The sequence below is a fragment of the Psychrobacter sp. Ps2 genome, assembly GCF_022129405.1.
In the GTDB taxonomy this organism is placed as follows: Bacteria; Pseudomonadota; Gammaproteobacteria; order Pseudomonadales; family Moraxellaceae; genus Psychrobacter.
On the sequence record NZ_JADQAM010000060.1, the window covers coordinates 57,672 to 115,342 of the forward strand.

Sequence of the window (57,671 nt, forward strand, 5' to 3'; positions counted from 1 at the left end):
AGTAGTATTCCTTTTTGCCATTTGGATAAATACGAAGACTTAAGCCCGCCACACCTGAGACACTGACAAAATAATCTGTGTCTCGGCATTCGAGCTTATTGATATCGTTTGCAGTGTCGATAGCCATAATGTATATCCGTCATATGATAATTAAGGTTAATGATAGGTTTATGATTAATGACTTATAAAAAGTCTCTTCTGTAAAAAATATAGAAGTATTGGACACTGTCATGGACACTGATATTCGCTAGTATTTTTAGTAAAACCTTATAGAGTAATGGTTTTAACACTTAATTATCCCCAAGTGAACCTTGGGGATAATTATAGCATAGTGACCAAATATTGAGTAGGTTATGCGCTGAAAGGGTTACACGGCATTTTTACTAGTTATTTCGATACATAATTAAATGCAATTATGGTGTTCATGATTGATTTGGTAAGGAGTTGAACATATTTTCCACAAAACACGTGCTCCTGTACTCGCACAGAATATAAAAATCAGGGTCATAGTACTGCTCTATGCAAATTTGGAATGCATCAACTTTAAGGGATTTATAGAAAATATATAACGAAATGCTAAATATATTAAAAAATATTAATAGATAGCTCATTTCTCTTAAAAATGGCTTGGTAACAACAAATAGAGGGCTACTGTTTGTGGGTAGATAAGATTTATCGCTACGCAAAAGAAAATAGAGTCAGTTCTAATGATTTAACAGTCTGTCTATGATTTAAATTTGAAAGGTTATACGTGATGACTTAGGCATAGCGTTTAAAGACTAGATAAGATTAGAAATATTCGAAGGAGTTACAACGTCTGGCTGATTTTTTGCAATTAGATATAGGTTGGTGATATTGAGCGATGTCTAGCCACACAAATGATGGTTATCAGAAATAGGCGATTAGCATATCTATATTAAGGATTTAACCAGCGGGCATAGATAATAGATAAGCTATCGCAGACGAATAGCTATTATCATATCGCATAAGAAGCTAACGATGCGTTTGGATGTAGCCATTAGTATTATCGCAAATCATAAAATATTAATAACCAGTTATAGAGTGAGTTCAAGTTCTACCATTTAGTAAAAGTTAAAATTGACTGATGAAATGCGCATCCATGAAAATTATGAAGAATCAATTTTAGCAGGTATGAACTATGATCCGAAAGATTCCGTTGAATTAGACAGGACAGAGTTAGTCGGTGATAGCTAAACAGTTTGGTAGGATGTTTATATCCAGTAGCATCAGAAATACATGATTGTCATGTTTCTATAGTTAGTAAGGCTTAAACCTACGATCTAATAGACTTCATTTAACATAATATACATTATGCGAAAACAAACTAGCGGTTTTAGTAGCTAAGCGTAAAACCATTTATACCATGTCATCCTGATACCTTAACTCGGATTTGATATTAGTTATAGACTTTTACTAACGACAATTTTCAAGTAAATGCTGACGTAACGTTTTGTCATCCTGAGCTAAAACCACATCTGCAACTTGGCAATTTTTATCATTATCGTCACATGACAGCTCATAATAAATATCGCTACCTTGTGCCAAGCTAACCTGAACCAATCCTTGATCAGTTATTGAAAAATTTTTGTCTTGCATATAGTCAGGATCTTGCGAGTTCCAAAGTACATCGTAATCTATATTGCAGGACGTCTGAGTTTTCTCAAAATATTCTTGCTCAAGTTGCATGGCTGCTTGCAAGTCAGCATCAGCGTATTGCTGCAGCACTACAGGATTACTCATACCTTGATCATCAATATCTTGTTGGTACATTTTCGTGATGGTCGCAATCTTCATATTAGCCATGGCATTTTGTTTCTGATCTACTTTTGATACATCCGCTATAGCGTGACCGACAGGCATCAGTCCTATGGTCAATAGTAATGTCAGCGATTTATATGTTGGCATTTTATTCTCTGCGAGCTTTTGTCCTATAAGTGTTACCAACTATTACATCATACCTATATTCGGACTCTGCTGTATTATCGTATCATTCAGGTTTACTTACTAAAATATCGATTACATAGCGCTTTTATGGTATTTTTTACCAGTTCCCATGACAATTTATAGTGATGTTTCTTTCGCTAATAACTGTGCTAAGGATGATTTTATGATGACATTACCTGCTTTTTTTAAGGAAAAATCTGCGACATTAGCCTCTAGCAGCCTTCTGCTATTCACGCTAGCTGCGACGGGTTGTCAGTCTGCTTCTGAGTCCAGTGAAGCCATTGTATCTCAGCCAACCAGTAGCTCATCAACACCTAGTAATGCTGATATCAGCCAGCAAACCCTTAGACAGCAAGCGTTACGTATACAGCGCGCACTGGCAAATAAGGACTTTTCTCGAATCACTAATGATATCCATCCAACACGTGGCGTTCGTTTTTCGATGTACGCTTATGTACGGCCTGAGTCAGATAAAGTCTTTAGCCGCGGGCAATTTGCACAGTATTTACAGCAGTCCAACATTCAGTTTACTTGGGGCGAAAAAGACGGTACTGGCGATCTGTTGGTCACACCGTTGCCTACTTATTTGGATACTTGGGTGGATGGCAAAAAGTTCAATAATGCTAGCATCAATGTTAATGAATTCAAAAATAATGGCAATTCTATCAATAACTCAAAAGAAATATACCAAGCGTCAGACGTTGTAGAGTTCTATTATAAAGGCACAGATGAGTATGATGGTATGGACTGGCGGGTACTGCGCTTGGTATTTGATGAGTATCAAGGCAAGCGTTACCTGGTGGCCATTATTAATGATCAATGGACGGTTTAAGGCGTAGAAAAACGATTGCCCGACAACTTTTATAAGACTTGTTTAAATTGGCAACCTGCTCTATCTGGTTATAAATGCTATATATATTCAAATAAATATATATAGTATCTTGTGCTACATGGTTTTTGATATAGTTTTTAATGACAAGCTTGTTTATTGCCCTTCTAATGACAACATATTCATAATCAATTTGATCAAATTCTTTTTGATTGGGGACAGACTCAGCGACCAATAAGGTCAATGCCGCAAGCCCGGTATTATTGATGACCATGTAGCCTTTATCATTCAGCAGTCGATGATTACAGTGTAAAAAATCCACGAACAAAAAAGCGCCGCTGCGTTGCCCAACGCCTAAATTGCACACCTTAAGGAGATTTGATGCGATAACTGACTGATATAACCGCGTCTAAGTAATAAAAAGTCACCGGACGGTCTGAATTTGCAATATGCTTATGCTGTCTTAAATACAGCTTACTGTCACAATCCCTATAAATATCACTTATAACGGCGTCTGACGAAAGAATTTCACCATAATCTCATAAATATCCGGATAAGCATCAACTAGCTTTTGCGGTGTTTCAAAAAACACTTCACTGAGAACGGCAAAAAACTCCGCAGGATTGGTCGCTCCATACCGATCAAGCCCTGATTTGCGATGTGTTTGAAAATCTTCAAAATCGCGGCTCATAATCTGTGTCCAGTTTGCAGGATCCATATTAGGTTGCATGGGCGGAAAGCCATTGGCACGGCCATTCATCATATCGATCTTATGAACAAACTCATGAATGACAACGTTATGCCCGTCACGTTCGCCTGAGTGCTTGGCATCGTTCCATGAAAGAATAACAGGCCCTCGCAGCCATGCTTCTCCGCTACGGTGTTGACTGCCTTCGTGGACGATACCAAACTCATCTACCGTGGTACTGTTGCTTTTGTACGAGCCAGGATAAATGATGATGGATGACCAACCAGCATACCAATCGAGACTTAGGTTTAATATTGGTAGGCACGCTTGCAGTGCAATAGACTGCCTGACAGCATTGGTAATCTCAAAACCTTGTGCGCCTGTGATGGACTTATCAGCCAAAAATAACGTTGCTAGCTCAAATAAATGTGTCATCTCGTCAACACTTAATCTATCGAGTATCACAATACGCTCAGCCGCCTGCATCCAATCGGCATGGGTAAACTCGCTATTATCTAGTATGCGCTGTTCGCGCCAGTCTTTTATGATGCCAAACATAATTTGCTATCCTTAAACCTTAAGATATTGAAATAACTCAGCCTAGCATGCACTCACTTGCCACAAATATACCAATATCGTTATTAAGAAGACTTTATGGCATCCAACTGTACTTCAACCACACGAAGTGCCATCGTCTTCCAATCTAGCTCCAGTTCATCGGCGAACACCACATGGTGACTAATACTGACGTACCCATGCACGATTGCCCAAATATCCAACGCTATTTGCCGACGTTCCGTCATGCTAGCATCTTCTGATAAATAAGAACCTGCCACCCGAACCAACTTCGAAAACGCACTATCTCTTGCTGCAATGGCCTCGATTGAGGGCTGATATCCTGCATCAGATTCCCCAAAAATCAGCCGATAGTGCGCCTCATATTTCTCGCCTACATTGAGATACCCTAGGCACGCCTCTAGCACTTGCTCTTTGTTTGCCTTACCTTCTGGAATGACATCCATGGCTTCACGGACGAGATTAAATCCTTCTATGTACAGCGCATCTAGTATGCCTTGCTTACCTTGGAAGTGACTGTATATACCGATGGTGGACAGTCCTGCCCGCTTGGATATAGCGCGTACACTTAAGGCATCTCCGCCCCCTTCTAAGAAAAGCTCAGATGCGGCGTTTAGTATTTTGGTTCTAGCATCCATTAGATTCTCACTATATCTTGACAATTATAACAGTGTTATTCTAGTATATAACACTGTTATGCACAAACGATTATGAATTGATTGTGTTGATAGAAACTCAACTTAAGAGTAAGGACGCTATGAGTATTCAACAGCTAGAAACGGATTATCTAATCATTGGTAGTGGCGCGGTGGGCATGGCTTTTGCCGATGTACTGCTTACAGAGACCGATGCTAATATTATTATCGTCGATAAACATCATAAGCCAGGCGGTCATTGGAACGATGCCTATTCGTTTGTCACCTTACATCAGCCGTCGTCTTTTTATGGCGTTAGCTCACGTGAGCTTTGCGGCGGTATGATTGATAAAATTGGTTTAAATAAAGGCTTATCTGAGCTGGCGTCAGGCGCAGAAATCATGGCGTACTTTGATAAAGTCATGAAGCACACGTTTTTACCAAGTGGCCGCGTGAAATACTTCCCGATGTGTGAGTACAAAGGCGACGGCAAGTTTTCATCGTTGCTGTCTGATACTAGCTATGAGGTTAAGGTCAATAAGAAAATCATTGACGGTACTTACTTCAACACCTCAGTACCAGCGACCCATACCCCAAACTTTGAGATTGCTGATGGTGTTAAGTTTGGCCCATTAAATGATTTGCCGAGTCTAACCAAACCTCGTGATGGTTACGTGATTATCGGCGGCGGAAAAACAGGTATTGATGCGGTTTTATGGCTACTAGAGAATCAAATTGACCCAGACAATATCACGTGGATTATGCCAAGAGATGCTTGGCTGATCGATCGTAAAAATACCCAACCCTCTCGTGATTTTTTCACCCATACTATTGGAGCACAGGCTACTCAGGCAGAAGCGATTGCTGAGGCAGAAAACATCGAAGACCTGTTTGATCGTTTAGAAAAAGGCGGCGTATTAATGCGTATTGATCCAAATGTACGCCCGAAAATGTTCCATGGCGCTACCATTAGCAGTGAAGAGCTCAAGCAGTTACGCCGTGTTAAAAACATTGTACGTAAAGGTCGCGTGACCCGCTTAGATACTGACAAGATTTATTTTGGTGAGGACAGCATTTCTACCACCCCCAACACCATGCATATCGACTGCTCTGCACGGGCAGTACCAGTGACAAAGACGTACGATGTATTCAAAGGTGATACCGTGGTGGTGCAAACCGTACGTACCTATCAACCTGTATTTAGTGCCGCATTTATCGCCCACATCGAGGCCAATTACGATGATGAAACCGTCAAAAATGGGTTGTGCCAAGTGGTACCAATCCCAAATCACGATACAGACTTTTTGGTTGGGCTTGTTAAACAAATGCAGAATCAGATGCGTTGGTCAAAAGAGCCTGCGCTACGTGAGTGGATGATCAACAATCGCTTAGATGGATTCACCAAATTGGTACGAGCCAGCGAAGACACGCCACCTGAAGAGCTTGCTATTCTTAAGCGTCTAAAAGAAGCAGGACCAAAAGCCGCTGCAAACATGCCCAAACTCATGGGTGAAATCATGCAGATTACGGCAGGGCGTCAAGCCAAAACTGCTAATGCTTAATTCGATAACTATAAAATAAAAAAGGAAATAACCATGCAAGAATTTCAGACCAATAAAGCAAACCTAACTCAAGCTCGTCTGCAAGAGACGCCTGTACATACCCTAGGTGATGGCGAAGTACGTGTCAAAGTTGATCGCTTTGCTTTTACTGCCAATAATATTACTTATGCAGTCATGGGTGACCAATTACGCTATTGGCAGTTTTTTCCGCCAAATGGTGATGAGCCTGAAAAATGGGGCATTATTCCAGTCTGGGGCTTTGGCGATGTCATCGAATCAAATAGCGACGCACTACCTGTTGGTGAGCGCTTATTCGGTTACTTCCCGCCCGCCAATGAATTAATCATAACACCCAAGCGAGTCACGCAGAGCAGCCTGCTAGATGGTAGTGCCCATCGTGCTGAGCTACCACCCGGTTATAACCTATACCAGCGTGTTAATCATGAACGAGGCTATGATCGCGCCAATGACGATCAGCGCATGCTGTTGTTCGTATTGCATTTGACCTCATTTTGCTTACATGATCTATTGAAGAGTAATGACTGGTTTGGTGCAGAGCAAGTAGTGATTATCAGTGCATCGAGTAAGACCAGTACTGGCTTAGCATATGGCCTAGCTGATGATAGAGACGCACCGCACGTTATCGGCCTCACATCAAACCGTCATATAGATTTTGTTAAGTCAATTGACGCTTATGACAGTGTGCTTAGCTATGACACACTTGAACAGATTGATGCAACTAAGCCGACGGTTATTGTCGATATGTCGGCCAATACTGACGTGCTCAGCCGTCTACACAGACACTTAGGCGACAACATGCGCTATACCAGCAATGTCGGTCTTACGCATTGGGACGAGCCACGTCATGCCGAAGGTATCATTCAAGCACGTAGCCAGCAGTTTTTTGCACCCAGTCATGTACAGCAACGTATGAAAGAATGGGGCCCTGAAGAATTTAATAAACGCTCTATGCGCTACGTCATGAACAGTACAGCAAAAGCCAATGCATGGCTAAAAATTAAAGAGCTTGACGGGGTTAATGGCTTACTAGAGGCTTATAAAGATATCTGCGAAGGTAAGATAGCCGCTGATGAAGGTTTGGTAGTCGTCATGGGTGATAATGAAAAAGACTAGGCTATAAAACTGGCTATAAAATTTATCGACTATTTGTCATTAGCAAAATGAAAATTAAAAAGCAGAGAGCCTAATTAACAAGCTCTCTGCTTTTTTTTGTGCGTTATCTACTGACTACAGACATGCGCCCTACTCACAGTTTTTAAGTTTAAAAGTTTTTAAGCTTAAAAACTGTGGTTTACATAGCCCGCAGCATTGGCATGAATTTTATCAGACTTTAAAGCCTCATCTGACAGTACAGTTGACCAGCCATCAGAATACAGAGGTATGCCTTCAGCTTCCGCAATATCTTCATACAGTGGATTATCACTTGCCTTGCCAAACAAAGCACTGGTACTGAGATACGGCTCAGCGATTAGGACAACGTCAATATTGTTGGATTGTAAGGTATCTATAGTCGCGACGATATTAGCCCGCGTGGTATCAGGTGCAATGCGCTGCAATACATCATTACCACCCACACCCAGTAAAACCAAATCAGGGTTTTGCTCAGTGATCTCATTCACTCGAGTAAGCACATCTGCAGAAGTGTCACCATTTACGCCTGCATTAACGACGTTCCATTTGCTTAGCTCTGCTAGCACCGTAGGATACGCTGTTTTAGGATTTGCGCCGTAACCATAGGTTAATGAGTCGCCAAGTGCGACCACTGTGCTACCAGCGGGCAAGATATCTTGTTGTGGTTCGCTACCACAGCCAGTCACACTGATAGCCACTGACAACCCTATACCTGCCAGCATTAAAAACCTACCACGTAGCTTCATGTCTTCTCTTCTCCTGTTTCTATTGAGTTAAACTTATTAGAATTAGGTTCAAGTTTTTAAAAATCTATTATTTAACTCTTGTTGTATATTGCTCATTAACCGTTGTATAGTCCATACAGGAGATAGACTACCTGTTGGGCGCAGTACAAGTGCTACTCTACTTAGCATAGACAGTGTATTCATCATAAAGTATAACTTTACCAAGGATACGTGAGGTATTTATGAATAAAACAGCATCTCAAAGTCAGTCTAAGCATGGAAACCCAGACAAAGAAAAATCTGCAAATCAGAATCAGAATCAGAGTCAGTCCATTAAAGCAACCAGTACTGATACCACAAGTCCTCATTCAACGACAGCCAAAGATACCTTAACAAAAGACACTTCAGAAAAACCTGAGCAAAAACCACAAAGTTTCGATGAATTGCAGATAAGCAAGGGTAAGTATCGCCCAGTGGCACAAGCTGTTGGCCATTGGCTTGATAATATCAACATGGATGCCCTCAATTATTTAAACGAACAAGCAGAAAATATTTTTTACCGTAAAGGGGTCACCTTTACCGTCTATAGCGATGCCAAAAACATCGAGCGTATGATTCCGTTTGATATCATTCCACGCATTATTGCCGCGAGCGAGTGGAAACAAATAGAAGCAGGCTGTAAACAGCGTATCACCGCTCTCAATGCATTCTTACATGATATCTACCATGACCAAGCCATCATGAAAGCGGATATTGTCCCTGCCAGCTACGTCTATGCCAGTGGCTGCTATGAGCCATGGATGATGGGCATTGAGCTCGACAAACCTATCTATTCGCACATCAGCGGTATTGATTTGATTCGAGACGAGACAGGTAGATTTTGTGTATTAGAGGATAACCTGCGTACCCCATCAGGTGTCTCATATATGCTTGAGAGTCGCAATATATCAGAGACGCTCTTAGCTGATATATTTACTGAAACGCCTATTATGGGCATCAGTGATTATCCCAACCGTCTCAAAGCCTGTCTTGCTAGCTCAACATCCAAATATGATCCACAAGTCGTCATTTTAACGCCAGGTCGCTTTAACAGTGCCTATTATGAGCATGCCTTCTTAGCGCATGAGATGAATGTGCCACTCGTCCATGGTTATGATTTGGTCGTTGAGGACAGCAAAGTCTATATGCAAGGCATTCGCGGCAAGGTACAAGTCGATGTGATCTACCGCCGCATTGATGATCCCTATATTGATCCGTTAGCCTTCAAATCTGACTCCATATTGGGTGTATCAGGGCTAATGAGTGCTTATCGTGCTGGTAACGTGGTGATTGTTAACGCCCCAGGTACGGGCGTGGCCGATGATAAGAGTCTCTATCCTTTTGTACCAGATATGATCAAATTCTACTTAAATGAAGAGCCTATCCTACCTAATATCGAGACATACCAGTGCCGTAAGCCTGACGATCTCAAATATGTACTCGACAATCTAGACAAGCTGGTAGTAAAAGAAACGCAAGGCTCAGGCGGCTACGGGATGCTTATTGGTCCAACGTCGACCAAAAAAGAAGTCGAAGAATATCGTGTACGTCTGCTTGAAAACCCAGCTGGTTTCATTGCTCAACCGACTATCTCACTATCTACCAATCCTACTGCCGTAAGCGACGGTATCGCACCGCGTCATATTGACTTGCGCCCCTTTATCCTCAGTCATGGTGATGGCACAGTAGATATTGTACCCGGTGGTCTGACACGAGTGGCCATGGTTGAGGGCTCTTTGGTCGTCAATTCATCACAAGGCGGCGGTATCAAAGACACTTGGATTATTGATGACAGTGATTTAGACAGCCAGCAAACCGACAAATGCTCGCCTTTATCATCAGTAGGGGTCAATGCTTCAGGGCATGCGAACTACTATGATCGAGTCCAGCCCTTAGAAACGGGTTACGAGAGTTTAGATGACGCTCCCATGATACTGCTACTCTCTACCGCCAGTCACTTAATATGGCTAGGCCGATATAGTGAGCGTCTGTATTACTACGACGATGTTATGAAACAACTCATCAAAGGCGATCTCAAAAAATCACAGATCAGACATTTAATTAGTCACTTAGGGTTTGCCGTTAATGGTGAAGTGTCACTGACCACCATGAAGGCACAAATGATGGCCGATTTGGAACAAAACATCATACCCAATATCGTGCAATCGATTGAGGACAATGTCCAAGAGGCCAAAGGTGTCATTGGTAAAGATACCGCTGAGTTATATAACTTGATCAAGCGTTTATCGAGTGCTGGCACGTATCGAGCAGCGACCTTGCAGCTACACGCGTGTAACGCTGCGATGAAACAAGAAAATCCGACAGTGACTTGCTTCTGGCAATTAGGGCGTCACTTTGAGCAGCTTGAGCGTGCCGTCTTGTTGGGAGAGGATTCAACAGAGATCAGTTTTGAATTCAGACACTGGATTAATGAGTTGCCGGAGAATACGCGATGGCGTGAGCTTATCCGCTTGACCAACCAGATGATCAGGTCAAAGAAATTTAGTGATTTTGCGCTGATTAGCAAGGAGTTCAATCTCATACTGCGTCAAGGTGTATAGAAGGTGTCTAGCCAAAAACCAATAACAACGGCTTATGAGACATATGGAATAAACAGAAAATAGAAAGATGCTATAAGGAAAATGCCATGAAACTTCAAATCAGTCACCAAACCAACTACTATTACGATGAGCTGGCGCAGCGCAGTGTACAGTATATACGCATGACCCCTATGCAAATGCCACACCAAACCATTCATAAATGGGATGTGATGCTCCCTAAAGTGGCGACCAACCAAAAGGACGGCTTTGGTAATGCATGGCTCACGCTCAGTCGTAACGAGGCACATAACAATTTACAAATGCAGGCGTCGGGTATCGTTGAGATCAACACCGAAACCGAACGTTTAGAGGATATGGATCGTGTTCCCTACTTGCTATTTACCGTACAAACCCCGTTGACCAAATGCTCACAAGAGATGCGAGAATTTGCAGCACCATACCTAAAAACCCCTACTCATGACAGCTTAAAGGCAATGGCAAATGCCCTTATTATGAAAATGCCTTTTGTTAAAGACGTCACGCATGTGGGTACGACCGCTGCTGAAGCGTTTGCGACAAGTGCCGGTGTGTGCCAAGACCATACGCATGTATTTTTAGGTATCTTGCGCGATCAACAGATTCCAGCGCGTTATGTGTCCGGTTATCTGTATGACGATACCGAAAACCACATGGCCAGTCACGCATGGGCTGAGGTTTGGCTGGATGGTTACTGGTATACTTTTGATATCTCAAATCAAGCATTTACCCCAAACTCACATGTGTATGTGGCTATTGGGCGAGATTATCTAGATACCGCGCCTGTTCGCGGCGTGCGTATGGGCGGCGGTTACGAAAATCTTTACAGTTTGGTATTAGTCAAAAAGCTATCATAGCGTTTGCTATTTTTTATTACGTTTATTCATCAAGGGTATTTTATGACTTATTGTGCTGCCATTCGTCTAAAAGACGGTATGGTCTTTGCCAGTGACACGCGCACGAATGCTGGTGTTGATCACATATCGACATTCAGAAAGTTGTATCAATACGGCGTTGAAGGCGAGCGCTTTATGGTGCTACAGACAGCTGGTAGCTTAGCGACATCGCAGGCAGTGTTCAATAAACTACAAAGCGACATTGACCAGCGTGCTGAGAGTAACCTTAATACAGTAGCGACGTTGTTTGATGCCGCGCAAATGGTTGGTGAATGTATGCGTGATGTTATGAACCATGCAAAAGCAGTCGCTAACTCTACTCGCGATGGTGCATTTACCAGCTCGTTTATGCTTGGCGGTCAAATCAAAGGACAGCTACCTGAGCTATACCTGATTTATCCTGAAGGCAATTGCATCAAAGCCACTGAAGATACACCGTTTTTTCAGTTGGGCGAAAGCAAATATGGCAAACCTATTTTGGATCGTTCTGTCAGCTATAACACGGATGTAAGACACGCGGCACGTGCGCTGATGCTGTCATTTGATTCCACGATTCACTCAAATCTATCAGTCGGTATGCCGATAGATTTTGTACTTTATGACAATGACAGCCTAGCTCTGCCCAACGGCCGACGTATTGATGAGCGTGACGAGTACTTTAACACCATCCGTCATCAATGGTCAGATGCGTTACGTCGCACGTTAGTTGAATTGCCTAAATGTCCTGATGGTTATTGGGGATAAATAGTTCCGTATAAAATCATATTTTCTGCCCTAAAAAGCCCTTTGCGATAGACAAAGGGCTTTTTTATTATCAACTAATAATCAGGCAATAAAAAACCGGATTAGCGCTGAATAAACAGCCCTACTCCGGTTTTGCTTTAAAGACCTTGAATGCCATCATAATGATGTCACACTCAATTGTTGTGTAATCTACCTCATGACCTGGTACATGGAAGACTCACTGGACTGCACCTAGATAAAGGCCCTAGTGCATTAGCTCAATCACGATTGCGTGATTGCTCCAGCGAGCTAATGACACTAGGGCCTTTATCTAGGTATTAGCAGGACTGAAACAGTCTTCCTTGGGTAAAATGTAGTGGCTTGACTCGTGGACGACGCAACGTCGCCCCTCACCGTAAACGGTGAAACGCTAAATCTCACAACACATTAAGTTTGCCTCATAACAGTTATTATTGTCAATACATAATTTCAAAACCAAATTATGTACGACACTAGGTGCCGCAGGCTATATACTTCCATACAAAAGTCCTTGATATTTTCTCTGAAACGCGCTTTTATGGGTCTACAAAACCACGCGCACCGACAAAATAAAAATTAAGGCAAATTGCTATGAGTCTGTCATTCTCACAAATTCAGCAAGCTTGGCAAGCCCAAGATCCCAGTTTGGTCGATAAACTATGTACGTTGGCAACTCAGGCTGATGCGATTCCTGAGGCGCCCATCCCTGAGCACGAACTGACATTTGAGCGATTTTTGGACAAAATTCTAAGTCATCAGTTTCGGGAGCAAAACCCCGAAATACAGTTTGCAGAGCGTGTGGCAATGATTGCCAAGCTTGAGGCAGACGAAGGCGTATACCCTCTCCCTGATCGCTACAAAATCCATCTAATATTGACCGCACTGTGGGAAGATGGCAGCGCGTATTCTAGAGCCATCTTAAAACAAGCCATTACGGCTTTGCCAGTCAGCTATGGTGTGTGGAAAGGATTGAAGCGCATTTATAAGCAAGCAGAATTTTTTCAAGATTATGAGATTTTTGGACAAATAGCTGCCAAGATTGATTTACAGCGTTTCAATCAAACCGCCAACTCTGCGGTCAGCCTCGCCACCAAAACCTATATGAGCCTCAGAGCATGGCGTTATCTGCGGCAGTTGGGTCAGCAAATGCCAATTGGCTACATTGATGCCGCCGTCTCTGTACTCGCCAGCTATGACGAAACCATGACGGCAGGCAGCCTTGAACAAACGAACAGCTGGGTGCTCAATCACATCTGCTTCCACAACAGCCTTGATTATGGCGTCAATCGATTCAGCAGTCGCTCACCTCGCAAGCTCTTTGATGCAAAAGGTCGCGCGTTCTCTGAGGCGTGGCAACGAGACCCTGAGCCACTTATTGAGTTACTGGCCATCGCCAGAAACGAGGCTATCAGACAGTTTGCAACCGATAGCCTAAAGCACGATTTCAAAACCCAATTACGTGATGTGAGTGGTGAGACGCTACAATATTTATCTGCCGGACAAGCGCACAGCAAAGCGCGTGATGAGATGATTGTTTGGCTATTAGAAAACTCACCGCATTTTGAAAAGTCTAAGTTTCAAGTATTGGGCTTGCATCAAGTCGTATTGCAGCTACTCCATTCACACTATCCTGCCGCCTATCAATATGCGATTGGCTATGCCAAAAGCTATGCTCAGGACTTATCACTCACTGAGCTGATGTTACTGGCCATGTCAGATTATGAGCCTGTTAGAGCATTTGCCATCAACAATATCTTAAGTCGTGATCCTGTTGCTGATATCGGTGTCAACGGTTGGGGTCAGCTGTTAGACACAGAACATCATTATCAAACCGCGAGCAAACAACTTAGCAAACACTTTACAAGGCGCGATTTAACCCCTGAGTGGTTTTTTGAACGATTGACTAGCGGTAGAACACACAGCGTAAAATTTGCGATACAAAAACTGCCTGAGCTTTATAGTGCCAAAGAGCTAGGGACTGAATACTTTATTCGCGTTGCCCAGCAGTTAGATATACCAGAGCAAGAGCAACAGGACTTCTCTGCTCATAACGATAGCGACTGCATGAACTTTGCGTTGGACCACCTCAGACGTTTGGATTTGAGCCAAGTAAACGCTGCCGTGTGGCAAACACTGTTATTAAACCCATTATCGCAAGCGACTATTACCGATTGGTTTGATGAAGATGTACTGTCAACTGCGACGCTTGATATGAGCTATTGGCATGCACTTGCCTATGAGCCTGACTGGCAAGTGAGTGAATATATTGAACAATTAAAATCTGCTGACGCGCCTATTAAAAACTGGCAAAAGCACTTGGCCTTTGATGAGTACTTAGCAGAAAACGTGAGGGATTGGCTGTCTGATGTGCGTCGGTTTGCGCCGATAGATCTAGGCTTTGACTGGCTTATGAATCTTGCGCATAGCGATCAGGCACTCTATCGTGAATTTGCGATTGAACGCATTAACAAAGGGTTCTTGCCTGCCGACTTTATCGCATATCTTGACAGTAATGAAGGCGACTCTACTGACAACGCTTCCAGTAATGGCACTGACAATAAAGACTCAAATAGCGATGCTGCTACTGAAGTAGATTTAACTGGCCAACGGTATTTATTCACAGGCAAGATGCAAAGCATGACTCGTGGCGAGGCCGAAACAGTTGTGAAAGCGGCTAATGGTGCCATCAGTGGTGCTGTCAACGGCAAGTTAGATTACTTAGTCATTGGTGATGATGGTTCACCGTTATACGGTAATGGCCGTAAAGGTAGCAAGCAAGTTAAAGCCGAAAGCTTAATCGCCGATGGTGCTGCCCTAAAGATTATTTCCGAAACCGCTTTTTTACAGATGCTAAGTGGTCAATCACGAGAGGTGTCTGAAGACGATACTTTTGCAGGTGCCAATGCACTGTGGCATATGGCAACAGATGACGCTACTGCACCTATCAGTGAGCTTGCGATCAGCTACCTCAGTCATCATCATGAACAGATCTGCATGGCACTGACAGACAGACCAGTCGATCCCGATGCGATTATTCCTTCTTCGTTTTTTGATGCGGAGCGTGTCATTCCTTTGCTGCAACACCGTAACAGCCAGCTGCGAGCATTTGGCTTGTTACTGAGTGAGTATGAGATGGCGACGTGGCAACCAACGCCAACCCTATGGCTGATGATGGCAGAATCTCCCTATACTGAAGTCACGCAACTGCTGAAGCGTGCGCTATTGGATAAGCCATCCGTTGCCAATCGACGTTATCACGTTCAGTCAGCACAATTGAATGCTGGCATGCTGAATGCTTTGATTGAAAGCAAATCGCGAATTGCTCGCCAAATCGGTATCACTCTACTACAGCGTCATATTAATTTCCAAGATGTGCAGTCTTTATATCGATTGACCCAAAGCACAGACCGTGAAGTACGTTATGCCGCCGTGACCATGCTATGGAAACACTATAAAGCGCGTCACGTCTCTCCAAACTGGCAACCAACCAGTAGCGATAGTAAAGATAAAGATGCTACTCAAGATAAAGACAGCAGCGCTCAACCAGTCATAACAGAACAGTCAGATAGACGTTTGGCAAGCTTGCCTGCAGAAGTCGACCAATTATTGATGCTGCTACGCCGTGGTCTCTTTGAGCTACCACCTGGACGTCTAGGCGGTTCGCAAGAGCCAAGTGCTAGTGACAGCAATAAGCATAAGCAACAAGGCTATTCAGATAAGCGCTCATCATCACAGTCATACGAAGCAGCTGAGTCAGATAACAATATCACGCTAAAACCCATATCTGCGAGTCGTGCCAAACTGGCCTTGATTGAGACCTTTCGTGATGTGGCGTTGGCTGACAGCACCTTTGCGGCGCTCATTATGCCCATACTGTTCACCTTTACACACTCGGCAGGCAAGATGGAGCGTCAGGCTTGTTTGGTTGCAGTCACACGGTTATTGCATCGCTATCCTGAGCTATCTAAAAACCTGCAGCCAGTGGTCTCTGCTTAACGACTGTGGCGAACAGACAGATATAGATAAATAGCTACTTAAAAAAATATGACGTCACCTCAACTGAGATAACACAATGAAAACAATAACACTCCCCTATTGGGGTCAAATTATTGGCTTAGTCAGTAAGGCCAACAGTACTCAAGCAGCAACTCAAAAGACAACCAAGCAAGATAGGCGCAGTCTTTTTATTACTCGCCAGCAGCGAGCATCTGCTACGGTTTTATACGTCCTTGATCAACAAGGTGAGCAATTTAGCTTATCGACAACTGCGCTGCCTTGTGCGATGCAAGCCATCACCAAAATAGATGACAGCACTATTGTGATGATTGGTGATGATGGTCATCTTTATCAAACGGATTGGCAAGCCAAGAAAGTTAAGAAAACCAGTGCTACATCCTTGCTTGATGCACCTGAAAATAATAACAATGATATAGGCCGTGCCGTAGCAATGGCACCACTACAAGATGCGTTGGCTATCTTATATCCGAAACACATCGTAGTGTGGCCTTATCAGGACAGCCAAGCCAGCAATACCGTCATCGTTGAGCCTTACTCGTCTTCTATAGCAGCATCAAGTAAAGAATCGGCATTAACCGCGCTCGCAACGTCAAGTGATGGCTCGTGGTTAGTCGTGGCAGATAAAACGGGAGATGTTAGTAGCTATCAATGGACCTCAGATGGTGTACAGCTCAATCTAAGTAGCCGAAAACAGCTGCACCAAGGTAAAGTAAACGCGCTGTGTTTTGAGCCGGTCGGTCAGTACTTCTTCTCAGCAGGCACAGACAAATGTCTATACCGTACTCATGTCCAAGGCGATCTGCATCCTGTTGATAGAGCCAAGTCTAGCCAACACAGTGAAATGATCACGGCGCTTTGTGTCTCAGAAACTCGGTTGTTTACCGCAGCAGATGACAAGAGCGTCAAATCATGGGCATTTGATAAAGGTCAGCCAAACAGCTGTAAAGAGGATCTAACCAAGGCGCGACAGATCGTCTTATCTTCTTACGCTGAACAACCAACGCTCATCGTAGTCAGTGCTGATCAGAGCTTACGTTTTATACCTATTGACCACACTCAAAGTACATCACAGAATAGCACCTCACAAAATAGTACGGCAAAAAACAGCAAGCTATTGCCAGTCACTTATATCATCAAAGACGGCTATCAGAGAATCAGCCAGTTACTGACAGATACGTCAAACAATAATGATGTGTCGTTTAAAGAAGGTCTAGCGCTGCTACAGGCGCAAGTAGATAACCAAACATTAGAGCTGGTTAAAAAATTACTTGCTGATAGCGATACACTCACGGCCAATCAAGCATTGCAACTAGTACAGTGGGTTGCTACTACTAATCTTGATAAAACTGCACAGGTTTTAGAGCAGCAACTAAGCTCAGCGCACAGTGCAAAAGTACGCCTTGCTGCTTTTCATGCCTTGGCCGACCGCGCAAGTACGGCGAAGCGACCGCTGCATTATCTAGAAGAAGCCTTTAAAAACCGTTACTACGAAGAAGTGGTGGCTTCTGCGTTACAAGGTTACCTAAAGGTCGCGATGAAGGATGCCACCAGCCAGCGCCGCATCTTACCTATTTTAAGAGAGGCGTTGTCACACAATTTTGCGAATATTCGCAAGCAAGCATTGGCCTCACTTGAGACACTTTTGCCAGAGAACAGTCCTCAAGCAGATTTGATGGCATTAGACTGCAATCAATCAGACATTGTCCAGTCAGGACTGATTCGTCTGTATCAGCGCGGCATGCTAAACCATCTTGAAGTCTCGCGTCAGTTGATGCTGCTACAGAACCATCGTAATACAGAGATTAGGCAAACGGCGTTTTACGTCTCATTGCTGTCTCAGCCTAAGTTGATAGAGGCGTTGAAACAGCAAGGTGACACGCAAACATTGCGCACCCTGTCTGATTTTGATGACTTTCGCTTACTGCGCGGCACGCTACTAGATAATGCTAGCAGCACAGCGACCAATGATAAGAGTGTTAAACCATCAGAATCCGATGAGGCGATCCGTTTAACCTTATCTACGCAAGATTTTATCTCGCAAGCAGATAGTACTCAAGTATCTAAGAGTAAGGCTAAAACGACCAAATCCAAGAAGCCTGCTGCTGAATCTATAAATCTAAGCAATGACACGTTAGAGCCCTTATTACAAAGCTTAAGCAATAGTCACGAAGATATCAGTTTCCGAGCGGCTTATGCGCTGGCTTGCCTACAAGACAAACGGGCGTTTGGCACCCTGATTAGTTTGATGAGCCATGATGACAGCGCCATCATCCGTGCTGGTGTGGCCACCGCGCTTGGTCATTTAAATATAGAAGACGCCAAAGCAGTCCTACCGACATTACTAGATGATAAGGACGCTGGCGTGCGCCAAGTCGCCATGCAAGCCTATGGCAAATTGGCAGACAATGCATTGTCTTGGGCAGCGACAGGTTTTGCTTCTAAACATCAAGACATTCATGAGCAGTCTTTAGCACTGTTTTTAAAGCATGTCGCACCAGATAGCTCAAATAGTGGTGATAGCAGTGATAAAAGTACTCAGATGTCGTCAGAGATGACAGACATATTGCTACAGGCATTGAACAACCCTTTTACCAGTATTCGGCTAGAAGTGGTTAAAGTTCTATTAAACCGCCAATTCAAGCAGTCATCTGACAGCGCCATCGTTGACATCATTGAGCTATTGCAGCAAAGCCTCTTTGAAGATGTGCATCAAGTGGCGATAGAAGAATGGCAACGACTGCTGCTAGCGATGAACTCGAAGCATAAAACAAATAAAGCCAATAACACTGAAGAAACGAATCACCAAAAGACCAATCAAGCTGTCCTGACCCTGTTCTTTGCGGATACGTTTGCCGCTATCCGTAAGCAAGCCTTTGACATCGCATTGAAACAGAGCAAACACTTAGGGTTTGCTGACGTCATGTTAAATGCACTTGCCAGCCCTTATGCGGACACTAAGCAACTGGCCCTTACGACAGTGCAAGCCAGAGCCAATACGACTCAGCTGACACAACTGATGCCAGCTCTAGTGGCCATGTTCGCTGATGACAGTATTGAGCTACGTAAACAAGCTTTGACGGTCGCTTTGGCGCTGACAGACTTACAGCCTACTATTTTAGCGGATTACAGTAGCCTAGATGATAGTAGCACCGATGATCAACCTAATCATCACGAAGCATTGATTACCGCGGCCCTCAACAGTCCTTATCCTGATATTCAGCTAACAGTCGCTCAACTGCTGGCCAGCCAATCACGCTTATACACTGACGAAGAACAGGCAAAGCGAAGTGATGAGCAAGCGTACCAAGTCTTTAAGCATTACTTAGATCTACCAATACCCTCTCAGGACAAAAAAAGTGAAACATATACTCAGTGGTACAGTCATGTAGGCCAAGCATTATTTGGTTTATCAAAGCTAGCTTATCCCTCAACATACAACGCGCTTAACTGGTACGATAAATATTTACACCACCCTGACGCCGATTTTAAATCACTTGCTCCAACACTCACGCTCATGGTGACTGTAAACGATATTGATCTGCTGCTCAAATGGCAAAAAGATGAGAGCCCCATTATTTGCCATTGTGCCAATTTTGGTTTGGCTATCCTAGGTGATACGCGTGGGCAGGCTTTGTTGACTCATGATATTTATGGCAATATCGACAATAGCAATCTGGTAGCATCAAAAATGCCTGTTTATTGGCTTCAAGCGCAGCACGGTTTAGGTATTACACATGCACGACAATTACAGCCTTTGTTTGAGTCAGAGTCCTATGCCGTAGCAGCCAGACTGTTATTGATATTTAATGACTTACAGAATGGCTGGCAAGCTGCTAAAACAGACGCCTCTAACATTGATCGACCCAACCGACTAATAGAAGCCTTAAGCTTTGCCGATAATGACACGGCAGTAGTCTACGCTAATATACTCGCTCGTTACCCGAATGACGTACAATGCCCTAGTAGTCAGCCAGCACTATCGTCAACGTGGCAGTACTTGAATGATTACTTGTCACGTCAATTAAGCAGTGTTTTACCTTCTCACTCTGAAGTCATCACGATGATGATGGATGCCATGCCAAACACGGCAGATAAAGGTGGTGTTAAAGGACAGTCGAATAATACGGCCTCTATCCGAGCAAGTATTCTAACGACGGTGAGTACCGAAAACTTACAACAGCTCGCCAACCTCAGTCGACATCAACAGCCATTGGTACGCGCAAAAACCATTAGTGTCATTTGCAACTTATCTGAATTACTCGCCCATGATTATTATGACGATGAGGACGATATTTTTGAGACATTACAAAAATGGCAACGCAGTTTACAGGCATTGTTAAGTGCTCATCCAGTTACGGCCACCGTTAATATGGTAGGCAATGCGCAAACAGTAGGTAGCTCTCCTACTGAACAACAAGATAGTTCTGAGGTGCATTATCCTTATCAGTCTCTTGCATTTGGCGCTTGGATTGGTGTCATACGTGCAGGCGACGATTATTATGCTAATAGCAGCACCACAGACCAAGCCATTCGAGGGCTAATGTGGCTTGCTACTCAACCATCGCAGCTCAACACTAATAACGATGAGGACTGGCGAGACAGTACCAGTCGCGTGTTGTTGCCACTACTGAACCATAGTAGTTTTGACACTCGTGAGTTGGCTTGGGCATGCTTGTATAAGCTGGACATGCCTGCCAAAAAGCTGGCTGACTATGCAATGAGTACGCCCTACCGTGATATGGTCAAACGCGGCTTGGATCTATTGCTAAATACCGCAAATAACAATGCCGTACAGCAGCAAAGCAAACCATCGGATACAGCTACTGTCAGTGGTAGCGCTGATCAACAACTCATTGATTTGTTAAAAACCAATAATCACACCTTAGCAGAAGAGACCTATCAGCTGTTAAAAGGCCGACTAGGCCATCTGCCAGCCAGCTTGCTTGGGCTACAGACTTATTGTCAGTCGTTACTGCCTCAGATCGTTGCTGAATGGAAACAAGTCATCGTCACGCCCTTTGCAAACAGTCAATCGCCGTCAGTGCAACGCCAAGACAAACTGACGTTTTTGTTGCATGCTGTGAAGAGTGATGATTGGGATGCAAAATATCAAGCACTGAGTCAACTGGTCGAGTTTCATGACGTACTCTTTGCGGACAACACGCTATTTGATAGCTTATTTGATTTTGCTGAAGACGCTCAGGCCAGTAATGAGAAATACCGTAGCTGGAACTTACTTGTTGAGGCACTCACGTCGTACCAATTCATCAATAAGAACACTTTAGAGGGTCATCTAAAGAATGGTTTGGAGAGCAGCTTTGATATTGCGACTGCTGAACAAGTTGCTAATGAAGCGCACTTACGATTATTAGCCTTACTTGACGATCCCCATATCAACAAACCTAAGCAGTTTATTTATGGTGATATCGCTGACCTGCGTAATACGCATCTGGTCGCACCATTACTACAGCGTTTAGAGAATCTGTTTGAGCACACGCCAGAAAAGCATAAAGAAGAGCGTAAATACTTATTTGACACTTTGGTGAAAATCAGCGGTTACGATCAAAACATCGATGACTACCTAGATGAGCGTGAAGACACGCGTTGGTTACAACGTCAGCATCCTAGAGACTCGAAAGTCTTGCTGTCACTGTTTACGACCCTTATGAGTCATAGTGATTATGCACTTGCCGCGCTGCTATTGCCGTCACTTGCATGGGCAAAATCGGACGACAGTGATTTATCCTCGCGCATTGATAGCGCTTTGGCGCTAGCCTACGAGCAGATGCCAGCTAAATATATCTTTAAGTTGGTTGAAGCACTGGCATATCGAGCCAAAAGACTGCACGGCAGCATTGCTTCATTACAAAACGCTCTACGTAATAAAGACGCCGATGTGCAATTTGCCGCGGCTGAAGGACTCGCTAAATGCGGTCATGCTGATGGGGTCAATATCTTGATGGCCACTATCGATTATAACCCTGATGCTGAGTTCCGCAGCTGCAGTGTGTTAGCCATTGGCGAGCTACTAGGCAGCAATAACAATCAAAATGCTGACTCGCCTAACGCTAGCTCGCCTGCGGACAATGCTGATAAGAACTTACAGGTTCATACCTTATACAAAGCCTATGATAAGTTAATCAAACTGGCCGAGGACGACGAGCACTACCTACAAGACGTGGCCAGTGAAGCTTTAGGTCGCCTTGCACAAGGTGGTGACTTTGAGCATAGTCCGCATATTTTTGAGCTATTAAAATCGCACTTGTCAGACCCCGCAGTCCATTTCACCAATCCCGCCATTGTCCATTGGTTAAATGGACTGCGCTGGCTCAACACAACGCCTGCTTGGGAACAAATCCGCAGCTATATCCGCCTTCATCTTGATAAAGCCATATTCTTCCGTCCGCAAAGGCATGCGGTATGGCTACTGCAGATGAATAATAACGATGCCAATAAAGCATTAATTTTAGATATCTTAAAGCAAAACAACCTAGATCGTACTGTGCTCATGGTGGCTTATACTGCGGCACAGAAAACTTGGGGCAGTCTCGCGTCGCAGGTTTACCCTTATGATTGGGCAGCCATTCAAAGCCATAATACTGACTTTATAGAAGAGACTGAGCATTTGAGTCTAAAGCGTATCATTGATAATAGCAGCATCGATGAGCTGGCAGCATTTATCACCCAGCATGGCGCGCACTTGCCAGCTGACACCTTGACGGCACTGCAAAATGCCATTCTGGCCAAGCAAGACATGCCAACATCGCAGCTTACCGCGTTGATTACCAGTAGTAACACACTGACACAGCATATTGGACTGTGCTATCTGACTCAGTATCCATCCAGCTATCTAGACAAAGAAATGGTTGCGACATTGCAGCAGCGTTTTGACACTGCAAGCGAGCAATGGCACACTCTTATCGACACCATCAACCGCAGTCCAACGACCATCAATAATAGTCAATGGATTGATATGGTTGAGCAAGTGGGTAGCACCATCAAACAGCTGGTTTGGCTAATCATGCGTCATGTGTCCATTACCACTGCCAAAGGTGCTGTCGATAAAGCGGCTACTAAGCAGATCGTGGCAATGCTTGATTGGCTCAATGATGCTCGTCAACCATTGACCATCACCTCCATTCCACTACTCTCTACGACCGTCAGTGATTGGTGGCAGCAAGCGCTGTTGGCACTACTGGCTAGACCTGTCGCTGACGATAAAGTGCTATCAAGTATCTTGCCAACGTTGAACGTTGTCTCGACAGCAACTCAATCGCAGCTCACTTACGACAGCCAAGCCTTGCTAGGAACTGTGATTACTCGTATTGAACAAAGCGGTACATCTACCCAAAAATCCATAATAACGGTAGTAAAGAATGCGCTGAAACATAAGGGCTCGTCTACCGAGATACCAATCAATCAACAGCTGCTACAGTGGATCAGAGCCAAAGACGCTGACGCACTCTATCATTGTGCAAGTAATGACAACATGGAGCTGACGGTTCGTATCCGTGCTATCGAAGCGCTTGGACAGCTACATGATCCAAATATTGAACAATGGCTGACGACGCTCATGGCACATGAAAATTCAGACATTCAGAAGCTTGCTTATAAAGTACTACGCCGCTGGCGGCGTGCCATGATACGAGCACAGCAAAAGCGTCCGTTGGCATATAGTCAGGACAGCAGTCAAAGAAGCAATCAGGGTGAAGGAGACAGTCAATGACTATAGATAATCAATTAGACCAAGCATCAGAAACAGAGTCAGAAGTAGCAAACACTGATGGCCTGATGATGCAGTTGGACTACGCCGCACCCAGCCAAATCAGTCAAGTTAACGAATCGTCAGACTCACTGTCGGAGGCGCAAACGACCGAACACACTCAGCATGTGGCACTATTTGCTCAGCTGAATCGATCAGAGGTTAACTTCCACGGTAAGGTAAAGTCTCCTCTTGTCTTTCGTGACAGTTTGCTAGCCTTATTTGATGTGGTCAGTAGTGATTATCGCTATGTGCCAAAAGACCGCTCAGCGTACACGGTATTTATGCAGATGCGCCGTGCCAGCAGCAATAAAAACCTGTTTACTGCGCAGCGTGATTATTTCACGTGGCTATTCAATAACGACCCACTGGCTTTTTGTATTTTGGACCCGATTATTCAGGTGCATGAGCAAGGTGTCAGCTTTGAGGTGTTTAGCCGTGATGAAGGCTGCTATGCCCAACTGACATTGACCAATGAAATTTTTGAGCAAAGTGCCGAAGCTACCCTTGGTACCACCAGTATTGATTACAGTACGGCTTTGTTTAACGGTATTGAGAAAATACGAGATCATCAACAAACGATATTAGACATTGGTCATGAAGCGGTCGGCTTACAGTTACTCGAGACTATGCCAGAGACGGCTGAAGCAAATACTGACAGCGCAGTAACTACGCCCACCGTAAAAAAACAGATCATAGAAAAGCGCATCAATGTGCCCAAAAGTTGGATTAGAGCACTGCTGCAAGTACAGTCTGCAGGTCAATTACCGCAAGACACCATCTATCTTGATCCAATCGCACTGTATAACGTGCTGTTTGAGCTGCGTATGCATGCTGATATCAAAGGCAAGCGCCGCGGACTGCTGATTGAGCTTAGACCTCAGCAGCTGCCGGTGATTATATTAGAGCCTTTTGACATCACTGTCACAAGCCAAGTCAGCCAACAGCAAAAGCCCTATCAAGGGAAACAAGCAAAGCTCATTCGCTTATGGGGTCGCCGTCGTCTGAGTCTATTGAAACGCCTGTTGCCACATACTGACAGCATTTCGGTATCGCTACTGGGTCAAGGCATGCCAAGCTACTGGACACTAAAAGGCAAAGGCTTTCATTTTACCTTTGCTATGACAGGCTTTAGCCAAGCCAACTGGTCACAGTCATTAAACTTTGACTTGTTACTGCCAAAGCGCCCACTGCAAAATACATTAGCTGCTATTGAAGGGTTATCAGACAGTAGTAAAGCAACCTTAGATGATAGTAATAATGATAATAACGATGAGCATAATGGCTTGTCTGTATTAATTAAGACACTGGAAAATACCCCTAGTACGCTAGAAGATTTGGTAAAGTCGCTATCAGCAGATGCTTCATTAACGTCTGTGCCTGTTTCTCACTCACAAGTACAGCAGTGGTTACTGTCAGGTACTCAGCAAGGCTTAATTCGCTATGAGATGGCGACGCAGCTGTATCACTACAGACCTTTGAGCCAAGTGCCGCTTGATATGGCACAGTTCGCTTATCACAACGAAGCAGAAAAGCAGGCTTTTGATTTGATTGGCCGTACAGATGCTGTGCAGAAATTCACAGTTGAGACTGTCGCTGTCAAAGGTATTACTATTCGTGCAGATATTCATGTCGAAGAAGACAGACGTACTTATCACAGCCAGCTGCAATTAGGCGATGAAGGGCTAGTTACCAAGGCGGAATGTAGCTGTCCGCAGTACTTGCAACATCGTCTCACTCATGGCGTGTGCGCGCATCTTATTGTGCTACGACTTAGATATAATCAATACGACCCAAACAATACGGGCAATGATAGTTGGCATGACACTCGTGTCTTGAGTAAACGCGTACCGAGTAAGCGCTTTAATCAGCCTAAGAATAAAAAAGAAAGCGTACAAGTAGCATCCAATAGCTCGTTGATGACATTACCTTCTGCACCGACGCTTGATTTAACGGCCTTAGCCCAACCAGCTGCTCAGATACACGCGACTACAAGCGATAAGACACAAGCGTTAACCGCACAAGAGACCGCTATTGCTTATGTTTACATCACCATTGCCCATAAGAAGATTACCATTGAACAAACAATAGGTGACAAGGATACGCGCCAGCAGCTGGTGTTCAATCAGCCTGCCCAAGCCAAAGCCGCTTTTTTACAACATATTGCCAGATTTGAAGCCAAAGGCTTTATCGAAAACCAAGGGATGTAATGTATGACCACACACACAGCCAACAATAACGATTACATCAGCCCTGATCCAGCACCCACTCCTTTTGAGCGTCAGTGGCAGCAACTATGGCAAGATATTGAGCTGGCGGGCGGACGTTACCAATATGTTCAGCAGCAGCTAGTAAGTCAAGGCTTTATGGTCGATCGTCAACCTGTTGACAATATGAGTCCAAAAGAACGGGATCGCTATAAAAAAGCTTTGAAAAAGGAAGCAGCTGAAGAAAAAAGTCTCAAAAAAGCTGCTTGGCAAGCATACAAAGCGCATCACATGGTTTATCTTGGCCGGAAAGTATATTGGACGGACGATACCAGTACCGATAAATGGGATATAAAAGACGCGGCCAATCGGCTGATTGAAAACAAACTGCCACTGCTGCATAAACATAATGAGCTAGCAGAAGCGGTTAACCTTACCATTCCGCAGTTAAAAGGATTGTGCTATCAAAGAGAGGTCGCCACCAATCTGTCTTATTCGCATTTCACTATTGCCAAACGCAATGGCACAGCGCGGCAAATATGGTCGCCGATACCACGTTTGAAGTTTGTACAACGCTGGATTTTGCACAATATTTTGAATAACTTAACGACGCATGGTGCCGCCCATGGCTTTGTACGCGGCAAATCTATCGTGACCAATGCAGCCGTACATAGCAATAGCGAGCTGCTTATTAAGCTTGATGTCAAAGATTTCTTTCCTAGCGTGAGCTGGCGCCGTGTCAAAGGGGTCTTTCGTCATGCCGGCTACCCAGAGCAAATTGCCACATTATTGGCATTACTCTGTACAGAGTCGCCCAGACAAGTGGTACAGCAAGATGGCATCACCTATTGTGTGGCATTAGGCGATAGAGCCTTGCCGCAAGGTGCGCCTACCAGTCCAGCATTAACGAACATCGTTTGCTTAAATCTGGATCGCCGCTTGACAGGATTGGCAGAACAATTGGGCCTACGTTATAGCCGTTATGCCGATGACTTGACCTTTAGTGTGCCCGCTATTGAAGTCACTACACCCAAATCGAAGGCTAAAACAACGATTAAATCCACGACCAGCACTGCAAAAAAACAAGCCGATACGCAGCACAATAAGCTAATCGGACAACTGCTCGGCTCAGTCCATAAGATATTACGCGAAGAAGGTTTTGCGTTAAATAACGACAAGACACGTGTGATTCGTAAAGGCAATCAGCAACAAGTGACAGGCATGGTGGTCAATGGACAAGGCGTACCTAGGGTATCTCGTCAGATCAAAAAAATGTTACGAGCAGCCGTTCATAACTTAGAGGCAGGCGGCAAATTACGCGCGGATGAGACTTTAAATACGTTGTCAGGATATGCCGCTTGGATAGCCTCGGCAGAGCCAGAGCTAGGACACAGTTATCTAGCTAGAATTGAACGTTTGCAAGTGAAGCAAGAGACACTTGCATAGATGTTTATTTATATTTATAAAAAATGAGTATTAGAAAACTTCCATTTCTAATACTCATACTTATCTCAATAATATGTACTGATATAAATATACTGCTATCACACCAATAAAAAGGGTGCGGTGCGACTGTCTTTTGATTGGGCAACGTCATATGGCGTACCTTGTGCGACAATAACCCCACCCGCATCGCCCGCCCCTGGCCCAATATCAATAATCCAATCACTATTGCTTGCCACTTGCATGTCATGTTCAACCATGATGACGGTATTACCCGCATCGACAAGACCGTTCAGCTGAGTCATGAGCATAGACACGTCAGCAGGATGTAGGCCGGTGGTTGGCTCATCTAATATGTATAACGTGTCGCCTCGCTGCGTGCGTTGCAGCTCAGTGGCAAGTTTAATGCGCTGTGCTTCGCCGCCCGATAATTCGGTAGCAGGCTGGCCCAGACGTAAGTAGCCAAGTCCAACTTGTAGCAACGCCTCTAATGCACGCAAAATAGGTGCCTCATCAACAAAAAAATCATGAGCTGCTTCAACGGTTAAGTTTAATACTTCAGCGATGTTTTTATCTCGATAAGTGATTGCCAGCGTATCCTCGTCATAGCGTTGACCATGACATACCTGACAAGGTGCATAAACGCTTGGTAGGAATAATAATTCAACACTGACAAACCCTAACCCTTCGCAATTTGGGCAGCGACCTTTGGTAGTGTTAAATGAGAACCTGCCAGCATCATAACCATGAGATTTTGCTTGCTTAGTCGCCGCAAAAATCTTACGCACATCGTCAAACAAACCCGTATAGGTTGCCAAGTTAGAGCGCGGTGTGCGACCAATTGCTTTTTGATTGATATTAATAAGGCGACGGATATGCTCCATGCCATCGACAATTTCACCGCCAGTTACTGACTCAAGCTCTTGCTCAAGTAAATCTGCTTCACCGACAGGCGCTTCTGTAACTGTCTTCTGCCCCAACGCTTCACTAATAAGCTCTACCAATGCTTGGCTGACGAGGCTTGATTTGCCTGAGCCCGAGACCCCTGTGACACTGGTCATTACCCCAAGCGGAAACTCAACGTCTAATCCTGTTATGTTATTTCGCTCAATATTGGCAAGCTTAAGCCAGGCTGCTGGCTGCCTTGTATTAGATTTTGACTGTGCGTTAGATGTCGCATCGGCAAAGAGATATTGACTAGTATGCGACTGTTCAACCTCACGAAGACCATCTACAGGACCACTATAGACAATCTCACCACCATGCGTGCCTGCCTTTGGCCCCACATCAACTATCCAATCAGCATGTCTAATGACACTAACGTCATGCTCAACGACAAACACCGAGTTACCAGCCGCGATTAGCTCATCCAAAGACCCTAGCAATGCTTGAGTATCAGCAGGGTGCAGTCCAGCTGATGGCTCATCAAGGACATACACCACGCCAAACAGCTGCGAGCGAATTTGAGTGGCTAATCGCAGTCGCTGTAGCTCACCAGGAGAGAGTGTCGGTGTGGTACGCTCAAGCGAGAGATAGCCTAGCCCTAACCTTGTCAGCGCTTCAACACGAGAGAGAATATCACTGGCAATACGTTGGGCAACGATGGCTTTTTCGCGGTTTGGTGTCTTGTTAGCTACCTTGGTACGTGCGGTTTTTTCCAGTCTTTGTGCCATTTCAGTCAGTGTTAGCTGTGATAGCTCACCGATATCGAGTCCTGCAAACTTAACTGAAAGCGATTCTTTCTTTAGTTTTTTGCCGTGACATTCGGGGCACTCAGATATCTGCATAAACTGCGAGACGCGTTTTTTAGTGCGCGGGCTCTGAGTGGTAGCAAAAGAGTGCAAAATGAAGTTTTTGGCACTGATAAAAGTACCCATATAATTTGGTTTCTCACCGTTTTCTATCGCATTGCGCGTTTGCTCAATATTGTATTCAGGATAGACAGGCACTGTCGGCGTATCATCTGTAAACAAAATCCAGTCGCGTGTTTTTTTAGGTAGTGTGTGCCATGGTTTATCAATATCATAGCCCAATGTGGTCAATATACGACTGAGGTTTTGACCTTGCCACGCTGGTGGCCACGCTGCAATCGCACGCTCACGGATGGTCTTGGTATTGTCTGGCACCAGCAACTCTTCAGTGACCTCAAATACGCGGCCAATACCTGAACAAGTTGGGCAAGCACCATCTGGCGTATTGGGAGAGAAAGCATCGGCGTAGAGTATTCCTTGATCTGCCGGATATTCTCCTGCTCGTGAGTACAGCATGCGCAGGCCATTGGATATCGTCGTAACGCTACCCACAGACGAGCGCACTGAAGGCGTACCTCGCTTCTGCTGTAAAGCGACTGCTGGTGGTAACCCTTCTATAGAATCAACGTCTGGCTCATCGACCTGATCAATGAGTCGTCTGGCATAAGGCGATACAGAATCAAGATAACGGCGTTGTGACTCGGCAAATAGTGTACCGAATGCTAATGACGACTTGCCTGAGCCTGAGATACCAGTAAAGACCACCAAGGCATTACGAGGTAAGTCAACATCAACGTTCTTCAAATTGTGTACGCGTGCGCCTCTGACCTGAATATTGTCTTGATCAGGGTTATAAAGGGCATTTCTCACTGTGCTTGTTTTACTTGTTTTTTCTTCTAATTTTTCTGAATTTGCCATAGCGTTATTGTTCCTATCGAATCGTTGTTTATTCCTAACGTGCTTAGTTTTCTTTACTTGATTAGTTGTCTTTATTTAATTAGCAGAAAGGTTAACACGTACTCATACATAGCCATGGCTAGGCTTACATATCAATAGCATAGATAGACAAAACGATAACTCAAGTCACCCAATCATTAATAATAAAAAACCCGCATCAACGCGGGTTTTGTTTAGCAAAAAAGACTATCAGGATAATGGTGACTTGGAGATTAAGACACCACCAAGCGCATCAATTGGGTACTAATATAACCACCAAATGTCCCTACTGCGTAACCTAAAATACCTAAAAACACTCCTACTGGTGCTAGCGATGGATGAAATGCCGTAGCGACAATCGGTGCTGAGGATGCACCGCCAGTATTGGCATTAGAGCCAACTGCCAAAAAGAAGAACGGTGCTCGAATGATTCTAGCGACAGCAAAGATAATCACGACATGGATGCTCATCCATAGTAAGCCGATTAACAGTAAACACCACTGTGAGACAATACCAGCCAGATTGATTTGCATACCGATTGCGGCGATTAATACAAAGATAAATACCGTGCCGATTTTTGATGCGCCAACATGATCTAACCTACGTATCTTAGTGAACGAAAATATAACACCTATTACCGTAATAATTACCACCATCCAAAAGAACGAGCTGGCAAAGCTATACTGAACGGCCCAACTATAAGGGGCAAAGAAATCTGCAATCTGGCCACCGACAAAGTGCGCCACTCCGACCATGGCAAAGCATAAACCAAACATCACCATCAAATCATTGATGGTTGCTGGGCGGGCATGATCACGCTCATAGCTTTCAACTGCTTTGACTACTTTATCAATGCTACTGGTATCCGCTCGCAAAAAGCGGTCTATCTTGTCGCTATGTTTCGCCATTAACAAAATAGCCAGCAGCCACAATGAGGCATTGGTAGTATCAACCAAAATCATCATACCAAACAAATCATCACTGACCCCAAACAGCTCCTTCATTGCCGCTTGGTTGGCTGCGCCGCCGATCCAACTGCCCGCTACGGCCGAGAACCCACGCCATAACGTATCATCGGTAAACATCGCAGGCGATATCCACTTAGCGACTCCCAAACTGATCGGGCCACTGATGACGATAGCAATACTGGCAGCAAAAAACATCGCGATTGCTTTCCAGCCTAAGCCCAGTATTTTAGGCACATCCATGGACAAGGTCATCAACAGCAAACTTGCTGGCAGTAAGTAAGTGGCAGTAAAACCATAAATCTGCGAACCAATACCATCGGCAAACACGCCTAAGCTATTTAGAGTAGCTGGTATAAAGCAGCAAAGCACAATACCAGGCAATATGGCATAAAATCGACGCCAAAATTTACCCGGTAAGCCTTGGGTATAAAAAACCAGACCAATAATGGCCATGATGATGCCAAAGGCTAATGGCAAATTATCAATTGCTAAGTTTGAGGTGGCAGGCATCAAGGCGCTCCAAGAGTTACAACGGGCAAAAGTAAATCAGTATAGACAAGGCAAAAAACTCCTGCAAGCAGCCATGGACTATTAGCTAGGATTTGCCGAGTAGTATTTGACGGAATAAATAGCAAGGTAACGGTTAGGCAAGTAAGGGCATAAAGTAATCATGGCGCAATATAAAACAGGTAAACACAAAAAAGCCAGATAACAAGTATCTGGCTTTTTCAATGCTATCTTTAGACGATTAATGAATCAATGATTTTAATCGTCAAATATAGCTGTATTACGAGTTGTTACCACGGTTGCCGCCGTTTGGACGACCTTGGCCACGGCTGTCAGAACGACCAGCTGGACGACCTTGGCTGCCGCTTGGACGACCGCGACCAGTTGCAGCACGCTCACCACGTGGAACGCCATTGCTATCACCGCGGCTTGGGCCACCAGTGCGCTTGCCTTGATACGGCTTGCCACCTGAACGCTCATTTGGTTTGCCTGACGTGTCACGTGGCTTACCTTGATAACCGCTGTCATTGCTAGCGCGTTGACCAGTTGGAGCGCTGTCGCTTGAACGACCACGACCTTGACCACCACCGCTAGATTTACCAGCATAGCCACCGCCTGAACGACCACGGCCTTGACCGCCACCGCCGTTAGAACGACCACGACCACGGCCACGACCATTACCTTTGTTTTCGCTAGGTACGTAAGTTTTCTTAGGCTCCATACCTTCGATGATACATACTTCCATTTTGCGATCTAGATAACGGTTGATAGCGTTAAGCTGTGGACGATCATCCATGCTACATAGGCTGATAGCAACACCAGTACGACCAGCACGACCACAACGACCGATACGATGGACGTAATCTTCAGTCTGACGCGGCAAGTCATAGTTGATAACGTGCGAGATAGCTGGGATGTCTAGACCACGTGCAGCAACGTCAGTCGCTACTAGGATTTTTACTTTACCATTACGCAAGTCTTGAACGATACGGTTACGCTTGCTCTGTGGCAAGTCACCATGTAGGAAGCTTGCTTTATGGCCCGCTTCTTGTAGCTGCTTAGCCAGTTTTTCAGTGCTACGTTTGGTAGCAGCAAAGATAATGATCTGTTCCATATCTTGCTGGCAAACGATTTTATCAAGTAAACGGTTTTTGTGATCAAAATCATCACAGTAGTACACTTTTTCTTCGATGTGTGCAGATTCTACTTTGATTGATACGCGCTCAGGGTTCTTAGTGAAGCTGGCAGCGATTTTACCTACTGGGCCATCCCAAGTTGCTGAACACATGATCGTTTGACGATCGATTGGTGCTGCACGAAGGATATCACTAATGTCATCAGCAAAACCCATGTCTAGCATACGGTCAGCTTCGTCAAGTACCAATACTTCTAGGTTTGACAAATCAACGCGACCTGCATTGATATGGTCAAGTAGACGACCAGGAGTTGCAACGATTACTTGAACGCCCTTTTTCAAAGCAGTGATCTGACCGTTGTATGGTGCGCCGCCAACTAGTGGTACACAAAATAGACCGCGCATGTCTTTAGAGTAAGTGCGAACGCTATCATGTACTTGCTGAGCAAGTTCACGCGTTGGCGTTAGGATAAGTGCTTTGGTTAGTTTGTCAAAGCTAGTGGCACGGCTCAAACGGTCAAGTACAGGGATAACGAAAGCCGCTGTTTTACCACTACCCGTTTGCGCTGACAATAAAAGGTCACGACCTGCTAGAGCAAAAGGAATAGCTTGTTCTTGAATAGGGGTTGGGTTGGTATAGCCACTGCGATCAAGCGCAGTAAGAATTGGCTTAGCAATGCCAAGATCAGTAAAAGTGATTTTGTTTTCCTCAGTGGCGTCAGTAGCAGCCGCTTGAGTATTGTTATCAGTATTTGGAGTGTCAGTGCTTTCGATGATGCCGTTTTCAGCGGCGATTGCAGATAAGATGTCAGTCATAAGAATCCTTGGTAAGTATAAGTTGCTGTAAATTCAGCAAACTTGATGCATACCACTGATAACCGTTCACCACGCTGCTCTTATTAGCATTACCGAGCAATATAAAATTGTCGATAATTAGAAACCAAGCCAATAGAGCTTAGCGTCTTTATAATAAATGCGTTCGTGCTGTCTGACGTATTTTGGTGGTAGTGCCGAGTGTCTTATCCTTGCTTGATATACGCTCATTACCAATGCTTTGTCCAAAGCAGATAAAGGCAAACAGCAACCAATCTAGACCCTAGTTATAGGCCAGTAGATAAGATATGAGTCAAAAATAACTGATATTTTTAAAGGTTATTTAAGTACACAAAATCATCGGCAACAATTACTTATGGTCATCCTAGACCCAAAATCGCAGGCGATGTTATCAATCTCATAATTCACGAAAGCCTAAGCTAACGTGGCGACGCAGTATAGCACAATAAAAAAATATATGTACCTATTTCTTCAATTACTGAGTAAATAAGCACTAACAGTGTTGATAATAAACAAGTTTAGTTGTTTTATTTAATAACTACAGCAGAATTGAATAACTAAAGCAAATGAGCTACTCACTATTTATCTATCGTACTACTTTGACTTCTGTTACATAAGTAGGTAGCTGCCATGCCCCGCCCGCCTCGATTAAGCGGCAAAGTCCAGTGGTGCTTTCATGGCTTTTTTCAAATGCACGGCCCGTCCATAGCCAATCGGTTTTGCTCATGCAATCACCGATGCCGCGACCTTTTTGTACAGAGGTAAGCTTGCCTTTATCGTAGCCAGTAGCATTGGTCGTAACCAACGTTGGCTTATAAGGTTTACTATCATTGAGCACCCAAACCCCTGCTCCAGCGTTATAAGCGCCTGTCCAGCACTCATGCTGTGCCAACAGCTGAGAGCCATTTAGACGACTGATACGCCAAGGTGATTTGTCTGAAAGATTGGGACAAACGCTGTCTGCATCTTTCATTGTGCCTTTTACCAACGCTGCCAACTGAGAGGACCTCATTACAAACTTTTTGTCATTACCATCGTCCGCTTTGGCGCTTGGAACGATGAACTGCAGTACTGGCGCGGCTTTGGGAGGTAATATACCGCCACTAGATTTAGCAGCATCGTCATTTTTGATAAAAGCACTGGATGTACCAACGCGACCTTGGAACTCATCGGCTTTTAGCATAGCAGCACTGGCACCTTTGTCAGAGAGCTGCCAACGTGAATTGCGCAAGGCCAACGTAATCTTACTAGATTTGGTCAACGCCTCTAATAATGCAGTTACCTGCGCTTGAGTAAGCTCAGCGTTACCTGCAGCGGCTGAATATGGCTTCGTCTCACCATAATCCTTGTCATTAATAAACAACGAGATGCGATGACGATTACCGAGCTGCATTAGGGCTTTAGACGAGCTGTCCTTTGCCCCGCCAAGCTTTACTTTACCATCCACGCCAGCATTCGCACCTGCGCGGCGTACGAGCAATATAGAAACAGGGAACTCGCTGTTATTCTCTGCTTGATACCCTGCCAGCCGGCATGTACGCGTATTATCACAAGCGACTTGCCAGTCTTGACTGGTAAACTCAGTCGATGTACTGGCCATACTGGTGGTACTAAATAAAGCGGTACTAAGCGCTGCAAGTACAGGCAGTAATATTTTATTTTTTATCATATAGGTGGGTTGTTCTTTTATTTTTTTAGGTATGTTTTCTGAGTAATACTCTACAATGATGTTTTTGGGATTTTTATTAAACTGGGCACTATCTTTATAGCTATTGTCATCATACTTATTATCGTCATAGGTAATCCCTGACCTACTAACACCAGTTAAATCAACGCCTTTTGATAGCGACATATTGTTTATATAATTATTGTCTTTCATAATCATCACCTTTCAGTAGAAGAAGTATAAACACCTGTCTATTGTAATGGTGCTCGGCTATCTTAACGCACTAGTGTTTCTATCTGTTGTACTAATGTATCATTTTGTAAATACAAAAGGAAGACCTAGCATACGTTATATTCATTTTTATGAATATATAAAAAGGCTGATAAGCTATTTGCTTATCAGCCTTGCTGCTCTGTTTAAGGTTTATTTATGCTTAAACTGTACTGTTAGATCTAAGCTGTACTGAGTACTTAGTTTAGTCGATTGGTTTTAGCTCTAGCGCTACTGCACGTTTGACCGCAGGACGTTCGGCGATTTTCTTAGCCCAACGCTGCAAGTGTTTGTAGTCTTCTACTTGCAAAAACTCTGCTGCGTCATAGAGCTTACCTAGTGCCAACTGACCATACCAAGACCAGACAATCATATCCGCAATGTTGTAATCAGATTCATCATTGCCGCATAGGTACTCATGGTCTTTTAGATGCGTATCTAATACATCGAGCTGACGCTTGGTTTCCATCGTATAGCGATTAATTGGATATTCTAGAGGTTCAGGCGCATACGCATAAAAGTGCCCAAAGCCGCCACCTAAGAAAGGCGCGCTACCCATTTGCCACATAATCCAAGACAGACAATCTGCTCGCGCTTTGCCAGTAGCCAGTGGCAGAAATTTATCAAACTTTTCTGCTAGATACATTAGGATAGCGCCTGACTCAAAGAGTGCTATCGGCTCCCCCGCTGTATCAGTAGAATGATCGACCAAGGCTGGAATCTTTGAATTGGGGTTTATCTCTACGAACCCTGAGCCAAACTGCTCGCCTTTAGAAATATCGATTTTGTAGGCATCATATGCTGCCCCATCAATACCAAGCTCTGCCAGCTCTTCTAATAGTATGTTTACCTTGACACCATTTGGTGTATTTAACGAGTACAGCTGTAACGGGGCATCACCAACGGGCAGCTCTTTATCATAGCGAGCTCCAGACGTTGGACTATTAATACTAGCAAACTTGCCGCCGTTGTCTTTATCTTGCGTCCAAACTTTTGGTGGTACGTATTTATTATTATCTTGACTCATAATTTATCCTCGGTTTGTATTTATGACTGCCGCGAAGGTTTACTATAACGAGAACTCGTAACGATATTAAAGTCCTCTCTTGTAATCAATGTTGTGTTTCTACTGCCAAAGTAAATAGAGACGAGCTATTAGCACGCATCGAATTTTTTGTCTTATTTCACCTCTTTGCCTTTTTATTAGCTACCTTTCGCATCGTTGCTCTTATATAAGTTATCTTATATAAGTTATCTTATATTAGTTACTTTGAGTCACTTTTATTATGAGTTAAGCTTTCTTATACTACTCAGCTTGCATAGTGATCTGTTCGCAAATCCGCTATTTTCTTACTTCATAACGAGACGTTCAATGGGACTCACATGGTAACGCTCACCCCGACTCAAGATAAATACTTACCCTATGTGCTAGCGGTAGCGCTATTTATGCAGATTTTAGACGCTACTATTTTGAATACCTCGTTGCCACAAATGGCGCAAGCACTGGGTGAGTCACCATTGAAGATGCAATGGGCCGTCATCAGCTATGCATTAACCTTGGCGATTTTTATCCCTATCAGTGGTTTTTTAGCGGATAAATATGGCACACGCCGCGTATTTCTATCCGCGGTCATCATTTTTTGTATTGGCTCATTACTGTGTGCTACATCGCAAACGCTAGATTTTTTGGTTGCCTCACGTGTGGTACAGGGTATCGGCGGTGCCATGATGACGCCTGTCGCTCGTTTGATATTGGTTAAGTCTTATCCGCGCAATAAGCTGCTCACTGTGATGAATTTCGCTGTGATACCAGCGTTGGTTGCACCGCTAGTCGGTCCAGTATTAGGCGGCTATATCGTGCAATATGCTAGCTGGCATTGGATATTTTCGATCAATATACCGATGGGTGTGGCAGGTTTTATTATGGGCAAAAAACTGGTTCCAGCGCTATTTGAAGATACCAAGCGTCTTGATTGGACAGGGTTTGTATTGTTTGCTGCCGCTGCTTGCGGGTTCACACTGGCTGTCGAGTTTGGTTCACAGATAGGTCGCGGGGTTTATGGGTTGTTGCTTGGGTTGGCCGCAAGTCTATTGATCGGCGCGTATGTCTGGCATGCCAAACGGCGAGCAGCTCCCCTGTTTCCACTCAGCTTGTTTGATATTCGCACCTTTCGAATCGGTATTACAGGCAACTTGTTTACGCGGCTTGGTATCAGTGCCGTGCCCTTTTTGCTGCCCTTATTACTACAAGTGGTGTTTGAGTACTCACCTTCGCAGGCAGGTTGGCTACTTGCCCCGATTGCGGTTGGTGCTATAGGTATTAAACCTTGGGTTAGCAAGATTATTCAGCGGTTTAGCTATCGTAAGGTGCTGGTCTACAATACCTTGTTTATGGGTTCGCTTATCATTGTGCTAGCGCAGTTTAATGATGCCTCGCAGTGGCTATGGTTTATACCTATTCTGACCATCATGGGTGCCTGTAACTCCATGCAGTTCAGTGCGATGAATACGATTACGATTGGCGATTTACAGGGCACACAAACCAGTAGTGGTAACAGCTTAATGGCAGTTAATCAGCAGCTAGCGATTAGCTTTGGTATTGCGTTCGGTGCTGCTGTATTGAATCTATTACGTGAGCGTCTACAGATGGATACACTAGTAGCGTTCCAAACCACTTATTGGATATTGGGCATTTTGACCATTCTCTCGGGGCTGTATTTTTTACGTTTAAAACCTGAGGATGGCCGCGGTTTATACTAGGGCGTGTCTTCAATCGAGAAAAGCTTTCTATTAAGTGAGACTTTACGTACGACACATCTCTATTCTATATAGCCGAAACGTTAAAAATAGCTTATCTATAGACAGAGAAAAGCCAGTAAGCGATTGGATTATCAATCTCATACTGGCTTTTTATTACGACTTACATCAATAGTTAATACTATTATGCGTCATCATCACTCATTTGCGATTGGATGTAGCGCTCTACACCAATACTCTCGATTAAGTCCTGCTGCGTCTCTAACCAATCTTCATACTCTTCATTGCCATCTTTTAGCGTGACTAATAGCTGGCGAGAAACATAGTCCGACTTTGTCTCACATAAGGTGACGGCATCAGTAATAATATCGAATTTTTGTCTCTCAAGGCGTAGGTTGCACTCAATGATTTCTGGTACATCTTCGCCAACCAATACTTTGCCCAGTTCTTGCAAGTTTGGCAAACCGCCTAGCAATAAAATACGAGCGATTAGGTCGTCTGACCATTTCATCTCAGCAATAGATTGCTTATATAATGAGTCATTAAGTGCTTCTAGCCCCCAATGACGTGCAATACGTGCATGCAAAAAATACTGGTTGATGGCAATCAGTGATTGCCCAAGTACTTTATTTAACGCGCGAATAACTTCTTTATCCCCTGTCATTACCTTTCTCCCTTAATCTCTGTTATTTATGCTAAATACTGTGAATGCTATTCATACGTAGGATGATATCAGACAATATTAGGAGTGACTTCAGCCACTTGGCTTTGTAGGTAATTCGGTAGACCAATCATGTCGATGAGACGGAGCTGCTGCTCAAGCCAATGCGCATGATCTTCTTCGGTGTCTTTCAGTTGCTCGACCAACATCTCACGCGTGACATAGTCATGCTCTGCTTCGCAAAGTGCAATACCTTCTTTTAGATGCTTTTGTACTTGATACTCTAAATCTAGGTCAAACTGCAACATCTCAGGGACAGTCGCACCAATATGGATAGCATCGACAGACATCTTTGGCGTGCCACTCAACATCAAGATACGGCGAATGATATTCTGTGCGTGTAGCGTTTCGTCTTCCATTTCATGATGGATACGGTCGTATAACTTGCCATAGTGCCACTCAGCATACATCTCTGAATGGATAAAATATTGGTCACGAGCGGCAAGCTCACCACCTAGTAAGAAATTCAAATAATCAATGACTTTCTGGCTACCTATCATAACGCGTACTCCCCTATTTATTTTTACCGATCACCATATATCCACAATTTATTATATAAGGATAGCATAATTGGCGAACTGATCAGTAAAAATCAAAATCAATAAAATGGCTTCTAATCTTAGGTAAATATAGTAGCATACAGGCGCAGTATAGGGTGTAACGTTATGAACTAAGAATAAGATGCTAATTGAGAATCATAATTAGCTACAACTAGTATTGATATGTGTTATGTAACATGTTGGCGTTTGAGTGAGATTATATGGACGCTTGCACCCGACCCTTTAGGTATAATAAAGTTAGATACAGAATATTGAATATATTTTATCGTATTATATTACAAGGTATATAATTGATAATATTTAAACAGCGTATGCTAGATTGTCGAGTTTTGCATGGTGTTCGTCTAGGTAGTCATTGACCATCGGCTCACAACAGCCACAGCACGTTGCTACATCGAGCGTATCTTTTAGACCATCGAGCGTATCAACACCTGCAGCAATAGCTGCTTTGATTTGCTTTTCTTTTACGTTGTTGCAGATACATACGTACATGGATTGGCTCCTCGGAATACCACTATTCGATAATGACGGCATACGACACTTATATAAAAACCTTTGTGATAAGTGTCATTGATAAACGGATAATTTACTGTTTTTTAGCAATGAAAACTTAGTCGTTGAAATCACGTTTATCGCTTGCAGTATAATAACGATAATTATTATCATTTTCAATCACATTCGATATATTTATTTTTCGAGACAGTATCCTTATATTACAGGCAGTTCATTTATGTAAGTGGATATAAGTGTGCGTGTAACCGAATATTGTCAAAGGTAGTGAATTGACGATGAACTGTAAATTTGATTATTTTTTAATCGATTTTGTAGATAACTGCTGTTATATTGAACCCCTATTAACGAAGCCCATTGGAATTCACCTATGTCTGATAATAATTTTACGATACGACCTATCGATTTATTCAAAGTCCTATCTGATCCGACACGTCTAAAAATATTTCAAATTCTTTTTAAAAAAGAAGCACGTTGCGTGGGTGATTTGGTAGATATGCTGGACCAGCCACAACCAACGATATCACGCCACCTAAACCATTTGAAAAAATTGGGTATTTTGAGCTGTGTACGTGATGGTACTTGGATGTGGTATGAGGTCGCTGATGATTTACCAGATTGGTGTCAAGATATCTTGGACATCACCTACGAGCAAATCACTCCTAGAGGCACTAGTAGAGATGTATCAGATCTTGCTTAGACACTAGTGTCCGCTTAGATTTTTGGTTCTTTGACTGTGCTTTATAAAAAGCGTTAAAGACCATAAATCTGCGGCAATGCTCCAGACCAAAAAAGACCTACTTTCGTAGGTCTTTTTTTTGCTCAACTATTGATAATTTGACTTAAATTGCGCTAGATCAAATGCTTATACAAGATCTAAGAAGTCGCTAATAAAGGCATTGGCTGGCTGGTGTATTAGCTCTTCTGAAGTGCCTACCTGCTCTACTCGGCCCTGATTCATCACGACGATCTCATCTGATACCGCACGTGCCTCTTCTTGATCGTGCGTTACCATGATACTGGTGATACCAAGGTCGTGGTGGATGTTTTTTAGCCATGTGCGCAGCTCTTTACGGACTTTGGCATCTAGTGCACCAAACGGCTCATCTAGCAGCAACAGCTTCGGTTTGACAGCAAGTGCACGTGCTAAGGCAATGCGCTGACGCTGACCACCTGATAGCTGATGTGGATAAGCATTGGCAACTTGTGGTAGCTGTACAAGGTCTAAGAGCTCTGCCACACGCTTATTGATATCAGCTTTGCTTGGGCGTTCGTTTTTTGGCAACAAAGTCAATCCAAAGGCCACATTGTCCGCGATGTTTTTATGGCGAAACAGCGCATAATGCTGAAACATAAAGCCAATATGGCGCTTTTGAACTGGGGTATTAGTCACATCTAGCTCATCAAACAATACCTGTCCAGAGTCAGCATATTCCAGACCTGCGATAATACGTAGCAAGGTGGTCTTACCGCAGCCTGATGGACCTAGCAACGTCGTCAGTTTGCCAGTCGGCACAGTGATATTGATATTGTCCAAAGCCGTAAAATTGCCGAATTTTTTATTAACGTTGCGAATCTCAATGCTCATAATCGTATCTCTTATTATATCTTTTGTCGTATCGTGGCAAGTAGCTGAGTAGCGACTGCATCCGTAGTATTAACATCATTTATCAGATAATGGCAGTTATACCTTGCCAGTACTGTCCGCACTCGTCGATTCAGTGGCGGCAGTGGCGTTAGCACTTACTGGCAGCTCAGGTGCACTGGCAAGCCGCTCAGACTTGGCAAATTTACGCTCTTGTATCTTGGTCATGACTTGCTGAATCAGTAGCGTCACTAAGGCAAGTGCAGCCAATATGCTCGATAAGGCAAACGCAGCGGTAAAGTTATAATCGTTATAGGCAATCTCAACCAATAGCGGCATGGTGTTAGTCTCGCCGCGAATGTGACCAGATACCACACTGACGGCACCAAACTCACCCATCGCGCGCGCATTAGTCAGAATCAAACCATATAGCAGCGCCCATTTGATATTAGGCAGTGTCACATGCCAAAACGTCTGCCAACCAGTCGCGCCTAAGGTTAACGCTGCTTGCTCCTCAGAATCGCCTTGAGTCTGCATCAATGGGATCAGCTCACGCGCAACAAAAGGAAAGGTCACAAATAGCGTCGCCAAAATGATACCAGGTACTGCATATATTACTTGGAAACCCATACTCTCAAGCCAGCCGCCGATAGTAGAGTTCAGTCCAAACAGCAACACAAACATCAAACCTGCAACCACTGGTGATACCGAAAATGGCAAATCTAGTAAAGTGGTGACCAGCTGCTTACCTTTAAACTGATAGCGCGTGACCAACCATGCAATTGCGATGCCCATTACCATATTAATTGGTAAGACAATCGCCGCTGTGATCAATGTCAGTTTGATGGCTTGCAAAGCTTCAGGGTCTACTAATGAAGCAATATATAGCTGCCAACCATTTTTAAAGGCTTCGTAAAACACAGCCAGTAATGGAATGACCAACATGACAATCATGAATAGCACCGCAATGGCAATAAAGGTACGGCGTATCCATGGGGTATCTTTGGTCGCAGCGTTGCTTTGGTAGTCGTAGCTATTAGATATTTGCATATTAGCGAGCTCCTACACGGCGCGACAGTTTCCACTGCATAATATTGATGGTCAGCAAGATGACAAATGATATGAGTAGCATAAATAGTGCAACCGCAGAAGCACCTTGAATATCAAACTGCTCAAGCTTACTGATAATAATGAGCGGTAAAATCTCAGACTGCATCGGAATATTGCCCGCGATAAAGATAACTGAACCATACTCGCCAGTGGCACGAGCAAACATCATACCTGCACCCATCAGCAAGGCTGGCAATAACTCCGGCAAAATCACTTTACGAAAAGTTGTCAAACGATTAGCGCCCAATACTGCAGCCGCTTCTTCAAACTCAACAGACAGCTCAGCAAGTACGGGCTGCACCGCACGGACAATAAAGGGGAAGCTCACCACAACCAGTGCTAGCCAAATACCTATCGGCGTAAAGGCAACCTGAATATCGAACTTGGCAAACCATTGACCAATCAAACCATTAGGTGCATATAAAGTGGCAAGCGAGATACCTGTAACGGCCGTTGGTAGTGCAAATGGTAAATCAACCAAGGCATTAATCAGTGACTTACCCCAAAACTCATAGCGGACAAGTACCCACGCAACCAGTGTACCAAAGACCATATTGGTCAGCATCGCCAAAAACGACATCCATAAGCTGAGCTTAATTGCAGCAGTGACTTGCGGCTGGGTGATGGTTTCCCAAAAACCCGTCCAACCCATCTGAGTTGTGGTATAGGCCATCATGGCAAACGGTAGCACCACCAATAACGACAAGCTAAAGACAGTAATACCCATGCTCAGACCGAACCCGGGTAGCACATTGCGCTGACGCAAACGGGTCAGCCAACCTTTTTTATTGCCGGGCTTACTGGCAGAAGAAGATGTTGCACTCATAGTGATGTCCTATTGCCTAACTGATGGTATTTAGCGAGGGTGCTCACTGTAAGACCATTATTACCATTGTTATCAAAATTATTATTGGTCGGCTTATGATATAAAGGACATAGTGCGTACGACCATGTCCTTTATGGGGTGCTTCATGACTGACTGTACGAATAATTGAGTTAATCCGTTCCAGCGGTTAGCGCAGTAGCTGCTCTAAGTACTTAGCAAGTGATTACTGAGGCGCGTTAATTGCCAATTGGTCAAATACACCGCCATCGCTGAAGTAAGTGCTCATGATCTCATCCCACGTACCAAAGGCATCATTCGGGCGGAAAGTCTCAACTGGCGGTAATTTGTCACCGTTTTTGTCAAGAACGCTCTTAACGCTAGGACGTAGATATAGATTGGCCGCTAGCTGCTGAGCAGGCTCACTCCATAAGTAATCAAGGTACGCTTTGGCAGCGTCTGTAGTGCCTTTTTTATCTGTTACCGTCTTCACAACTGCTACAGGGCTTTCTGATTTAATTGAGTATTTTGGATAAACGATGTCTACTTGACCTGCGCCAAAATCAGTCGCTGCAAGGTTGGCTTCGTTTTCAAAAGTAACCAATACATCACCAATACCGCGCTGTACGAAAGTCGTTGTCGCGGCACGTCCGCCGTTTTCATAGACTTTGACATTTTTTAGCATGTCTTTTACGTAGCCTTTAGCTTTTGTTTCATCTTCATTAAAAGCATGTAGACCATAACCATAAGCACCCAAGAACGCATAACGACCGTTACCTGTCACTTTTGGATTGGCCATGACAATCTCAACACCGTCTTTGGTCAAATCTTCCCAGTCTTTGATGTTTTTTGGATTGTCTTTACGTACCAAAAATACGATCGTACTGGTAAACGGCACTGCGTTGTCTGGGAATTTGCTTTCCCAATCTGACTCAACCAAGCCTTTTTTCTCAAGCAGCTCAATATCAGAGCCTTGGTTCATGGTAGCAACATCGGCTTGTAGACCGTTGGCAACAGACAATGCCTGTTTGCTTGAGCCGCCATGTGATTGTTTGATTAAGATATTGCTGTTTGGGTTCTCAGCTTTGTAGTGCTCAACAAACAACGGGTTGTAGTCTTTGTAGAAATCACGTGCCACATCGTATGAGACATTAAGTAGCTCGATATTTTGCCCTTCTGTCGTCGCTGAACCATCAGCTGCGGCCTCAGTAGTCTCACTGTTGCTACAACCAGCTAGACCAAGAGTCAAAGCAACGCCAGCAATACTCAAGGCACTAAGAGTTTTACTTTTCTGTTGATAAAGAGCTACGTCTGTCATAAATACCTCAAAGATGTCTGTTGTGTAATGCAAGTATGCTAACAGCGCCATCTTATTATGTTTAATGATGAATATGCGTATGTTATTGCCAAAAGGGAATAACCAGTAAACAAAGCCAGATATATCAATAAGTTGTTAAAAGAATCTGTATGTATAACTGACTGTTTGTTTATTGATGGTTTTAATACTGGCATGCGCCCTATCTATCTTGTCCGCGTTTCATTGAAAGCGGCTAAGATAGATAGTTCTATAAACTGAGAATTAACGACTAATTCGTGGTTGCCAGCTGATCAAAGCGGCCGCCATCTACAAAGAAAGCATCCATAATCTCTGCCCATGAGCCAAACACAGCCACAGGTTCAAACGTTTCAATATCAGGCAAAGTATCTTTGTGAGCAGCTAGGATTTGCTCATCACTTGGACGCATATACATTTTTGCCATGAGCTCTTGGGCAGGCTTATCCCATAAGCCTTTCAGATAAGCACTAGCTGCTTCCGTCTTACCAGATTTTTCAGTCACTGCCGTTACGACCGCTACCGGGTTGGCAATCGTAATCGAATAGCTCGGATATACGATGTCAACGTTACCCTTTGCAAATTGTTGGGCAGTCAAATGTGCTTCGTTTTCAGTCGTGATCAACACATCCCCTAGACCACGCTGAGTAAAGCTGGTCGTTGCAGCGCGCGCCCCATTGTCATAAGTGACCACGTTTGCCAGCAACTTCTTGATAAAGTCATTGGTTTTTACAGGATTTTCATTACTGCTTTCTTTGAATTGGTGCAAGCCGTAGCCATAAGCACCCAAAAAGGCATAACGCGCCGTGCCACTGGTTTTCGGATTCGGGATGACCACATCGATATCATTACGGGCCAAATCTGACCAGTCTTTGATATTTTTTGGATTACCAGCGCGAACCAGTAGCACCATGGTGCTGGTGTACGGCACGGCATTATTTGGTAGTGCTTGCTGCCAGTCAGCAGCGACTAAGCCTTTTTCCACCAATAGATTCATATCGCTCTCTTGGTTAAAGGTCACCACATCCGCTTGCAGACCATTGGCAACAGAGAGCGCTTGCTTACTAGAGCCGCCATGTGACTGATTGATATTTACTTTGCTATTTGGGTGAGTCTTCTGGTAGTCGGTACTGAATAAGGTGTTGTAGTCTTTATAAAAGTCGCGCGACACATCATAGGAGACGTTGAGTAGATTAATATCCTGTGTCCCGCCACTGGCACTATTTGCCGTGTCATCTTGCGTCGCTTCTGTTGGACTGCAGCCTGTCATTATCATCGCTGCTGCAAACATGCCGCTGGTGGCAAGTACACGTGCTTTTACAGGCTTATTATTAGTTGATTGAATGCTAGCAATGCTGATTTGTTGAAATTTTTTTTGCATGATGCTCTCGATAAAAGTAGTAGAAGCGTTTTGTCAAAATCTTGACCATCATCACAGGGCCTACAATCTTTTGAGTTCAGTTGTCGGGATGATGCAAGCTATGCTAGCAGCATAAATAGCAAACGCTTAGTGACGAATTAGCTTATCGACTAGTGAAGTTGGCATAAGTGATAGGAGCAATCGTTTTGCATCATTAAGAATAAAATGGGTTGAGTAGTTGCTGGCAGGTTTATTAAGTAGACTATGATTTGGGTAGGCTGTACCATTATTTGTACGTCATAAAGTTTGCTGTATTAATGATACTTTCATTATTCCGATACTATGCAAACCTTACCCTCCTACTTGACCAAAGGCCCTTATATGAATACTTCATACCATCAATTTCGTTCTATTGTAGGGCTAATAATGATGACCTCTACCCTAGCTGCTTTAACAGGCTGTAATAGTATGTCGCCTACTGTTGATAGCGATAGCCACAGCAGGGTTAAATCAGTTGCCAGTACAACATCTGCTTTGCCAGCTATTCAAAATAATGATTTGGGTGACAATGTCTCAGCAGACAGATTTCCAATAGATAAAGTTTCAACAAACAAGGTTTCAGCGGATTACGCTACTGCCGACTACGACAAACGAGCACAAGGCTATGATTGGGTTGGCGTGATGGTACGAGCAGATGGTGATCGACAGATTGACATTAAAGTTCGCTCACGCAGCGATATCAAAAAACCTACTTGTCACTTCGATGGTAAGGCAACACTCATGGGGCAAGATACTGCTCACGGTACGATTTTCCAGGCAAAGGTAAATGGCAGCACTGCTTTTTTCCAATTTAAAGACGACTCCATCATCATCGACAGCCCAGATAAGTATGCACTGAACTATTTTTGCTCAGGTGGCGGCTCGCTTGCTGGAGAATATAAAAAGCTGGCAACAAATTTGGAGATTTAATAGACAGCGCTAACATGAGTTAAGGCGTGTTTTTCATTTCAAAAGTAGTGATAAAAACAAAAAGGTGCCAGACAATAAGTCTGACACCTTTTTTATGATTGGCTTAGTACGAGTTATTTATACTGATGATCTGCCCTTATACCGCAGATGCACCCGTTAATTTAACCTCAGCACGCTCTTCTTTTGCGATGCCAGCATAGTAGTCACGCAAAATCTGTAACACTTCTGGACGGCTAAAGTTATCTGGTACATCTTCGTCTTCTGATAGTGCTTTACGCAGCTTAGTACCTGATACTTTAACGTGCTCAGAGGCGTCATGCGGGCAAGTCTTATCAGAGGCCATCGCATTACAAGCGTTACACCAGAACGTCCAGCCGATTTTGAGCGGCTGAGTGATAAGATCATCTTTACCAACGTGCTCAAAAATCGTTTGCGCATCAAACGCACCGTAGTAATCGCCGACACCCGCATGATCACGACCGACAATCAGGTGGCTACAGCCATAGTTTTGACGGAATAGCGCATGTAACAATGCTTCACGTGGACCAGCATAGCGCATATCCAACGGATAACCTGCTTGGATAACGGTATCTTGTCTAAAGTAGTTATCGATCAAGGTCTTGATGGCTTCTTGACGAACTTCTGCTGGGATGTCACCAGGTTTCAATGCGCCTAATAATGAATGAATCAGTACACCATCACAGATTTCAATCGCAATCTTGGCCAGATACTCATGTGAACGATGCATTGGATTACGCGTCTGGAATGCAGCCACTGTTTTCCAGCCTTTAGCATCTAAAATTGCGCGCGTTTCTGCTGGCGTTTTGTAGATTTCTGGATATAGTGTTGGGAACTCGCCTTCGCTCAATACTTCAACACTACCGGCAATATTGACGGCTTCTTGGTTCAATACTTGTTGTACGCCTGGATGCTCTGAATCCGTGGTCGTAAATACTTGCTGACACTCATGCTCTTTATCGATGGTATAAGTCTCTTCTACCGTCAAGATACCCATGACTTCGCCATCTTGAGCGACCAAGGCTACTTTGTCGCCTTGACTCAAATTATCCGCAGTCTCTTTTGGCGCAGACAAAGTGATAGGAATTGGCCAAAACAAACCTGCGTTTTCACCGCTTTGCAAACGCATATTGTCTACCACGCCCTGCCAGTCCGCTTGATTCATAAAACCATTTAACGGAGTGAAACCACCAATACCGAACATGATTAAATCACCGCGCTCACGTGAGCTTAGAGTGATGGTCGGCAATGTGCTGGCAAGCTCTAATGCTTGATCACGTGCTGCACCGTTTAATAATAGTGGCTTAAGCTCTGCACTACCATGTGGTGGAACCAGCTTTGATTTGAATTGTGATTGGGTTTGGCTTTGAGTTTGAGACATATAGTTATTAAAACCTCTTATAAAAAGAATGGTTGGAAGAGATGAGCAAAAATGCAAAAGCGATTAAATGTACAAAACTGAGAAGAAAGCCGTCGCTAGATAATAAGTAGCGTACTAGCGACTGGGCATTAAATTTGATACGCATAGGCTACCTAACTTTCGTTATGAAAATTTATGCTGTGTTTGGATATGGATATGTCTGAAAGGAATTTATGTTTCTGGCTACAAGCTTATATGATGTATAGCTGAATTATTTACATTGCGAACGGCAATAAAACCTATTACACACGCAAATCATTTTCGTCGCTGATTTTAAGATTAAAAACAAAACTGAGATTACGTCATGTATCAATATAATTACGCTGATCAAACGCTAGTGGAAGAACGGGTCGCCCAGTTTCGCGACCAAACCGAGCGGTTTTTGGCAGGTGAGCTTGCCGAGGAGCAGTACTTACCACTGCGATTGCAAAACGGCTTGTATATCCAGCGTTATGCGCCTATGCTCCGTATCGCCATTCCTTACGGCTTGCTTGCCAGCTATCAGCTACGCAAGTTGGCCGAGATTACCCGTAAGTATGATAAAGGCTATGGGCACATGACCACCCGTACCAATATTCAGCTGAACTGGCCAAAACTAGAAGAAGTGCCAGACATTTTGGCTGAGCTTGCGACAGTACAGATGCATGCCATCCAAACCTCAGGTAACTGTATCCGTAATACGACAACGGATCCTTATGCGGGTATCCATAAAGAAGAAATTGCTGACCCACGCCCTTATTGTGAGATTATCCGTCAGTGGTCAACCTTCCACCCTGAGTTTGCCTTTTTACCACGTAAATTTAAAATTGCAGTCATCGGTACCGAAGCGGATCGAGCTGCGACGCAAGTCCATGATGTGGGTCTGCACGTCGTTACCAATGACGCAGGCGAGCTTGGCTTTGAAGTGATCGTTGGTGGTGGCCTCGGGCGTACCCCTATTATCGGCAAAACGATTCGCAAGTTTTTACCTCGTGAGCATTTACTAAGCTATCTCGATGCCGTTTTGCGCGTTTATAACTTGCATGGTCGCCGTGATAACAAGTACAAAGCCCGTATTAAAATTTTGGTTGATAGCTTAGGTGGCAATCAGTTTGGCAAATTGGTGGAGGCTGAGTGGGAAGCACATACTAAAGATGGCCCGCTTACCTTGACTGAAGAGAATTTTGACACCGCTGCTAGCTACTTTAGCATGCCTGATTATCAGTCATTTGATGCGCTCGCAGTACAATCAGAGTTGCAAGCACAATTGGCAGACAATAAAGATTTCGCTGATTGGTATAAGCAAAACACCGTGGCACATAAGGTGGACGGTTACCGTGCGGTAGTGATCTCTTTAAAAGCCGGACTGGTGGACGGTCGTTATGTGCCATCAGGTGACTTGAGTGATGCGCAAATGGATGCGCTTGCCGATTTGTCTGATCGTTATAGCTTTGGTGAATTGCGCGGTACGTATCAGCAAAATCTGGTTTTCGCTGATGTACAAACCAACCGCTTATACGAGCTATGGCAACAGTTGGTTGCGCTACATTTGGCCCGTCCAAATATCAATACCCTCACCGATATGATCGTCTGCCCAGGCTGGGACTTTTGCTCGCTCGCCAATGCCACAACCCACAATATCGCTGAACAAATCGAAAAGCAATTTGATGATCTCGACTATCTTTATGATTTGGGTGAAATCCGCCTCAATATGTCTGGCTGTATGAATGCCTGTGCGCATCATCATACCGGCGATATCGGTATCCTTGGTGTCGATAAAAAAGGCGAATACTGGTATCAAATCAGCCTCGGCGGAAACTCTAGTAACGACGCCAAAATCGGCAAGATATTGGGTAAAGCGGTGCCATCTGATGATGTCGCGACGACGATACAAAAGATAGTAGATGTCTATCTAGAGCAACGCGTGGCTAATGAGAATGAGGTAGAAGGCTTTGGTGAGCTGATCAATCGTATTGGCCTTGCACCCTTTAAGGAGAAGGTCTATGGGTAATCATCATGTGCTTGATAGCCATGGCGCAGACATCAGTGGCGAAGATACTTGGCAAGCGCTAGCGACAGCGCAGCTGCCTGACGGTATCGCGTTATCAAACCTGACCTTACTTGAGCTGTTACACAAACAAGAAAAAGTTGATGTACTTGTCCCACTAGCAGATTTATTAAATACTGATGGCAAACTGGCAAACGGTTTGCTAGAGCAAGTATTGGATATCCTCAAGCAGCACAGCAGCCGATTGGGTGTGTGGATCACATCCAACACCGATGCTGATGATCTGCCTGATGTAAAAGACTTTTTATTGACGCAAGACTTGATCGTCATTCATGTCCCAAGTTTTGTAGACGGTCGCGGTTTTAGTTTTGCACAGACCCTGCGTCAGCTTGGTTATGAAGGTGATATTCGCATGGCAGGCGCGTTTGGTCGTGATCAAATCGCTTATTTGCTGCGCGCTGGTGCGACCAGCTTTGTACTCAATGAGCATGATGCTAAATCTGATATTAGCCAAGCCTTCACTGCCCTAGCCAGTAGCTATGATGGTCGAGACGCTTCAGCATTACCGATGTTCTCAAAAAACTGATTTTATTATTCACTATCAAATCGCTATTTTTATATTAACAATTATTAAGGAATGTATTATGAGCCAATTACACCCAAACCTAGATATCGACCAAGCAAACCAAGATTTGCAAGGTAAATCACCTGAGCAAATCGTTGAGTGGGCATTGACGCAAGCCAAAAACCCAATCATCACCACCAACTTCCGTCCTTATGAGTCAGCGATCTTGCATTTGGTTGCCAAGCAGCGCCCTGACATCACGGTATTGTGGGTAGATTCAGGCTATAACACCGATGCGACCTATCAGTTTGCCAACAAATTAATTCGTGATCTTGATCTCAACGTCGTGACGTATATTCCAAAACAAACCGCTGCCCATCGTGACGCCACCATGAATGGCATCCCAGGCATTGACAACCCGCAACATGGCGAGTTCACTGAACAAGTGAAACTTGAGCCATTCCGCCGCGCCCTTGCTGAGCTAAAGCCTGACGTATGGTTTAACGCGATTCGTAAAGACCAAACAGAATTCCGTCAAGGGCTTGATGTACTTAGCTTATCAAAAGACGGCGTGCTAAAAGTAGCACCATTATTTGAAAAAACCGATGCAGATTTGGATGTGTACTTAGATGAGCACAACTTGCCAAACGAGCATGACTACTTTGATCCAACGAAAGTAGAAGAAAGCCGTGAGTGTGGCTTGCATACTCAGCTGTAATTTCAGCTGTTTATGAATTTGAAAAGCCCTTTCTTTTATTTAAGAAAGGGCTTTTTTCAGTTTTTCATTGGACTTAAAATTTTTTTCTACACGTTTACCTTGTCTATTAATGTAGAACCATTCACCATCTTTTTTGACATAGGCGGTACCATCTTTAAAAGGATCAATAAATGGAATGTCATCATAGTCTAATTCAATTGCTACATCACCATTTTTGTCAATAAATCCATGCTTACCGTTATCATAGACAAGTGCTAATCCGTTAATGAAGGGGAAGACCATTGCATAGTCTAGCTCTTTGACTACTTGATTCGACCTATTAATGATCATAAACTTATCATCATTATTAACGACGGCTAAACCACCTGAAAACCAAGTCACACTATAATATTCAATGGGTATCACGATATTATTTAGCCTATCTATAAATCCGAACTTTTCATTTTTTTCAACCGCTGCTAGGCCTTCTGTAAAGGAAATAGTAGAATCATATTCATAAGGAATAACTAACTTATTATTAATATCAATGTATCCATACTTCCCTTCGTTCTCAACTGCAGATAAACCCTCATTAAAACCCATTAAATCATCGTACATTATCGGAATAATTATCTGTCCCTGTTTATCAATGACTCCTCTTCTATTATCTACCACAACCACAGCTAAACCATCTTCAAATGGATAAGTAAGGCTGTATTTGAGAGGTATAACAACTTCACCCTGCATATTAATGTATCCGGATAAGTTGTCCTTATGAACACTTGCTAGACCTTCTACAAAAGCAATTGGAAAGTCATACTGTGTTGGTATTTTTATCACACCTTGCTTATCGATGAATCCATACTTACTACCTTTTATTACGGGCGCGAGTTCACCATCAAACTCACAGTGTTCATCAAATACAACCCCATTTGGTAACTTATAACCTTCAGCCAACGCGCATTCTGCTAGTACATCTGAACTAACTAGCAACCCTAAAATAAGTCCGAAAAAGACAGTACTTGATTTTTTTAGTCTATTAAACGTATTGTTTTGACTCATTATGATGCCTTCATAATTGTTCTGAATTAAAAAATATAAAATTATGCCCTTCTAAACCTTTAGTACGCCTATCATATCTCATAAAATCTATTCCCTTTCTCACAAAAAACCATCATTAACATGACAAAAACGAATATACTAATGCCAATTCACTAGGTGAGAGTGTGCCTGTGATACCTCATAATGGCGACATTCCTTATATCTTTTCTACCTTTTATAATAAACAATCAAATATATGGTGACATTATGAACACCTTCCCGCTATTTTTTAAATTAGAAGACCGTAAAGTGCTTATCGTGGGCGGCGGCGAAGTGGCACTGCGTAAAGCGGACTTGCTCAGCCGTGCAGGCGCCTGTATCACTATACTTGCACCCGATATCAGCCACGAGCTACAAGCCTTACTCACTGACAGCAAACATGAATTTATCTATGAGAACTATAATAAAACCTATATGTCAGGCGCACGGGTAATCATTGCCGCGACTGACGATGAGACGCTGAACCACCAAATTCATGCAGATGCGACTGAGCTAAACATTCCAGTCAATGTGGTCGATACCCCGCATTTATGTGACTTTATCTTTCCAGCCATTATCGATCGCAATCCCATTGTGATTGGTATCTCATCAAATGGTAAAGCGCCAGTATTGGCACGGCTATTACGGGCACGCCTTGAGACATTAATCCCGCAAGGCTATGGAAAATTAGCCAAGCTGGCAGGTGAATTCCGCAGTGAGGTAAAAGCCAAGATACCAACGCTTACTGGCCGTCGTCAGTTTTGGGAGCGCGCATTTGAAGGCCAAGTCAGTCAGCTAATGTTCGCCGGTAATGAAACTGAAGCGACTGCACAACTGCAAGCGGATTTAGATAGTACTGCCGCTGCTATCAGTAAGAAAAGCGACGATACAGACTCGGTTAGAGAGTCAGATGCCATCAAGAACGTCGCACCGGATGAGTCAGAAAAAAGCTTACCAGCCGTTGGTGAAGTCTACATTGTGGGCGCAGGCCCTGGTGATCCAGAACTTTTAACCTTTAAAGCACTGCGTCTAATGCAACAAGCGGACGTGGTGTTTTATGATGCTTTAGTCTCACCGCAGGTCTTAGACTTATGCCGCCGTGATGCTGACAAAGTATTCGTCGGTAAAAAACGCAGCAATCATACAGTTGCGCAATTAGGCATCAATGAGCTGCTCGTCAATCATGCCAAACAAGGTCGCCGTGTGGTGCGCTTAAAAGGTGGCGATCCATTTATCTTTGGACGTGGCGGCGAAGAGATCGAAAGCCTGCGGGCACATAATGTGCCATATCAAGTCGTACCGGGTATCACTGCAGCCAATGCCGCTGCTAGCTATGCAGGCATTCCGCTCACTCACCGTGACCATTCACAATCAGTGCGTTTTGTGACAGGATTTTTGAAAGCTGGTGCACCCAACAGTAACTTTAAGAGTTTCTTAAATACTGATGAGACGGTCGTATTTTATATGGGTCTGCACTCGCTGGCACGTTTGACTGAAGGCTTGGTTGACGCTGGTCGTAGCGCTGATACGCCAATTGCCATTGTCTCAAATGCCAGTATGCCCAATCAGCAAGTCCTAACAGGTACGCTTGCCAGCATCGTCAGTCAGCAAGAAACCGCTCAGCTGCCGACGCCTGCCCTGCTTATTATGGGCGACGTGGTCAGCTTGCATCATGATTTGGCTTGGTACAATTTACAAAATCAGCAGCACAACCAAAGCAGCGATGACATAGCTAAAAACTGGTTACGTGAAGGCTCAAGAGGTGAAGCAGTCAAACAGCCCATAGATCAACAAGCTCATGCGCTATCGATGATTGCAAATCTTGCGACAAATTCAGGGGACGATCTAGAGCAGCTCATCATCGATTAATCTTCTGTGTTTTATTATTACCTGTACTGCAAAGCGACCCTGTCAATTATCTATTGGTAGGGTTTTCTTTTGGCAACAGAGAAAATCTCAACGATTCTTGCTAGAATGAAGACTTTCTACTGCTCATAATCATAGTCTACTTATGCCCATACCTGATGCTAGCTTGCCTTCTTCTTTAACCACACAAATGAAACCTTTGACCATATTGCATACCTCAGACTGGCACTTGGGGCGACGTCTGTATGGGCGTCTTCGTTACGAAGAGTTTGAGGCATTTTTGCAGTGGCTAAAAGACACCATTAGCGCACAGCAAGTAGATATATTGATTGTCGCAGGTGACATCTTTGATACCATGACGCCCAGCAATAAAGCCCAAGCGTTGTATTATGAGTTTTTGGGTAAGGTCTCACGCTCCTGCTGTCAGCATGTGGTCATTGTCGCAGGCAATCATGACTCACCGACGTTTTTGGATGCGCCAAGTAATGTGCTCAAATTTTTGAATGTCCATGTGATTGGGACTGCTTGTGATGATTTAGAAGATGAGGTATTGGTCTTAGGTGATGATGATAACAATCCTCATTGCATTATCGCCGCTGTACCCTACCTGCGCGACCGTGATGTACGTAGCAGTAGCGCTGGCGAGTCCGCAGATAGCAAAGACGCCAATGTTATCGCTGGTATTTGCGAGCATTATGACAATGTTGCAGATATTGCGAAGGCTAAGCAAGCCAACTTAATCAAAACGCATCAGCGATATATTCCTATCATCGCGACAGGACACCTATTCGCGTCTGGTGGCAAAACAACCGAGGATGATGGTGTACGCGAGCTATATGTCGGCTCACTAGGTAAAATATCTGCCGATATGTTCAATGATGGCTTTGATTATGTCGCTCTTGGGCATTTGCACGTACCGCAGCGCGTTGGCGGTCGTGAGAGTATTCGCTATTCAGGCTCACCCATCGCGATGGGTTTCGGAGAGGCCAAACAGCAAAAGCAAGTATTGCTGGTACAGTTTGGTGCCGCAGAGCATTTTGATAACGACATTTTAGGGTTAAACGTCGCACCTGATAGTATTACTCCTCATGCTATCGATACAGCTGCTGACATTGAAGTCGCCCAAGTGAAAAAATCAGTAGATAAATTAGCAGAAAAAACCGCTAAAAAAGTGTCTAGTCAGGAACTGCCTTTCATGGATGACTTGTTTGGCTTTGATGAGCCATTAGAAGATGAGGAAGTTAAAAAATCTACTGTCGTAGAAAATACTCCTATTCAGCCTGAGCAATATAAAAGCATTCGAGAAACTTCTACTGACGCCGTGAATAGCAATAAAATTCTACATCGCGATGACGCTAATCAGATGCAAGTAGTTTCCCTACCCATTCCAAAGTTCCAACAATTGGCGCAAATATCTGGTGACCTAACCACAATTGAACAAACCATTCAAGCGCTTACACAATCGGACTCTATTTGGCTAGAGATTGTCTATACAGGTGACGAAATCGTCAGTGATTTGCGTGAGCAAGTGCAAGCAATGGTAGAAGGGTTGCCATGTGAAGTGCTTAAGATAAAAAACACTCGTACTTATAATAAAGTCCTCAATCAGCAGCAAATATCTGAGAACTTGCAGGACTTAAATGAGATGGAAGTGTTTGAGCGCTGCTTGACGATAAATGATGTGGCTGATTCTCAAAAAGACTCATTGCGCGATGCCTATGGTCAGATACTTTATAACTTACGTCATGAAGACAAACAGGCAGAATGATATAAGTGACATATCATGACCACACTTCCTTATCTCTCTCAATTTTTCGCAGTTGCGGCTATTACTAATATTAAGACTTATCCATGCGCCTAATCGAACTCAGACTAAAAAACCTCAACTCCCTAAAAGGCGAATGGCATATTGATTTTGCTGATACTGCCTTTACCAATGAAGGTATCTTTGCTATCACTGGGCAAACAGGTGCTGGCAAGACCACCATATTGGATGCTATTTGCTTAGCGCTATATGGTGAGACGCCAAGGATTAATAGTATCAGTAAGAGCAGTAATGAGGTGATGACGCGGCAGACGGCAGAGTGTTTCGCTGAAGTAGTGATTGACTTAAATGGTGAGCAGTATCGCTGCCGCTGGGGGCAACGCCGTGCTTACAATAAAGCAGATGGCAATCTGCAAGATGCGACTCATGAAATCGCTAAGATAAACGTTGATGACTCGTCAAAAGGGGATGAGCTGTTAGAGAGTACCTTAAAGCATACCAAAAACAAGATCATTGAACTGACTCGGATGGATTTTCAACAGTTCACTCGCTCTATATTGCTAGCTCAGGGTAGCTTTTCAGCATTTCTAAAGGCAAAGGCTGATGAGCGCGCAGATATTTTAGAGAAAATTACGGGCACTGAT

The 57,671-nt window shown here is 44.0% G+C and carries 38 protein-coding genes and 1 pseudogene (2 of these 39 cut by a window edge); 19 read left to right on the forward strand and 20 right to left on the reverse strand.

What is annotated here, in order from left to right:
- Positions 1 to 127: the start of a site-specific integrase gene (locus I3254_RS11070; protein WP_238052899.1), read on the reverse strand. 1,139 nt of this gene lie to the left of the window's left edge; the window shows 127 of its 1,266 coding nt (coding positions 1-127); the start codon lies at positions 125 to 127; its stop codon lies beyond the left edge, outside the window.
- A 1,307-nt stretch (positions 128 to 1,434) separates the two neighbouring features.
- Positions 1,435 to 1,926 (reverse strand): hypothetical protein, encoded by a 492-nt coding sequence (locus tag I3254_RS11075; protein WP_238052900.1) that lies wholly within the window; start codon positions 1,924 to 1,926, stop codon positions 1,435 to 1,437.
- Between the two features lie 202 nt (positions 1,927 to 2,128).
- Here I3254_RS11075 and I3254_RS11080 point away from each other — a divergent pair, with 202 nt between their 5' ends.
- Positions 2,129 to 2,797: a hypothetical protein gene (locus I3254_RS11080; RefSeq protein WP_238052901.1), complete on the forward strand. Its 669-nt coding sequence runs from the start codon at positions 2,129 to 2,131 to the stop codon at positions 2,795 to 2,797.
- A 499-nt stretch (positions 2,798 to 3,296) separates the two neighbouring features.
- Here I3254_RS11080 and I3254_RS11085 read toward each other — a convergent pair whose 3' ends face one another.
- Together I3254_RS11085 and I3254_RS11090 are read right to left on the reverse strand one after the other, a co-directional pair.
- Positions 3,297 to 4,040, reverse strand: a complete 744-nt coding sequence (locus I3254_RS11085) for a M90 family metallopeptidase (RefSeq protein WP_238052902.1) — start codon at positions 4,038 to 4,040, stop codon at positions 3,297 to 3,299.
- 83 nt (positions 4,041 to 4,123) lie between these two features.
- Positions 4,124 to 4,696: a TetR/AcrR family transcriptional regulator gene (locus I3254_RS11090; protein ID WP_238052903.1), complete on the reverse strand. Its 573-nt coding sequence runs from the start codon at positions 4,694 to 4,696 to the stop codon at positions 4,124 to 4,126.
- A 119-nt stretch (positions 4,697 to 4,815) separates the two neighbouring features.
- Here I3254_RS11090 and I3254_RS11095 point away from each other — a divergent pair, with 119 nt between their 5' ends.
- The gene (locus I3254_RS11095) at positions 4,816 to 6,255 is read left to right on the forward strand and encodes an FAD/NAD(P)-binding protein (protein WP_238052904.1); all 1,440 of its coding nucleotides are present in this window, start codon (positions 4,816 to 4,818) and stop codon (positions 6,253 to 6,255) included.
- 33 nt (positions 6,256 to 6,288) lie between these two features.
- Entirely contained in the window at positions 6,289 to 7,389 is a 1,101-nt protein-coding gene (locus I3254_RS11100) for a DUF2855 family protein (protein ID WP_238052905.1), read from the forward strand.
- Positions 7,390 to 7,553: 164 nt separating this feature from the next.
- Here I3254_RS11100 and I3254_RS11105 read toward each other — a convergent pair whose 3' ends face one another.
- Positions 7,554 to 8,153: a GDSL-type esterase/lipase family protein gene (locus I3254_RS11105; protein WP_238052906.1), complete on the reverse strand. Its 600-nt coding sequence runs from the start codon at positions 8,151 to 8,153 to the stop codon at positions 7,554 to 7,556.
- Positions 8,154 to 8,605: 452 nt separating this feature from the next.
- Between I3254_RS11105 and I3254_RS11110 the strand changes: the two are divergent.
- The 7 genes and pseudogenes from I3254_RS11110 to I3254_RS11140 form a co-directional block, all read left to right on the forward strand.
- A pseudogene (locus tag I3254_RS11110) lies at positions 8,606 to 9,964 on the forward strand (circularly permuted type 2 ATP-grasp protein); the annotation flags it as partial.
- Between the two features lie 854 nt (positions 9,965 to 10,818).
- Positions 10,819 to 11,604, forward strand: a complete 786-nt coding sequence (locus I3254_RS11115) for a transglutaminase family protein (protein ID WP_238052907.1) — start codon at positions 10,819 to 10,821, stop codon at positions 11,602 to 11,604.
- 42 nt (positions 11,605 to 11,646) lie between these two features.
- Positions 11,647 to 12,387: a peptidase gene (locus I3254_RS11120; RefSeq protein ID WP_165598054.1), complete on the forward strand. Its 741-nt coding sequence runs from the start codon at positions 11,647 to 11,649 to the stop codon at positions 12,385 to 12,387.
- 609 nt (positions 12,388 to 12,996) lie between these two features.
- A complete protein-coding gene (locus I3254_RS11125) occupies positions 12,997 to 16,401 on the forward strand; it encodes a BRCT domain-containing protein (protein WP_238052908.1) in 3,405 nt (1,134 codons plus the stop codon).
- A gap of 76 nt (positions 16,402 to 16,477) precedes the next feature.
- On the forward strand, positions 16,478 to 24,148 hold the full coding sequence (locus I3254_RS11130) for a HEAT repeat domain-containing protein (RefSeq protein WP_238052909.1): 7,671 nt from the start codon (positions 16,478 to 16,480) through the stop codon (positions 24,146 to 24,148).
- Positions 24,145 to 26,394, forward strand: coding sequence for a hypothetical protein (locus tag I3254_RS11135; protein WP_238052910.1), 2,250 nt, complete (start codon positions 24,145 to 24,147; stop codon positions 26,392 to 26,394). Before I3254_RS11130 ends, I3254_RS11135 begins: the two co-directional genes overlap by 4 nt.
- A 3-nt stretch (positions 26,395 to 26,397) precedes the next feature.
- Entirely contained in the window at positions 26,398 to 27,837 is a 1,440-nt protein-coding gene (locus tag I3254_RS11140) for a reverse transcriptase family protein (RefSeq protein WP_238052911.1), read from the forward strand.
- Between the two features lie 98 nt (positions 27,838 to 27,935).
- Here I3254_RS11140 and uvrA read toward each other — a convergent pair whose 3' ends face one another.
- The 5 genes from uvrA to yghU form a co-directional block, all read right to left on the reverse strand.
- A complete protein-coding gene (gene uvrA, locus I3254_RS11145) occupies positions 27,936 to 30,503 on the reverse strand; it encodes an excinuclease ABC subunit UvrA (protein ID WP_238052912.1) in 2,568 nt (855 codons plus the stop codon).
- A 251-nt stretch (positions 30,504 to 30,754) separates the two neighbouring features.
- On the reverse strand, positions 30,755 to 31,999 hold the full coding sequence (locus tag I3254_RS11150) for a DUF819 family protein (protein WP_238052913.1): 1,245 nt from the start codon (positions 31,997 to 31,999) through the stop codon (positions 30,755 to 30,757).
- Positions 32,000 to 32,276: 277 nt separating this feature from the next.
- Complete coding sequence (locus I3254_RS11155; RefSeq protein WP_201607158.1) at positions 32,277 to 33,947, reverse strand: DEAD/DEAH box helicase; 1,671 nt, start codon at positions 33,945 to 33,947, stop codon at positions 32,277 to 32,279.
- 604 nt (positions 33,948 to 34,551) lie between these two features.
- Positions 34,552 to 35,844, reverse strand: a complete 1,293-nt coding sequence (locus I3254_RS11160; protein WP_238052914.1) for a DUF1176 domain-containing protein — start codon at positions 35,842 to 35,844, stop codon at positions 34,552 to 34,554.
- Positions 35,845 to 36,106: 262 nt separating this feature from the next.
- Positions 36,107 to 36,928 carry a glutathione-dependent disulfide-bond oxidoreductase gene (yghU, locus tag I3254_RS11165; protein ID WP_101205897.1) on the reverse strand — a complete coding sequence of 274 codons (822 nt, stop codon included), beginning with the start codon at positions 36,926 to 36,928 and terminating at the stop codon, positions 36,107 to 36,109.
- Between the two features lie 356 nt (positions 36,929 to 37,284).
- Here yghU and I3254_RS11170 point away from each other — a divergent pair, with 356 nt between their 5' ends.
- Entirely contained in the window at positions 37,285 to 38,661 is a 1,377-nt protein-coding gene (locus I3254_RS11170; RefSeq protein WP_238052915.1) for a DHA2 family efflux MFS transporter permease subunit, read from the forward strand.
- A 181-nt stretch (positions 38,662 to 38,842) separates the two neighbouring features.
- On the opposite strand, the gene bfr (I3254_RS11175) is transcribed toward I3254_RS11170, so the two are convergent.
- The 3 genes from bfr (I3254_RS11175) to I3254_RS11185 form a co-directional block, all read right to left on the reverse strand.
- Positions 38,843 to 39,322, reverse strand: a complete 480-nt coding sequence (bfr, locus tag I3254_RS11175) for a bacterioferritin (RefSeq protein WP_057760255.1) — start codon at positions 39,320 to 39,322, stop codon at positions 38,843 to 38,845.
- A 68-nt stretch (positions 39,323 to 39,390) separates the two neighbouring features.
- Positions 39,391 to 39,879 carry a bacterioferritin gene (gene bfr, locus I3254_RS11180; RefSeq protein ID WP_201607172.1) on the reverse strand — a complete coding sequence of 163 codons (489 nt, stop codon included), beginning with the start codon at positions 39,877 to 39,879 and terminating at the stop codon, positions 39,391 to 39,393.
- Positions 39,880 to 40,239: 360 nt separating this feature from the next.
- Positions 40,240 to 40,431, reverse strand: a complete 192-nt coding sequence (locus I3254_RS11185) for a (2Fe-2S)-binding protein (RefSeq protein WP_101205900.1) — start codon at positions 40,429 to 40,431, stop codon at positions 40,240 to 40,242.
- Positions 40,432 to 40,819: 388 nt separating this feature from the next.
- Between I3254_RS11185 and I3254_RS11190 the strand changes: the two genes are divergently transcribed.
- Entirely contained in the window at positions 40,820 to 41,149 is a 330-nt protein-coding gene (locus I3254_RS11190) for a metalloregulator ArsR/SmtB family transcription factor (RefSeq protein ID WP_057760261.1), read from the forward strand.
- Positions 41,150 to 41,314: 165 nt separating this feature from the next.
- Here the strand turns inward: I3254_RS11190 and cysA are convergent, their stop codons facing one another.
- From cysA to I3254_RS11215, 5 genes are all read right to left on the reverse strand, one after another.
- Complete coding sequence (cysA, locus tag I3254_RS11195; protein ID WP_346015388.1) at positions 41,315 to 42,037, reverse strand: sulfate ABC transporter ATP-binding protein; 723 nt, start codon at positions 42,035 to 42,037, stop codon at positions 41,315 to 41,317.
- Between the two features lie 96 nt (positions 42,038 to 42,133).
- Complete coding sequence (gene cysW, locus I3254_RS11200; RefSeq protein WP_238052916.1) at positions 42,134 to 43,084, reverse strand: sulfate ABC transporter permease subunit CysW; 951 nt, start codon at positions 43,082 to 43,084, stop codon at positions 42,134 to 42,136.
- 1 nt (position 43,085) lies between these two features.
- Positions 43,086 to 43,970 carry a sulfate ABC transporter permease subunit CysT gene (gene cysT, locus I3254_RS11205; RefSeq protein WP_057760265.1) on the reverse strand — a complete coding sequence of 295 codons (885 nt, stop codon included), beginning with the start codon at positions 43,968 to 43,970 and terminating at the stop codon, positions 43,086 to 43,088.
- 223 nt (positions 43,971 to 44,193) lie between these two features.
- Positions 44,194 to 45,285 carry a sulfate ABC transporter substrate-binding protein gene (locus I3254_RS11210; protein ID WP_238052917.1) on the reverse strand — a complete coding sequence of 364 codons (1,092 nt, stop codon included), beginning with the start codon at positions 45,283 to 45,285 and terminating at the stop codon, positions 44,194 to 44,196.
- A gap of 268 nt (positions 45,286 to 45,553) precedes the next feature.
- Positions 45,554 to 46,681 carry a sulfate ABC transporter substrate-binding protein gene (locus I3254_RS11215; RefSeq protein WP_238052918.1) on the reverse strand — a complete coding sequence of 376 codons (1,128 nt, stop codon included), beginning with the start codon at positions 46,679 to 46,681 and terminating at the stop codon, positions 45,554 to 45,556.
- 405 nt (positions 46,682 to 47,086) lie between these two features.
- On the opposite strand from I3254_RS11215, the gene I3254_RS11220 reads away from it, so the two are divergent.
- Positions 47,087 to 47,629: a hypothetical protein gene (locus I3254_RS11220; RefSeq protein ID WP_238052919.1), complete on the forward strand. Its 543-nt coding sequence runs from the start codon at positions 47,087 to 47,089 to the stop codon at positions 47,627 to 47,629.
- 136 nt (positions 47,630 to 47,765) lie between these two features.
- Here I3254_RS11220 and sat read toward each other — a convergent pair whose 3' ends face one another.
- Entirely contained in the window at positions 47,766 to 49,028 is a 1,263-nt protein-coding gene (gene sat / locus I3254_RS11225; protein ID WP_238052920.1) for a sulfate adenylyltransferase, read from the reverse strand.
- Between the two features lie 343 nt (positions 49,029 to 49,371).
- Between sat and I3254_RS11230 the strand changes: the two genes are divergently transcribed.
- The 3 genes from I3254_RS11230 to I3254_RS11240 are packed head-to-tail and all read left to right on the forward strand — an operon-like array spanning position 49,372 to position 52,337.
- Positions 49,372 to 51,057, forward strand: coding sequence for a nitrite/sulfite reductase (locus I3254_RS11230; RefSeq protein WP_238052921.1), 1,686 nt, complete (start codon positions 49,372 to 49,374; stop codon positions 51,055 to 51,057).
- Positions 51,050 to 51,640, forward strand: coding sequence for a DUF934 domain-containing protein (locus I3254_RS11235; protein WP_238052922.1), 591 nt, complete (start codon positions 51,050 to 51,052; stop codon positions 51,638 to 51,640). The genes I3254_RS11230 and I3254_RS11235 overlap by 8 nt, the downstream gene beginning before the upstream one ends.
- 58 nt (positions 51,641 to 51,698) lie before the next feature.
- The gene (locus tag I3254_RS11240) at positions 51,699 to 52,337 is read left to right on the forward strand and encodes a phosphoadenosine phosphosulfate reductase family protein (RefSeq protein ID WP_101205909.1); all 639 of its coding nucleotides are present in this window, start codon (positions 51,699 to 51,701) and stop codon (positions 52,335 to 52,337) included.
- Between the two features lie 39 nt (positions 52,338 to 52,376).
- On the opposite strand, the gene I3254_RS11245 is transcribed toward I3254_RS11240, so the two are convergent.
- Complete coding sequence (locus I3254_RS11245; protein WP_238052923.1) at positions 52,377 to 53,378, reverse strand: WG repeat-containing protein; 1,002 nt, start codon at positions 53,376 to 53,378, stop codon at positions 52,377 to 52,379.
- A gap of 246 nt (positions 53,379 to 53,624) precedes the next feature.
- Here I3254_RS11245 and cysG point away from each other — a divergent pair, with 246 nt between their 5' ends.
- From cysG to I3254_RS11260, 3 genes are all read left to right on the forward strand, one after another.
- The gene (gene cysG, locus I3254_RS11250) at positions 53,625 to 55,265 is read left to right on the forward strand and encodes a siroheme synthase CysG (RefSeq protein WP_238052924.1); all 1,641 of its coding nucleotides are present in this window, start codon (positions 53,625 to 53,627) and stop codon (positions 55,263 to 55,265) included.
- A gap of 142 nt (positions 55,266 to 55,407) precedes the next feature.
- Positions 55,408 to 57,030: an exonuclease SbcCD subunit D C-terminal domain-containing protein gene (locus I3254_RS11255; RefSeq protein ID WP_238052925.1), complete on the forward strand. Its 1,623-nt coding sequence runs from the start codon at positions 55,408 to 55,410 to the stop codon at positions 57,028 to 57,030.
- Between the two features lie 83 nt (positions 57,031 to 57,113).
- Positions 57,114 to 57,671, forward strand: the 5' portion of a protein-coding gene (locus I3254_RS11260) for an SbcC/MukB-like Walker B domain-containing protein (RefSeq protein WP_238052926.1). It continues 3,318 nt past the right edge of the window; the window shows 558 of its 3,876 coding nt (coding positions 1-558); the start codon lies at positions 57,114 to 57,116; its stop codon lies off the right edge, out of view.

What these genes read in the sequence shown, in the direction of transcription:
- I3254_RS11075 (WP_238052900.1), bottom strand. Translation starts at nt 1,926, where the DNA reads ATGCCAACATATAAATCGCTGACATTACTATTGACCATAGGACTGATG.
- I3254_RS11080 (WP_238052901.1), top strand. Translation starts at nt 2,129, where the DNA reads ATGATGACATTACCTGCTTTTTTTAAGGAAAAATCTGCGACATTAGCC.
- I3254_RS11085 (WP_238052902.1), bottom strand. Translation starts at nt 4,040, where the DNA reads ATGTTTGGCATCATAAAAGACTGGCGCGAACAGCGCATACTAGATAAT.
- I3254_RS11090 (WP_238052903.1), bottom strand. Translation starts at nt 4,696, where the DNA reads ATGGATGCTAGAACCAAAATACTAAACGCCGCATCTGAGCTTTTCTTA.
- I3254_RS11095 (WP_238052904.1), top strand. Translation starts at nt 4,816, where the DNA reads ATGAGTATTCAACAGCTAGAAACGGATTATCTAATCATTGGTAGTGGC.
- I3254_RS11100 (WP_238052905.1), top strand. Translation starts at nt 6,289, where the DNA reads ATGCAAGAATTTCAGACCAATAAAGCAAACCTAACTCAAGCTCGTCTG.
- I3254_RS11105 (WP_238052906.1), bottom strand. Translation starts at nt 8,153, where the DNA reads ATGAAGCTACGTGGTAGGTTTTTAATGCTGGCAGGTATAGGGTTGTCA.
- I3254_RS11115 (WP_238052907.1), top strand. Translation starts at nt 10,819, where the DNA reads ATGAAACTTCAAATCAGTCACCAAACCAACTACTATTACGATGAGCTG.
- I3254_RS11120 (WP_165598054.1), top strand. Translation starts at nt 11,647, where the DNA reads ATGACTTATTGTGCTGCCATTCGTCTAAAAGACGGTATGGTCTTTGCC.
- I3254_RS11125 (WP_238052908.1), top strand. Translation starts at nt 12,997, where the DNA reads ATGAGTCTGTCATTCTCACAAATTCAGCAAGCTTGGCAAGCCCAAGAT.
- I3254_RS11130 (WP_238052909.1), top strand. Translation starts at nt 16,478, where the DNA reads ATGAAAACAATAACACTCCCCTATTGGGGTCAAATTATTGGCTTAGTC.
- I3254_RS11135 (WP_238052910.1), top strand. Translation starts at nt 24,145, where the DNA reads ATGACTATAGATAATCAATTAGACCAAGCATCAGAAACAGAGTCAGAA.
- I3254_RS11140 (WP_238052911.1), top strand. Translation starts at nt 26,398, where the DNA reads ATGACCACACACACAGCCAACAATAACGATTACATCAGCCCTGATCCA.
- uvrA (WP_238052912.1), bottom strand. Translation starts at nt 30,503, where the DNA reads ATGGCAAATTCAGAAAAATTAGAAGAAAAAACAAGTAAAACAAGCACA.
- I3254_RS11150 (WP_238052913.1), bottom strand. Translation starts at nt 31,999, where the DNA reads ATGCCTGCCACCTCAAACTTAGCAATTGATAATTTGCCATTAGCCTTT.
- I3254_RS11155 (WP_201607158.1), bottom strand. Translation starts at nt 33,947, where the DNA reads ATGACTGACATCTTATCTGCAATCGCCGCTGAAAACGGCATCATCGAA.
- I3254_RS11160 (WP_238052914.1), bottom strand. Translation starts at nt 35,844, where the DNA reads ATGAAAGACAATAATTATATAAACAATATGTCGCTATCAAAAGGCGTT.
- yghU (WP_101205897.1), bottom strand. Translation starts at nt 36,928, where the DNA reads ATGAGTCAAGATAATAATAAATACGTACCACCAAAAGTTTGGACGCAA.
- I3254_RS11170 (WP_238052915.1), top strand. Translation starts at nt 37,285, where the DNA reads ATGGTAACGCTCACCCCGACTCAAGATAAATACTTACCCTATGTGCTA.
- bfr (WP_057760255.1), bottom strand. Translation starts at nt 39,322, where the DNA reads ATGACAGGGGATAAAGAAGTTATTCGCGCGTTAAATAAAGTACTTGGG.
- bfr (WP_201607172.1), bottom strand. Translation starts at nt 39,879, where the DNA reads ATGATAGGTAGCCAGAAAGTCATTGATTATTTGAATTTCTTACTAGGT.
- I3254_RS11185 (WP_101205900.1), bottom strand. Translation starts at nt 40,431, where the DNA reads ATGTACGTATGTATCTGCAACAACGTAAAAGAAAAGCAAATCAAAGCA.
- I3254_RS11190 (WP_057760261.1), top strand. Translation starts at nt 40,820, where the DNA reads ATGTCTGATAATAATTTTACGATACGACCTATCGATTTATTCAAAGTC.
- cysA (WP_346015388.1), bottom strand. Translation starts at nt 42,037, where the DNA reads ATGAGCATTGAGATTCGCAACGTTAATAAAAAATTCGGCAATTTTACG.
- cysW (WP_238052916.1), bottom strand. Translation starts at nt 43,084, where the DNA reads ATGCAAATATCTAATAGCTACGACTACCAAAGCAACGCTGCGACCAAA.
- cysT (WP_057760265.1), bottom strand. Translation starts at nt 43,970, where the DNA reads ATGAGTGCAACATCTTCTTCTGCCAGTAAGCCCGGCAATAAAAAAGGT.
- I3254_RS11210 (WP_238052917.1), bottom strand. Translation starts at nt 45,285, where the DNA reads ATGACAGACGTAGCTCTTTATCAACAGAAAAGTAAAACTCTTAGTGCC.
- I3254_RS11215 (WP_238052918.1), bottom strand. Translation starts at nt 46,681, where the DNA reads ATGCAAAAAAAATTTCAACAAATCAGCATTGCTAGCATTCAATCAACT.
- I3254_RS11220 (WP_238052919.1), top strand. Translation starts at nt 47,087, where the DNA reads ATGATGACCTCTACCCTAGCTGCTTTAACAGGCTGTAATAGTATGTCG.
- sat (WP_238052920.1), bottom strand. Translation starts at nt 49,028, where the DNA reads ATGTCTCAAACTCAAAGCCAAACCCAATCACAATTCAAATCAAAGCTG.
- I3254_RS11230 (WP_238052921.1), top strand. Translation starts at nt 49,372, where the DNA reads ATGTATCAATATAATTACGCTGATCAAACGCTAGTGGAAGAACGGGTC.
- I3254_RS11235 (WP_238052922.1), top strand. Translation starts at nt 51,050, where the DNA reads ATGGGTAATCATCATGTGCTTGATAGCCATGGCGCAGACATCAGTGGC.
- I3254_RS11240 (WP_101205909.1), top strand. Translation starts at nt 51,699, where the DNA reads ATGAGCCAATTACACCCAAACCTAGATATCGACCAAGCAAACCAAGAT.
- I3254_RS11245 (WP_238052923.1), bottom strand. Translation starts at nt 53,378, where the DNA reads ATGAGTCAAAACAATACGTTTAATAGACTAAAAAAATCAAGTACTGTC.
- cysG (WP_238052924.1), top strand. Translation starts at nt 53,625, where the DNA reads ATGAACACCTTCCCGCTATTTTTTAAATTAGAAGACCGTAAAGTGCTT.
- I3254_RS11255 (WP_238052925.1), top strand. Translation starts at nt 55,408, where the DNA reads ATGCCCATACCTGATGCTAGCTTGCCTTCTTCTTTAACCACACAAATG.